We start from the raw sequence: 56,369 nt of genomic DNA on the forward strand, positions 1-56,369 counted from the left end.
GATCTCCGGACGTTAAGCGGCTACTTTTGCGCAGTCGAGTGAACGAGCTATTTACCCAAAGCCGCAGCGCTGCGGGTAGCCGAAGCATCATGTTCATGATGCGCGAAGACGGGATCGAAATTGGACGATTCAAGGTACGCAAGCTGATGAGCGAGATGAAATTGATCAGTGAGCAGCCCGGCTCGCATGCCTACAAAAAGGCAACGGTGGAGAGACCAGATATCCCGAACGCGCTGGATCGGGCGTTCACCGTGTCGGCGCCGAATGAGGTCTGGTACGGCGACATCACGTATGCCTGGGTTCAAGGTCGTTGGCACTATGTGGCGGCGATGATCGATCTGTTTGCTCGCCGCGTAGTGGGTTGGGCATTTTTCATCAAAGCCTGATACCGAGCTGGTGATCAAGGCGTTGGACGTGACCTACGAACAGCGTGGTCGCCCTCAGAATGTGCTGTTCCACAGTGATCAGGGTAGCCAGAACGGTAGCAGAAGCTTCCGCCAGCGACTGTGGCGTTACCGGTTCAAACAGAGCATGAGTCGACGCGGAAACTGCCACGACAATGCGCCAATGGAATGGTTATTTCGCAGCTTGAAAACGGAATAGCTGCCGAGTGTGGGTTACATGAGCACTGCGCTCGCACAGCAGGATATCGGCCAATTTCTAATGCAACGGTACAACTGGCAACGGCCACATCAATTCAATGGCGGGCTCCCGCCTGCCGTGGCGGAAGAAAAACTTAACGCAGTGTCCGGGATTAGTTGACCACTACAGGTTTTGCTGGAATTTTGCAGGAGCCAGAAATAAAAAAATCCAGTCACCGCTAAGTGACTGGATTTTTTAGGGTTTTTTGGTCGGGACGGAGTGATTCGAACACTCGACCCCTTGCACCCCATGCAAGTGCGCTACCGGGCTGCGCTACGCCCCGACGATGCTTTCGGGTGACCGAAAGCGGGAGGAACTATACATTAAGCTTTTGAAATAAGGCAACTTTTTCTTGGCCCTACTTCTTCAGCACGTGCAAAACGTCCTCGAGCTCGGCGATCATCTGCTTGATCAGTTGACGATACTGGGTGGTGTCGTCTTTGGCTTCGTCACCAGAAAGGCGCTGGCGTGCGCCACCGATGGTGAAGCCTTGATCGTATAGCAGCGCACGAATCTGCCGAATCATCAGCACATCCTGACGCTGGTAATAGCGACGGTTACCCCGCCGCTTTACCGGATTCAACTGCGGGAATTCCTGTTCCCAGTAACGTAGAACGTGGGGCTTGACCGCGCAGAGTTCACTGACCTCACCAATGGTGAAGTAGCGTTTGCCGGGAATTGCCGGTAGTTCGTCGTTATGACTTGGTTCCAGCATAGGCCTCGACCCTGGCTTTCAATTTTTGCCCTGGACGAAAAGTGACCACACGGCGAGCCGTGATTGGAATCTCTTCCCCTGTTTTCGGGTTACGGCCGGGTCGCTGGCGCTTGTCGCGCAAGTCGAAGTTGCCGAACCCGGACAGCTTGACCTGTTCGTTCAGCTCAAGAGCCTGGCGGATCTCTTCAAAAAACAGCTCCACCAGTTCCTTGGCTTCCCGTTTGTTCAGGCCGAGCTCTTCATACAGACGTTCCGCCATTTCAGCTTTCGTCAGAGCCCCCATACGCTACTTCCTTAACGTGGCGTTGAACCTTTGTTCGAGGCAGGTGAGGATATTTTGCGTAGTAGTACTCACCTCATCGTCATTAAGAGTGCGCGATGGATGTTGCCAGGTCAAGCCGACGGCAAGGCTTTTTCTAAGCGGATCAATGCCTTTACCGTGATAGACGTCAAATAGCTTGAGGTCCGTCAGCCATTCTCCCGCCGTTTCACGGATTGCGCCCAGCACAGCCTCGGCCGGCTGCTCGCGGTCAACCAGCAACGCCAGGTCACGACGCACTTCTGGGAAGCGCGACAACTCGCTGAATACAGGCATGCGGCCAGCAGCCACTTCGGCCAGCACCAGCTCGAAGAGGAACACGGGCTGATCCAGGCCCAAGGTATTGGCAAGCTCTGGATGCAAGGCACCGATGAAACCGACCAGGCGCCCTTCCCGCTCGATGCGGGCAGTCTGGCCCGGATGCAGAGCAGGATGCTCGCCAGGCACGAAGCTGAAGGCATCGGCCGCACCGGCATAACCCAGCAGCGCCTCGACATCTGCCTTCAGATCATAGAAGTCGACGCTATCGCGACTGTTGGCCCAGCCTTCGGGCAGGCGGCTGCCGGTGATCACGCCAGCGAGCATGGCTTCCTGCTGCAGACCTTCCAGCTGACCGACAAAACGCAAGCCGCTCTCGAACAGGCGCACGCGCGACTGTTGGCGATTGAGGTTGTGCTGCAGCGCCTTGACCAGCCCTGGCCATAGCGAGGAACGCATGGCGGCCATATCGGCAGAGATCGGGTTGGCCAACTGCAGCGGTTCTACGCCAGGGGTGAACAGCTCGAACAGCTTGGGATCGATGAAGCTGTAGGTGATCGCTTCCTGATAACCACGGGCGACCAGCAGACGGCGCAGCGCCGGCAGTTCGGCACGCGCCTCGCCCTTGGTCTGCGGCGCCAGGCGAGCTTGCGGGTAACGCACTGGCAGACGGTTGTAGCCATACAGGCGACCCAGCTCTTCGATCAGATCCACTTCCAGGCTGATATCGAAGCGATGACTCGGCACGCCGACCAGCCACTGGCCGACACCCTGAGCACTGACACCCAGACCCAGCGCAGTGAGCAGACGCTCGACCTCGGCGCCATCCATGTCCATGCCCAGCATCTGGCTGATGCGCTCGGCACGCAGAGTGATAGGTGCCACGTTCGGCAGATCGCTTTCACTGCTGACTTCGATGATCGGACCGACTTCGCCGCCGACGATTTCCAGCAGCAACGCAGTCGCGCGCTCCATCGCTTTGCGCGCCAGTTGCGAATCCACACCACGCTCGAAGCGGTGCGACGCGTCGGTGTGCAGGCCATAGGAGCGGGCCTTGCCGGCAACGGCGATGTTGTCGAAGAAGGCGCTTTCCAGGAACAGGTCGCGAGTCTTGTCGCTCACGCCGCTGTGCTCACCGCCCATCACACCGGCGATGGCCAGCGCGCGACCATGATCAGCGATGACCAGCGTGTCGGCACGCAGGCTGACTTCCTGACCGTCGAGCAGCACCAGCTTTTCGCCCTCTTCCGCCATGCGCACGCGAATGCCGCCATTGATTTCGGCGAGGTCGAAGGCGTGCATCGGCTGGCCCAGCTCAAGCATCACGTAGTTGGTGATGTCCACCGCCGCGTCGATACTGCGAATATCGGAACGACGCAGCCGCTCGACCATCCACAGCGGGGTCGGACGGGACAGATCAACGTTACGGATAACGCGACCGAGGTAACGCGGGCAGGCCTTGGGTGCCAGCACTTCGACCGGACGCACTTCGTCATGCGCGGGCGCAACGGCCTCGATAGCCACTGGCGATACGGCGGCGCTGTACATGGCCCCCACTTCGCGGGCCAGGCCAGCGAGCGACAGGCAGTCGCCACGGTTGGGGGTCAGGCCGATCTCGATGCTGGCATCGTCCAATTGCAGGTAGGTGCGAATATCGCTGCCAACCGGCGCATCGGCCGCCAGCTCCATGAGGCCGCTGTTGTCTTCGCTGATCTGCAACTCGGAAGCCGAGCACAGCATGCCCTGAGATTCCACGCCGCGCAGCTTGGCCTTCTTGATCTTGAAGTCGCCCGGCAGTTCGGCGCCGATCATGGCGAACGGAATCTTGATGCCGGCACGGGCATTGGGCGCACCGCAAACGACCTGGAAGGTCTCGGCGCCATTGCTCACCTGGCATACGCGCAGCTTGTCGGCGTCCGGGTGCTGTTCGGCACTGAGGATCTCACCGACCACGATGCCACTGAAGGCGCCGGCCACCGGCTGTACCGCGTCGACTTCGAGGCCGACCATGGACAGGCGCGCAACCAGATCCTCGCGGGATACGTCGGGATTCACCCAACTGCGCAGCCACTGTTCACTGAATTTCATGTTGTCCGTTCTCCTTGACGGGCATGCCGCGTAGGCACCCACATCATGCAAGCCTGCGCGGCATCCCCCCCCTCATCCGGCGCTTTGCGCCACCTTCTCCCGTGGGAGAAGGACTTGAGGGAAGCGTCGCTACGCGACTGTCACGCTAAATGAATTCGATCACGAGGGGCGGCTGCTAGCGAAATTGCGCCAGGAACCGCAGGTCGTTATCGAAGAACAGGCGCAAGTCGTTGACGCCATAACGCAGCATGGCCAGACGTTCGACCCCCATACCGAAGGCGAAACCGGAGTATTTTTCCGGGTCGATGCCGCTCATGCGCAACACGTTCGGGTGCACCATGCCGCAGCCCATCACTTCCAGCCAGCCGGTCTGCTTGCACACGCGGCAGCCCTTGCCGGAGCACATCACGCATTGCATGTCGACTTCGGCCGACGGCTCGGTGAAGGGGAAGAAGGACGGACGGAAACGCACGCCCAGCGGCTTCTCGAAGAACACCCGGAGGAACTCCTCGATGGTGCCCTTGAGGTCGGCGAAGCTGATGTCCTCGTCGACCAGCAGGCCTTCGACCTGATGGAACATCGGCGAGTGGGTGATATCGGAGTCGCAGCGATAGACGCGGCCGGGGCAGACGATGCGAATCGGCGGCTGCTGCGATTCCATGGTGCGCACCTGAACCGGCGAGGTGTGGGTGCGCAGCAGCATGTTCGCATTGAAATAAAAGGTGTCATGCATCGCCCGCGCCGGGTGGTGGCCGGGGATGTTGAGCGCCTCGAAGTTGTGGTAGTCGTCTTCGACTTCCGGACCCTCGGCCACGTTGTAGCCGATATGGGTGAAGAACTGCTCGACACGCTCTAGCGTGCGGGTGACAGGGTGCAGACCGCCAGAGGCCTGACCACGGCCAGGCAGGGTCACGTCGATACGCTCGGACGCCAGCTTCTCGGCGAGCATGGCCTGCTCAAGCACGGATTTGCGGGCATTCAGGGCGTCTTGCACCTGATTCTTGGCAGTGTTGATCAGGGCGCCAGCCTGCGGACGCTCTTCGGCCGACAGCTTGCCCAGAGTCTGCATCAGGGCGGTCAGTTCGCCTTTCTTGCCAAGGTACTGAACCCGGAGCTGTTCCAGGGCATTGACATCTTCACTTCGTTGCACGGCCTCGAGCGCTTGCGAGACCAATGCATCCAGATTTTCCATTTACAGACTCCAGATACGAAATAGGGGAAGAGCTGTTAAGGCTCTTCCCCTATCTTTGACGTTGCCACCGGGCGAGCCCGGTGATTGTCGGGGGACTTAAGCCAGAACGGCCTTGGCCTTCTCGACAATCGCAGCAAACGCCGCTTTTTCGTTCACTGCCAGATCAGCCAGAACCTTACGGTCGATTTCGATCGACGCTTTCTTCAGGCCAGCGATCAGACGGCTGTAGGACAGACCGTTGACGCGAGCACCAGCGTTGATACGAGCGATCCACAGTGCGCGGAACTGACGTTTCTTCTGACGACGGTCACGGTAGGCATATTGACCAGCCTTGATGACAGCCTGCTTGGCAACACGGAACACACGCGAACGAGCGCCGTAATAGCCTTTAGCCAGTTTCAGAATCTTTTTGTGACGAGCACGAGCGATAACGCCACGCTTAACACGAGCCATGAGTAATTACCTCTAAGTATCTTGACCGATTAACGAACGCGCAGCATGCGCTCGACTTTAGCTTTGTCCGACGGACCGATCAGCGAGCTGCCACGCAGCTGGCGCTTACGTTTCGTGGACATCTTGGTCAGGATGTGGCTCTTGAAAGCGTGCTTGTGCTTGAAGCCTGTAGCAGTCTTCAGGAAGCGCTTCGCAGCGCCGCTCTTGGTTTTCATTTTTGGCATGTTTTGTACTCCGCATTCATTAACAACTGATAACCATCAGGCCTGCCAGTGCCCGGTAGATTATTTACGCTTCTTGGGTGCGATGACCATCATCAGCTGGCGTCCTTCCAGCTTAGGATGCTGTTCTACGGTGCCGATTTCAGCGAGGTCGGCTTCGACCCGCTTCAACAGCTCCATACCCAGCTCCTGGTGAGCCATCTCACGACCACGGAATCTCAGAGATACCTTGGCCTTGTCCCCGTCTTCAAGGAAACGTACCAGGTTGCGTAGTTTTACCTGGTAATCCCCATCTTCCGTCCCTGGACGAAACTTGATTTCTTTAATCTGCTGCTGGTGCTGGTTCTTCTTGGCGATAGCAGCCTGCTTCTTCTTCTCGAACAGGTGCTTGCCGTAGTCCATGATGCGGCAAACTGGCGGCAGTGCGTCAGCAGAGATCTCTACCAGATCCAGCTTGGCTTCTTCAGCCACGCGCAATGCCTCATCGATCGAAACAATACCAACCTGCTCGCCGTCTGCGCCAATCAGGCGCACTTCACGAGCGGTGATGTTTTCGTTGATCGGCGCCTTGGGGGCGGCCCGCTTGTCCTGTCTCATTTCACGCTTAATAGTTATTACTCCAAATCTTGGCGACCACGCCGGGAAACCGCTTGCTGCAACTGTGCGGCGAACTGCTCGATGGGCAGAGAGCCCAGATCGACGCCTTCACGGGTACGGACAGCAACGGATCGAGTCTCGACTTCCCGATCTCCAATAACCAAGAGATAGGGAACCTTGAGCAAGGTATGCTCGCGGATTTTAAAGCCGATCTTTTCGTTTCTCAAGTCAACCTTGGCACGAAAACCGCTTTGATTGAGAGTTTTCTCGACTTCACGGGCAAAATCGGCCTGTTTGTCGGTGATATTCATGATCACCGCCTGGGTCGGAGCAAGCCAGGCAGGGAAAGATCCGGCGTAGTGTTCGATCAGCATACCGATGAAACGCTCGAATGAACCAAGGATCGCGCGGTGCAGCATGACCGGGCGCTTGCGGTTGTTGTCTTCGGCGATGTAGCTGGCGTCCAGACGCTCAGGCAGGTTCGGATCGTACTGCAGCGTACCGCACTGCCAGTTACGCCCCAGGCAGTCACGCAGAGTGAATTCGATCTTCGGACCGTAGAAAGCACCCTCGCCCGGCTGGTATTCCCAGGCCAGACCGGACTCGTTAAGCGCTTCGGCCAGCGCGCCCTCAGCACGATCCCACAGCTCGTCGGAACCTACGCGCTTGGCGGGACGAGTCGAAAGCTTCATGGCGATATCGCTGAAACCGAAGTCCGCATAGACCTGCAAGGTCAGCTTGATGAAGTCGGCCGCTTCCTTCTTGACCTGATCCTCGGTGCAGAAGATGTGCGCATCGTCCTGCACGAAGCCACGCACGCGCATGATGCCGTGCAGCGCACCGGACGGCTCGTTACGGTGACAGGCACCGAATTCAGCCAGGCGCAGCGGCAGATCGCGGTAGGACTTCAGACCCTGGTTGAAGATCTGTACGTGGCACGGGCAGTTCATCGGCTTGACCGCATAGTCGCGGTTTTCCGAAGCCGTGGTGAACATGTTCTCGGCGTAGTTGGACCAGTGCCCGGAACGCTCCCAGAGGATGCGATCGACCACCTGCGGCGTGCGCACCTCGACATAGCCGTTCTCACGCTGCACCTGGCGCATGTATTGCTCCAGCACCTGATACACGGTCCAGCCATTGGGATGCCAGAACACCATACCCGGCGCCTCTTCCTGCAGGTGGAACAGATCCAGCTGCTTGCCGATGCGACGGTGATCGCGCTTCTCGGCCTCTTCGATGCGCTGGATATAGGCAGCAAGCTGCTTCTTGTCCGCCCAGGCAGTGCCGTAAACGCGCTGCAGTTGCTCGTTCTTCGAGTCGCCGCGCCAGTAGGCACCGGAAATACGGGTCAGCTTGAACGCCTTGAGGAAGCGCGTGTTCGGCACGTGCGGGCCACGGCACATGTCGACGTACTCTTCATGGAAGTACAGACCCATGGCCGTTTCATCCGGCATGTCGTCGATCAGACGCAGCTTGTATTCCTCGCCACGCGACTTGAACAGCTCGATGACCTCGGCACGCGGCGTCATCTTCTTGATGACGTCGTAGTCCTTCTCGATCAGCTCGGCCATGCGCTTCTCGATGGCCGCCATGTCTTCCGGCGTGAAGGGACGATCGATGGCGATGTCGTAATAGAAGCCTTCGTCAATGACCGGGCCGATCACCATCTTGGCATTCGGATACAGCTGCTTGACGGCATGCCCAACCAGGTGAGCACAGGAGTGGCGGATGATTTCCAGCCCCTCTTCGTCTTTCGGCGTGATGATCTGCAAAGTGGCATCGGCATCGATCACGTCACAGGCATCGACCTGCTTGCCGTTTACCTTACCAGCCAGAGTGGCCTTGGCCAGGCCTGCACCAATGGATTGAGCGACCTCCAGCACGGATACCGGATGATCGAACGAACGCTGACTGCCGTCGGGAAGAGTAATGATGGGCATGGCGCCTCCTCTCCTAGTGGTGACCCCTACCAAAGGTCACGTGGGTTGGGATGAGCCAGGAAGCGATTCAGCGGTATACCCACCTAACGATGGCAGGAGCCCGAAGGCCAACCCGTCCGAACCAGAGTCACTGGAAGTAAAGAGTGCGGATGCTTTCAGAAAGCCTGAGCCCTGACAAGCTGCCGCCCGAAACAAACACGCAAAAACCTGAGGCGTCACCCGAAAAATTCGAGCAATAAAAAAGGGGCCGCTTAGCGACCCCTCTTTATCGATTTGGTAGGCACAATTGGACTCGAACCAACGACCCCCACCATGTCAAGGTGGTGCTCTAACCAACTGAGCTATGTGCCTTCGATGGGTGCGCATTCTACGCAGATCTTTTTGGCCGTCAATAGATTTTTTCGCTAACTCACTGAAATAGGCCAATTTTTTATCGAAACCGGATCGTTGAATATTTTGCACGGGCACTAGCCGGCTATTTTCAACTCAGGTAGCATCGGATCATTCGTAAAAAATAAAGAACAGAGGTTCAAGATGGCGCACACGGCATATCCACAATCCTATTACGCCGCTTCAGCCAACCCCGTCCCGCAACGCCCTGCTCTGCAAGGCGAGGTGGAAACCGATGTGTGCATCATCGGCGCGGGTTACACCGGCCTGTCCACTGCACTGTTTCTGCTGGAAAACGGTTTCAAGGTGAGCATTGTCGAGGCAGCCAAGGTCGGCTTCGGCGCATCGGGTCGTAATGGCGGACAAATCGTCAACAGCTACAGCCGTGATATCGACGTCATCGAACGCACGGTCGGCCCCAAGCAGGCGCAACTGCTCGGGCAGATGGCGTTCGAAGGTGGCCGCATCATCCGTGAGCGCATCGCCAAGTACGACATCCAGTGCGACCTGAAGGACGGTGGTGTATTCGCCGCGCTGACCAGCAAGCAGATGGGCCATCTGGAATCGCAGAAGAAGCTGTGGGAGCGCTACGGCCACACCCAGCTGGAGCTGATGGACGCCAAGCGCATTCGCGAAGTCGTCGCCACCGAGAACTATATCGGCGGCATGCTGGACATGAGCGGCGGTCACATCCATCCGCTGAACCTGGCGCTGGGCGAAGCCGCTGCGGTGGAATCGCTGGGCGGCGTGATCTATGAACAGTCGCCTGCTACCCGTATCGAGCGCGGCGCCAACCCTGTGGTGCACACCCCGGAAGGCCGCATCAAGGCCAAGTTCGTGGTGGTCGCCGGTAACGCCTACCTGGGCAATCTGGTGCCGGAGCTGGCGTCCAAGTCGATGCCGTGTGGCACACAGGTGATCACCACCGAGCCATTGTCCGACGAAGTCGCTGCCAGCCTGCTGCCGCAGGACTACTGCGTGGAGGACTGCAACTACCTGCTCGACTACTACCGCCTGACAGGCGACAAGCGCCTGATCTACGGCGGAGGCGTGGTCTATGGTGCGCGCGACCCGGCCAACATCGAGGCGATCATCCGGCCGAAGATGCTCAAGACCTTCCCGCAGCTGAAGGACGTGAAGATCGACTTCGCCTGGACCGGCAACTTCCTGCTGACGTTGTCGCGACTGCCGCAGGTCGGCCGTATCGGCGACAACATCTATTACTCGCAAGGCTGCAGTGGCCATGGCGTGACCTACACGCACCTGGCGGGCAAGGTACTGGCCGAGGCGCTGCGCGGCCAGGCCGAGCGTTTCGATGCCTTCGCCGGGTTGCCGCACTACCCCTTCCCGGGTGGGCGGATGTTCCAGGTACCCTTCAGCGCCATCGGCGCCTGGTACTACACGCTGCGTGACAAGCTCGGCGTGTGATCAGCAGCCTGCACATCGATGAAAACGGCGCCCTCGGGCGCCGTTTTCATGTGCATCATGGGCAGACCGACAAGGCCTGACACTGTCCACCGGAATCACTGGTCTTCGGCGGTGCAGCGAAGCGTGCATCATCCGGTGCCAGCCGCTGCGCACAGGCCTGTGCCTTCTGCGCCTCAGAGGCACAACCCTGCTCGCCCAGCACCTGCGACAGGTTGAACCAACCGGCAGCGAAATCCGGCTCGCGCTCCAGGCTCTCACGCAATGCCTGCTCGGCGCCCTTGCGATCACCCTCGGCATAGCGGCTGTTGCTCAGGGCGAACCAGGGCAGCGCCTGCTCCGGCCAGGCTTCGGTGGCGCGGCGATAGGCACGCCGCGCAGTCTGGGCATTGCCGGTTTGCTCGAGGTCATTGGCAGCCTTCATCCAGACCTGCATATCGGCTTGCGCCGGCAGACGCTCAGGCGGCAAGGTCACAACCGCCCAACGCCCGCCGCGCTCCCAGGTTCTGTCGAAACTGGCGAAGCTGTCTTCGAGCCGGCGCGTGGTGGCAGAGCGCAGAATCAGCGTGCGCTCACGACGGTCGTAACCGACCACCACTGCGAAATGCCACTGCGGGTAGAAGTCGAACGCCAGGTTCTGCAGCACCAGCACGGGATTGCCAGCGGCCACTTCGGCCAACACGGCCTCCAGGCGCGGCTGCAGCGGATACACCAGCATTTCGTGATTGCGCGCGGCAGCGACCATCTCGACCTGCAGACTGCCTTCACGGCTGGGGATGTAGACCTTGTCCTTGAGCGCGCCGGGCGTGGTCAGCACACCACGCTGATTGAGCATGGTGGCCAAGGCAGCCGGCCCGCACTGGTAGGCGTCCTGGGGGAAGAAGGGAACGTCGGTGAGCTCCACCCGCTCAGGCAAACGCTCGCCCACCGGTGATAACACCGGGGAGCGAGCGCAGGCTGTGAGTAAAACGATCGATGCGATACAGCAGAGGCGAATCAGCGATTTATGCATTTAACGAAACTGAAGATGTTGGTGGCGCACAGCATATCAGTGATGATGAAGATCACCAGAAACAACACGATGATACCGACCACACCCGCACCGGCAGGCGCCTGATCCAGCTGCTGGTTGAACTGCGCCAGCTCGGCCGGGGTCAGGCTGGCGATACGCGATTCGACCTGATCACGGTCGACGCCCATCGACACCAGTTTCTCCTTCACCTGCTCGTCATCGAGCATGGCCATCAACTGCTCCTGATCCACCTTGTGCTGCTGCTCGGCGATCACCTCGTGGGTGCCGACCATCGCCGCATTCGCGGCAGGAATCTGTACCACCAGCAGCAGGTGAAACAGCGCGGTAATGGCTGCCAGACGGCGCATGACGGGGTTCATGGAAATTGTCATTGTGGTTATCTCCTGAGGGACGAGGTAGCCAATAGACAGCATCCAAATCGCCCAGGTTCACTCCACCAGTCTGCGCGCGTTCACGTTTCCATCAGAAGCTGGCTGAGCACCGCACGCAGCTTGCCTGGCTTGACCGGCTTGTTCAGCAGCGGCGCGCCCAGCGCCTGCAGCTCGCGACGGCAGTCATCGCTGCGATCGGCACTGATGATCAGCGCCGGGATCGGCCTGGAAAATTCGTCACGCAATTGCTGTATCACCTGGCAGCCGAGCACACCGTGATCGAGGTGAAAATCGGCCAGGATCACCTCCGGCGCCCGTCCCTGCAATCGCTGCAAGGCCTCGGACAGATCCACTGCCGTGACCACCTCGCAGCCCCACTGCCCAAGCAGCGCGGCCATGCTGTGGAGGATGTCGACCTCGTTGTCGATCACCAGCAAACGCCGGCCCGGCAACGGATTGCCGAGCACGGGCTGCACGATCGACGGTACCTGGCGCTGCGGCCTAGCCTGCGCCAGGGGCACGCGAATGCTGAACACCGAACCGAGCCCTGGCTGCGAGCGAACCTGTACCGGATAACCCAGCATGCGCGCGATGCGCTCGACAATGGCCAGACCCAGGCCAACGCCCTTGCGCTGCGCGGCGCGCCCGACTTCGAGCTGATTGAATTCGAGGAAGATCTTGTCCAACTGATCGGCCGCAATGCCCCGGCCGCTGTCCCACACTTGCAGCTCGACGAAATCACCACGACGCCGCGCGCCGAGCAGTACGCCGCCGCGCTCGGTGTAGCGGCAGGCATTACTGAGGAAGTTGCGCAGGATGCGCGTCATCAGCCGGAAGTCGGTGCTTACCGCGTAGTCGGCGATACGTACGCGCAGACGCAAACCATTGGCGCTGGCGACGCTGTCGAATTCCGAAGCCAACGGCGCCAACAGCTCTTCGAGGCGATAGACATCGACATCCGGCTTGATCGCTGCCTGATCCAGTTTGGAGATATCCAGCAGGTCGGCCAGCAGATCTTCAGCCCCCTCGAGCGCCAGATGGCTGCGCTCGACCAGATTACGCTCGGCAATCGGCAGCTCACGCTCACGCAGCGTGGAGATCAGCAGGCGCGCGGCATTGAGTGGCTGTAGCAGGTCATGACTGGCGGCGGCCAGGTACTTGTCCTTGCTGCGGTTGGCGGCTTCGGCGGCGTCGCGTGCCTCGCGCAGGGCCAACTCGATGCGCTCACGCTCCTCGATCTGCCGCTGCAGGTTGCGGTTGGATTCGAGCAGTTCATAGGTGCGCGCCGCAACGCGACGCTCCAGTTCGTCGTTGAGTTGTTGCAGACGCTGCTGCGCCTGCTTGCGCTCAGTGATATCGGCGACGAAACCCTCGAAGACGCCCTCGCCTTCGGGCTTGAGCAGCAGATTCATCAGCACGTCGATGGTACTGCCGTCGCGCCGACGCAGACGCGTTTCGTAGCCGAGCAGGGCCTGGCCCTGGCTCAGCCGCTGGCGAATCACGTCCAGCTCGTCGAAACCGCCAACGAACAGATGCCGGGCCAGATCGCCCAACGACCACAGCACCTCCTGCGGATCGTCATACCCAAGCATGCGCGCCATTGCCGGATTCGCCGCCAGTACGCCGTCCTGCAGGCTCGCCTGGATGATGCCGTGCACGGCGTGCTCGAACAGCCACTTGTAGCGGTTGCGCTCGGTTTCCAGCTCTTCAAGGCGCGCCAGCAGCTCAGGGTAGTGGCTCTTGCGCGCCGACTGGCTGCCAAGGCCCAACAACCCGGCCAGCGCATCGTCAGAGCGCCTCGCCATAGACCACCTCGACATCACGCTGGGTCGACTCGCGCGGGTTGGTGAGGATGCACGGATCGTCCATGGCATGGCTGGACAAAAACGGAATATCCGAAGTGCTGACACCGTGCAGACCGAGCGTCTCGCGGAACCCCATGGCGTGCTTGAAGGCGATCAGGTGCTCGACCAGACGCTGGCGAATCTGCGCGTGGTTCAGACCACGGCAATCGATACCGAGGGTCTCGGCAATTACCTTGAAGCGCTCCGGCGCGGCGCTGTAGTTGAAGGCCACCACATGCTCGACCAGTACCGCATTGCACAGGCCGTGTGGCAGGTCGAGGAAGCCGCCCAGGCTGTGGCTCATGGCGTGCACCGCGCCAAGGATTGCGTTGGAGAAGGCCAGGCCGGCCTGCATGCTGCCGAGCATGATCTTCTCGCGCAGAGCGATATCGGCCGGGTTGGCGATCATCTGCACCAGGTTGCCGTTGATCAGGCGCATTGCTTCCAGCGCGTGCGGGTCGGTGAGCGGGCCATTACCGGTAGAGACGAATGCCTCGATGGCGTGTACCAGGGCGTCGATGCCGGTACAGGCACTGAGAAACGGGTCCATGCTCAGCGTGGTTTCCGGGTCGATCAGGGACACGTCCGGCACCACCGCCTTGCTGACGATGGAGAACTTCATCCGCTCCTGCTGGTTGGAGATGATCACGAACTGGGACACGTCGGCCGAAGTGCCGGCGGTGGTCGGAATCAGGATCAGCGGCGGGCTCGGCACGCGGATGGTATCCACGCCCTCGAATTCGAGAATGCTGCGGCCATGGGCGACGACGATGCCGATGCCCTTGGCGCAGTCCATCGGGCTGCCGCCACCGACGGCGACGATGACGTTGCAGCCCTCGCTGCGATACAGCTCGGCGCCTTCCATCACCTCTTCCACGCGCGGGTTGGGCGAGACCTTGGTGTACAGGCAGTAGGCAATACCCTGAGCCTGCAGACTGGCTTCGATATCGCCGGCCCAACCGGCCGCGACCACGCCGGGATCGGAAACAACCAGTACCTTGCGCGCACCGAAGGTCTTGGCATAGTTGCCGACGTTATGCCGAGAACCGGCGCCGAAGATGATCTCGGGGGAAACGAATTTTCGTAGCTGACTCAAATCGTGGCTCATGCAACGGCCTGAAACTTCTTGTTATGGAGTGGCGATCAGCCTACTGCATTGCTCGGTTTATGCAATGCGAGCTGCGATCAGCTCAGGTGCTGATAGAAGGCATGTTCGGCGCGCAGCGCCTCGGCCAGATTGGTGGCCTGACGGAAACCATGGCGTTCTTCGGCGAACAGGTGATATTGCACCGGTAAACCGCGTTGGCGCAGCGCCTCGACCATGCTTTCGGTCTGACTCGGCACCACCACGGCATCCAGCGCGCCCTGGAAGAAAATCACCGGTGCCTTGATCCGTTCGGCCTGCAACAGGGGGGTGCGATCCCGGTAGCGCTCGCCATCCTGCTCGGGATCGCCGATCAGCCAGTCCAGATAATCCGTCTCGAACTTGTGGGTCAGCCTGCGCAGGGCCAGCGGGTCGCTGACTCCATAGAGGCTTGCGCCGCCGCGTAGCAGCGGCAACTCGACCAGTGCACGCAGCGCACTGAAACCACCCGCACTGCCGCCGCGCACGAATACGCGCTGCGGATCGATACGGCCCGCTTCGGCCAGTGCCTCGATGGCGGCGCGAATGTCCTGCACCTCCAGCTCGCCCCACTGGCCAGCCAGACGTAGGCGATAGTCACGACCGTAGCCGCTGCTGCCGCGGTAGTTGAGGTCGAGCACGGCGTAGCCGCGTAGCGTCCAGAAGGCGATGCGTGGATCGAACACCGGGTAGCAGGCCGAGGTCGGGCCACCGTGCAGGAAGATCACCAGCGGTGGGCGCTCGCAGGTTGATACGGGCGAGTAGAAAAAGCCGTGACTGCGTTCGTCCTCACCCACCGCGCAGCTGAATGGCTGAGGCCGTGACAGCTGTTCTTCAGGCAAGGGCTGCTCGCCACCGGCGAGTATCCGCACGGTTCCATCGCTGCGGCGAATGGCAAGCACCGCCGGCAGACGATCCGGCGCGCCAGCGATGCAGTAGAAGTGCTCGACATCCGCGGCCAGGCTACGGAAACGGGTAAAGCCTTCAGCCAGTCGCCGCTCTGTGCTTGGCCCACCGTAGGGTGCGCCATGCGCACCAGCGGTCTCGGCGGCAAGAGAATCGGTGCGCGCAGCGCACCCTACGAGAACGCCAACGCCCTCCTCGAAACGGGTCAGCAGCAGCTCATCGTTTTCCAGCGGCAGATAGGTTCGGCCGCCCAGTTGCCAGGGCGCCGGGGCGTGATCGCAGGGCGCAGCATCCCACTTCATATCGGCATCGATACACTTGGGCTGCCACCAACCGGCACGGTCGCTCAACACCCACAATCGGCCCTGCATATCGAAACGCGGCTGCTGCAGGGATCGATCCTCCGTCTCACCTGACAGCACCCGAATGCGCTCGCCGGACTCACGCTGGCACAGGCGCGTGACGACCCAGGGCTGATGTGGTCGATCCCACTCGATCCAGCCCAGACGCTGGCCACCAGGGTCGGCCACCGGCGCAGCGTAGAAATCGGCGCCCTCGACCAATACTTCGCGCTTGCCACCAAGGCCGATGCGTACCAGGCGATGCACCACTGCATCGCCTTCATGGCTTTCCTCTACAGCCAACAGCGCCTGCCAGGCGGGCACGAAGGACAGGTCGCCATAACGGCAGTGAGGCTGATCAGTTATCAGGTAGGGTGCGCCGTGCGCACCGCCGTCCAGGCCAATATCGATGCGATAGACCTGCTGATCACGCTCGTTGACGAAGGCTACGCCCTGCTCCGTGGCAAAGCAGGCGCCACCGCCGTATTCGTAGACGCGGCTGCGCACGGAAAACCCTGGCGGCGTCAGTTCACACACCACGCCGTCGCAGCAGAAGAACAGCCCGCAACGCGCCAGCTGAGGATCGAACGCCACCCACAGCACGCCGCCGTGGGCAGCGTGCAGTTCGGCGAAGTCAGCACTGGCGGCTGCGGCCTGTTCGGCACTCCATATCGCGTCAGAACCGGTGCGCACGACGCACCCTACGCTTTGCATATGATTCGCGAGGCCTTGTCGTTGCGGTACTGCAGCGCTTCCAGCCCCAGCGGCGCCTCGTCGGCCTGCTGGCGTGCGGCGAGAATCACGCCATGGTGCGCCGACTTGCTGCACACCGGGTCGGCGTTGCTGGCATCGCCGGTGAGCATGAAGGCCTGGCAGCGACAGCCTCCGAAATCCTTGTGCTTCTCGTCGCACGAGCGGCACGGCTCGGGCATCCAGTCGTCACCACGGAAGCGGTTGAAGCCAAACGACTCGCGCCAGATGTGCGAGATGCTGTGCTCGCGCACGTTGGGAAACTGCACCGGCAACTGCCGCGCGCTGTGGCAAGGCAGTGCCGTACCGTCCGGGGTGATATCGAGGAACAGGTTACCCCAGCCGTTCATGCAGCCCTTGGGACGCTCTTCGTAGTAATCCGGGGTGACGAAGATCAGCTTGCATGGGTGATTCTCGGCTGCCAGCTTGTCGCGCCACTGCTGGGTGATGCGCTCGGCGCGCTCCAGCTGGGCGCGGGTCGGCAGGAGCCCTGCACGGTTGAGCTCGGCCCAGCCGTAGAACTGACAGGTGGCGAGCTCGACGAAATCCGCCTCCAGCTCCAGGCACAGCTCGATGATGCGCTCGATGTTGTCGATGTTGTGCCGGTGGGTGACGAAGTTGAGCACCATCGGGTAGCCGTGCGCCTTGACCGCACGGGCCATCGCCAGCTTCTGCGCGAAGGCCTTCTTCGAGCCGGCCAGCAGGTTGTTCACCTCTTCGTCGGCAGCCTGGAAGCTGATCTGGATATGATCGAGCCCGGCGTCGGCGAACTCGGCGATACGCGCCTCGGTGAGGCCGATGCCGGAGGTGATCAGGTTGGTGTAGTAGCCCAGCCCCCGCGCCGCCGCGATCAGCTCGGCCAGATCCTGGCGCACCAGCGGCTCGCCGCCGGAAAAACCCAACTGCGCTGCGCCCAGCTCACGGGCCTGGCGGAATACCTCGATCCACTCCGCGGTACTCAGCTCGGTGCCCTGCTTGGCGAAATCCAGCGGGTTGGAGCAATACGGGCACTGCAGGGGGCAGCGGTAGGTCAGCTCGGCCAGCAGCCAGAGCGGCGGGCCGACCTGCACGCCCGGCTTAGCGAAGCTCGATCCAGAACTGAGCATGGGCCACCTCCATGAAGGCAAGAATGTCTTCGTCGATGCCCGGCACATCCGGGAAGCGCTGGTGCAGGTTGCCGATGATCTCGGCCACCGAACGCTTGCCGTCGACCTGCTGGAGAATCTCGCTGGCACTGTCGTTGAGCTTGATCATGCCTTCCGGATAGAGCAGCACGTGGCAGCCCTGGGCCGGCTCGAACTGCAGACGGAAGCCGCGCCGAATGGCGGGTACGCTGGGGCGCAGGATGACAGCAGTCATTGTTCAGACTCCTCACTGGTGCGCGCGGCGCACCCTACAAAGGACTCGGCCGTTGGGTGCGCCGTGCGCACCGACACTTCGAGGTTCATAGCTCGATTCCCCGATGCCATAGGCGCTCGTTGGTCACCGTGTGATACGGCGGACGCTCCAGCTCGTAGGCCATGCTCATGGCGTCGAGCATGCTCCACAGCACGTCGAGCTTGAATTGCAGGATCTGCAGCATGTGCTCCTGCGCTTCACGGGTGCGGTAGTGCTCGAGGGTGATGCGCAGGCCATGCTCGACATCACGGCGCGCCTCTTTCAGGCGCTTGCGAAAGTAGTCGTAGCCGGTGGCGTCGATCCACGGGTAGTGCTGCGGCCAGGCATCCAGACGCGACTGATGAATCTGTGGGGCGAACAGTTCGGTCAGCGAACTACTGGCCGCCTCCTGCCAGCTGGCGCGGCGAGCGAAGTTGACGTAGGCATCGACGGCGAAACGCACGCCGGGCAATACCAGCTCCTGCGACAGCACCTGCTCGCGGTCGAGACCGACCGACTCGGCCAGGCGCAGCCAGGCCTCGATGCCGCCCTCCTCGCCCGGCGCCCCATCGTGATCGAGGATGCGCTGAATCCACTCGCGCCGCGTCTCGCGATCCGGGCAGTTGGCGAGGATCGCCGCATCCTTCAGCGGGATGTTGACCTGGTAGTAGAAACGGTTGGCCACCCAGCCCTGGATCTGCTCGCGGGTGGCGCGTCCTTCGTACATCGCACGATGGAACGGATGATGAATGTGGTACAGCGCGCCCTTGGCGCGCAGCGCCTGCTCGAATTCGGCAGGTGTCATGGCAGGTTGGCTCATCAGAACGCTCCGGTACGCATTGCCGTAGGGTGCGCCGTGCGCACCAATGCTAGCCATCTGAATTGCTGGTACGCACAGCCTGGGCGGCCCCGCACACCCTACAAAACGATGCTCATGCCATCGAACGCGACCTCGATGCCGTGCGCATCCAGCTCGGCACGCTCGGGCGAATCCAGGTCGAGAATCGGGTTGGTGTTGTTGATATGAATGAGGATCTTGCGTGCGCTCGGCAGGCCGTCGAGCACTTCGATCATGCCGCCCGGGCCGCTCTGGCAGAGATGGCCCATCTCGCTGCCGAGCTTGTCGCCGACCTCGCACACGCGCATCTCGTCGTCGCGCCACAGGGTGCCGTCCACCAGCAGGCAGTCGGCGCGGCGCATCCAGCTCAGCAAGTGCTCGTCCACCTGGCCGAGACCGGGGGCGTAGAACAGGCTACGGCCGTTGCGCCGGTCCTCGATAAACAGGCCGATGTTGTCGCCCGGATGCGGATTGCCGCGATGCGGCGAATACGGCGGGGCGCTGCTGCGCAGGGCGATGGCAGTGATGCTCAGCGCCGGGCACGCGGGAATGCTGAAGGGCTTGGCGTCCAGCTCGATCAACTGATGCTGCAGGCCACCGTTCCAGTGGCTGAGCATGTTGAACAGCGCAAAGCCGCTGGTCAGATCCTGATGCACCATCTCGGTACACCAGACCTGATGCGGACAGCCCTCGCGCAGGGTCAGCAGGCCGGTGCAGTGGTCGATCTGGCTGTCGAGCAGGACGATACCGGCGATGGCCGTGTCACGCAGCTTGCGCGCCGGTTGCAGCGCCGGAAAGGCTTCGATCTGCGCCCGGATGTCCGGCGAGGCATTGCACAGGATCCACTGCTGAGCGTCATCGGAAATGGCGATGGACGACTGCGTACGCGGTTGCGCCCGCAGCGTGCCAGCGCGCAGGCCACGGCAATTGCGGCAGTTGCAGTTCCACTGGGGGAAGCCACCGCCAGCGGCGGAACCGAGAATCTGGATATGCATGTAAGTCACCAGCGGGGATGCCCCGGACGAGCCGGGGCCAGGAGCGATCAGCGGTTGGCGAAATACATCGTCACTTCGAAGCCAATACGCAGATCGGTGTAGGCGGGTTTAGTCCACATGATGCGGTCCTCTTGTTATTGAGCCGGGGCATTCCGGCAACCCCATTAAGCCCCCGCCAGGCAAGAGGCCAAATGGTACTTTGGGAGGAGATTTGGCTGGCATTGGTAGGTAGGCGGCAGGGCTTTGCCAGACGCGCATGCAAGCTGCGGGTAGCCCGGATGAAATCCGGGAAGTATCGAGGTCATCCCCGGATTGCATTCGGGCTACGAAACGGGGTGCGGGGCCGGCCCTATCGCGGATCAATCCGCTCCTACCAGTCAGACGCGTGCTGCATCAGCGCGTTTTCTTTGCAGGCGCCAATAAAAAACGCGGCCGAAGCCGCGTCGCGATAAACATCTGCCGGCCCATCCGCCAGGGTGCGCTGCGCGCAACGAGGTCGGGCACCAGCAAGCGGTGCGCACAGCGCACCCTCCGCTCTCAAGAAGGCCGCACACCGGAGCGAGCATGCGGCCTGGTGGGTCTTAGAAGAAGCCCAGCGGGTTGATGTCGTAGCTCACCAGCAGGTTCTTGGTCTGCTGGTAGTGGTCGAGCATCATCTTGTGGGTTTCACGGCCGACGCCGGACTTCTTGTAGCCACCGAAGGCGGCATGCGCCGGGTACAGGTGGTAGCAGTTGGTCCACACGCGGCCGGCCTTGATCGCCCGGCCCATGCGGTAGGCGACGTTCATGTCGCGGCTCCACACGCCGGCACCGAGGCCGAACTCGGTGTCGTTGGCAATCGCCAGGGCTTCGGCCTCGTCCTTGAAGGTGGTCACACCGATCACCGGCCCGAAGATCTCTTCCTGGAACACGCGCATCTGGTTGGTGCCCTTGAGCAGGGTCGGCTGGATGTAGTAACCGCTGGCCAGGTCGCCGTCCAGGCGCTCGGCCGCACCGCCAGTGAGCACCTGGGCGCCTTCCTGCTGGGCGATCTCCAGGTAGCTGAGGATCTTGTCGAACTGCTGCTGCGAGGCCTGGGCGCCGACCATGGTGTCGGTGTCCAGCGGGTTGCCGCGCTTGATCTGCTTGACCTTCTTCATCACCTCGACCATGAAGGCGTCGTAGATCGACTCCTGCACCAGCGCGCGCGACGGGCAGGTGCACACCTCGCCCTGGTTGAAGAAGCCCAGCACCAGCCCCTCGGCAGCCTTCTCGATGAAGGCCGGCTCGGCGTTCATGATGTCGGCAAAGAAGATGTTCGGGCTCTTGCCGCCCAGTTCGACGGTGGACGGGATGATGTTCTCGGCGGCGCATTTGAGAATGTGCGAGCCCACCGGGGTGGAGCCGGTGAAGGCGATCTTGGCGATGCGCTTGCTGGTGGCCAGCGCTTCACCGGCTTCGCGACCGAAGCCCTGGACGATGTTGAGCACGCCCGGCGGCAGCAGGTCGCCGATCAACTCGACGAACAGGGTGATCGACAGCGGGGTCTGCTCGGCCGGCTTGAGCACGATGGCGTTGCCGGCAGCCAGGGCCGGAGCCAGTTTCCAGGCAGCCATCAGCAGCGGGAAGTTCCACGGGATGATCTGCCCGACCACGCCCAGCGGCTCGTGGAAGTGATAGGCCACGGTGCCTTCGTTGATCTCGGCGGTGCTGCCTTCCTGAGCGCGGATGCAGCCGGCGAAGTAACGAAAATGGTCAGCCGCGAGCGGTACGTCGGCATTCAGCGTCTCACGCACGGCCTTGCCGTTGTCCCAGGTTTCAGCCACAGCCAGCAGTTCGAGGTTGGCTTCGATGCGATCAGCGATTTTCAGCAGAATGTGCGAGCGCTCCTGCACGCTGGTGCGACCCCAGGCATCGGCGGCGGCATGCGCGGCGTCCAGCGCCTTGTCGATATCGGCAGCATTGGAACGGGGGAATTCGGCGATCACCGAGCCGTCGACAGGGCTGGTGTTGCTGAAATACTGACCACTGAGCGGGGCGACGAATTCACCGCCGATATAGTTGCCGTAGCGCGGCTTGAGGGTGACGACGGCGCCTGCGGAACCCGGTTTCGCGTAAATCATGATGATGACCTCTCTTGTTGTCGGAGCCCGCTGCCAATCGGGGAAGCGAGTCATGGTTCGATCTTAGGAAGCCCCCGTGAACCTCGGTATGCGCCCATGGCACAGATCGCCTAGTCATTTGGTAGTAGAGCGGCAAGAGCGCTCTGGCACGGGCTTTTGGCAGCGAGACACGAGGCTGTGGAAGCTAAAGGCTAGACCCGTTCGCCTGGTCTTGCGTTCCCGAACGCGAAAATCCGCCGTGGTATTTCACAGCGACTCGGCGCGGGCAGGCAGGCGCCGGAAACGACGATGGCCGGACAAAGTCCGGCCATCGTCTGACACCTCAAGCAATCAGCGCTTGGCCACCAGCTCCTTCGGCAGCTTGAAGGTCCAGAGCATGCCGCCCTGGTTCAGGTGCTTGACGCGCTTGGCCACCTCGCCGCCCCACAGCGGCACCGCACCACCCCAGCCGGACAGTACCGAGACGTACTGCTCGCCGTCCATTTCCCAGGTCACGGGCGAGCCGATCACGCCCGAGCCGGTCTGGAATTCCCAGACTTTCTCGCCGGTCTTGGCGTTGAACGCCTGCAGGTAGCCTTCCGGGTTGCCGGTGAACACCAGGTTGCCCTTGGTGGTCAGTACCCCGCCCCACAGCGGCGCATAGTTCTTGTGGCGCCAGACTTCCTTACCGGTTTTCGGGTCGATGGCACGCAGCACGCCGATGTAGTCCTCGTTGAGCGGTTTGATGGTGAAGCCGGCGCCCAGGTAGGCCGCGCCCTTCTTGTAGGCGATATCCTCGTTCCAGATATCCATGCCCCACTCGTTGGACGGCACGTAGAACAGGCCGGTGTCCTGGCTGTAGGCCATGGGCATCCAGTTCTTCGCGCCGAGGAAGGCCGGTGCGGAGAACACGCTCTGGCCCTTCTCCTTCGCGCTCGGCGAGCCCGGACGGTTGCTGTCGTCGTAGATCGGCCGGCCATTCTTGTCCAGGCCCTTGGCCCAGGTGATCTTGTCGACGAAGGGGAAGCCACGGATGAACTTGCCGTTGGTGCGGTCGAGCACGTAGAAAAAGCCATTGCGGTCGGCGGTCGCTGCGGCCTTCACGGTCTTGCCGCCTTCCTGGTAATCGAAGGAGATCAGTTCGTTGACGCCGTCGAAGTCCCAACCGTCGTGCGGCGTGGTCTGGAAGTGCCACTTGATGCTGCCGTCGTCCGGGTTCAGCGCCAGGCGCGAGGACGAATAGAGGTTGTCGCCGGGACGCAGGTGCGAGTTCCACGGTGCCGGGTTACCGGTACCGAAGAACAGCAGGTTGGTGTCGGCATCGTAGTAGCCGCCCAGCCAGGGCGCGGCGCCGCCGGTCTTCCACAGATCGCCCGGCCAGGTCTTGCCGGCCTCGCCACCGCTGATGCCGTTCTCGACCGCCTTGCCGTCCTTGTAGACGTAGCCCATGTGGCCTTCGACGGTCGGGCGACTCCACAGCAGCTCGCCATTCTTCGGGTCGTAAGCCTCGATCTTGCCGACCACGCCGAATTCGCCACCGGATACACCGGTGATCAGCTTGCCACCCACCACCAGCGGTGCCGCCGTGATGGAGTAGCCGGCCTTGTGGTCGGCGACGTTCTTGCGCCACACCACCTTGCCGGTGTCCTTGTTCAGCGCCACCAGCTTGGCGTCGAGGGTGCCGAAGATCACCAGATCGTCGTACAGGGCAACGCCACGGTTGATCACGTCGCAGCAGGGGCGGATGTCGTCCGGCAGACGCGCCTCGTACTGCCACAGTTCCTTGCCGGTACGCGCGTCGACGGCGAACACCCGCGAGTAGGAGGCGGTGACGTACATCACGCCGTCCTTGATCAGCGGCTGGGCCTGTTGGCCGCGCTGCTTCTCGCCGCCGAAGGACATGGTCCAGACCGGGCGCAGTTCCTTGACGTTCTGATCGTTGAGGATGTTCAGCGGGCTGTAGCGCTGGCCCTGCAAGCCCAGGCCGTTGGTGACGATCTCGTCGGTAGTGGTGGCGTCCTTGAGAATCTCGGCGTCGGTGACCGCCAGCGCGGCGGCGGACGGCAACAGCATGGCGGCACAGAGTGCGGTGAGGAGGAAGGGCTGGCGAAGACCGGCGTGTTTCATTGCGGCTACCTCTGCGGGTTCATTGTTATTGCCGGGAATTTTTCCCGGTCTGCCGCAAATTCTTGGCTCGCACAGGCCACCCAACAATTGCACCCCTAGCCGATTTTCCTCGTTCCTTGGTAGCAATACCTGCTCCACAGGCTGCAATCATGGAGATTGCGGCGGCCACGGCTTTGCCTGACACTTGGCCGCCCGCACATTCTGACCGGAGACGCCCGTGCCCCACCCTCGCCAGGAAATCCTCAACCATCCCGATGCACTGGACTGCACGGTCTATCGCCCCGACGAGCAGGACCCGGATGCCGAAGAGCAGGATCTGGGCGACGCCAAAGTCCTCATCACCGGCGCCTTCGAGCCGCCGCAGGACTGGGATGCGCACCAGCGCGAGGACTACTACGGCGAAGAAGACCCCACGCACTTCGTCACGGCCCACATCGAATGCGTGGCCAAGCCCGCCACCCGGGAATTCTTCATGCCCGACAGCGGTGACTACGTGGCCGTGCAGTCCAGCCTGGGCGACGTGGTGATGTATTACGTCTACGACCACGAAGAGACCGAGCACGGCCGTCATTACGTGCTGATTCGTGATGACGAAGAGCTATAGGCCCAGACGTATTGTGGGAGGCGCTTCAGCGGCGACGCCCTTATACGCAAGTCGCGGCTAAAGCCCCTCCCACAAGAGCAGCCTGTAGCCCGGATGAAATCCGGGGGTAACGAGCATATTTCTCCCGGATTTCATCCGGGCTACGAAGCTGGTGCTCCTGTAGGAGCCGGCTTGCCGGCGATAAAGCCCACCGGCCAACACCATCGCCCGCAAGCGGGCTCCTACGGGTTGGTATCCACCCGTTCCATGGCGTTGCGCTCGTAGCGTGGGTAGAGGTGGCTGACGCTGCGGATCAGCTCGTAACGACTCAGACTGACCTGGGCGAAGCGCTCGGGGATGGGGGCGCGGATCAGCTCGTTCATCTCCGCGCCCTGCTCCGCACCCTCACGCAGCAAACCATCGAGCCAGTCCAGGTAATCACGCATCTGCACGAACGGCGCCGCATCCGTGGTCACTGGCCCGTGGCCGGGCACGATCTGCTTCCAGGGCAACGCTTCGAGCCGATCCAGATCGGCCAGCCATACATCCAGTCCCGGACTGTTCGGCGTGGTCAGTGCGCGCTGATAGAACAGGACATCGCCGGCGAACAACACGCCCGTGCGCTCGTCGAGAATCGCCAGGTCGGCGCCAGTATGCCCGCGCAGCGCCAGCAGTTGCAGGCGCCTGTCGCCGATCGCAAGTACGCCTTCCTGTATCTCTTCGGTGGGCAGCACCACCTCGGTGCCACGCATCCAGTCGCCGACCAGGCGGTACATGTTCTCCGCCATCGCATCGCCCTGCTCGGCCAGCAACCGGGTGGTCTCGGGTAGCGCCGCGATGGGCGCGTCAGCGAAAGCCTGGTTGCCCAGCACATGATCCGGGTGGTGATGGGTCAGCAACACACGTACCACGGGCTTGCCAGTGGTTTTCTCGATGCTCTGGCGCAACGCTTCACCGAAACGACGCGACGGGCCGGTATCGATCACCACCACCCCGTCCGCAGTTTCGATGAAGCCGATATTGACGATATTGCCGCCGTTTTCCACAGCGAAATTATCGGTACTGCCTTCCAGCAGCCAGACGCCATCGGCGATTTGTCGGGGTTGCAGGTGGTAGTCGAGTGCCTGGGCCAGGCTGGCAAACAGGCACATCATCAATAGCATCCAGCGCATGGAGGCCTCCTGGGTGGGGTTGGTGCGCACGGCGCACCCTACAGGCTGCAGCGTTCAGAACGCGGCCTGAAATTCGTTGCCGTTGTTGTCGCGCAGCCACAGTTCGGCCTGCTGATCGCCGCGCAGGTCGAAGGTAAGCGTCGGGTTCTCGCTGACCGCCGGGAACAGTTCGAGGCGTCCCAGCACCTGGCCGTTCGGATCACGCAGTTCGGCCTGTTCGATGTAGAACTCGGGGATGCCGCCAACCAGGCCGTTATCCATCGGGTGCGAGACCTGCAGGCGCAGGCGGCTGTCCTCACCGCGCACGAAGCGTTTGCCCAGTACCTGGCCCAGACGTTCCTCCCAGCCGGCCTCGGCACGCACCACGCTGGGCGCTGTGCACCCACCGCCTGCTGCCTCGACGCGGGCCGAGCCGATATGCCAGACGCCATCGTCGGTGAGCACCGCCGCGCGAATCGGCGTGGCCTGCTCGACCCGAATACGAATGGCCAGACTCGGCTCCAGGTGCTCGCCAGGGGCGAAATCGAGAATACGCGGGATAGGATTGAGCTCGGCCCAGGCCAGAATGCGCTTGACCCTGCCACGGTAAGCGCTGGCGTCGATCTGGATCGGCACCTGGCGCGCATCCTCGGCGAATGGCGGCACCTCGAGGCGAACCTTGTCGTCGAAGACGAAGGCCTCACCGTTCAGTAGACGCTGGTGGTAGTAATCCCACATCACCGAGGTGACCGGATCTGGCGCGGCCGCCCGCGCCTCCCAGGCCCAGGCGAACAGGGCCAGCAACATCAGGCTACGCCAATCCATCGCCCACCTCCGGCTCGACTCTTATTGGTATTGTTCTGGCTTCTCGTAACGCAGCCCGTAGCGCGCGTACAGGCGCTCCAGCGAGCCGTCGAGGATCAGGTTTTCCAGCTGTTCTTCCAGGGCATAGGCCAGTTGGCGATTGGTTTCGTGTACCGCCATGCCGATTTCCCAGATCTGCCGGCCCATGTCCGGGTAGGCGTTTTCCGCCAGCGCCAGTTGCGGGTCATTGGCCTCGTGCACCAACCAGTCGACCTCACCACGCAGCGCCATCACCGCATCCACCTCACCGCCGCGCATGGCAGCAAAGGCCAGGCTCGGCGTCGGGTAATGCCGGGTTTCCTGGCTGAGCATGCCGCCCTGCACCGAACTCAGGTAGAACGAGGGCACACTCTCGACTTCGACGCCCACCGGATGCTGGCGCAACGCAACGATGCTCGGCACTTCGGGTAGACGCCGACGATCGAAGGCCAACTGCCAGCGCTCGCGCTGGTAGGGACCGAACATCACCACGCGCTCGTTGACCAACTCACCCAGTTCATTGCGCATCTGCGCGTAGTCACGGTCGTACGGCACGCGCAGCATCAGATCGGCCAACTGACCCTGCGCAGTCACCCGGCCACGCCAGATGTAGTCACGCAGGTCGTCGTCGAGCTTTTCACCCGGCGGCGCCCACATGAGCTCCAGCTTCAGGCCGAGCCCTTCGGCCAGTGCCTTGGCCAGCTCGTAGTCGACGCCGCGCGGCTGGCCATCCTGCTCGTAGCTGTAAGGCGGGAAGCTCTGGTACAGCGCCACGCGCAGGGTGCCCGACTCGGTGATGCGGTCAAAATCGCGCACCTGTGCCTGAGCAGTGCCCAGGCACAGCAGCAGAGCCCAAAAAGCGATCAGCCGGCGCATTGCGCGAGCGCTTATGAAGAAATCGTCGCGAGCGATGGCAGGTCGCGCAGGGCCTGCGCACAGCAAGCGGAATGTATTGAAATACATGAGCATTGCGAGCACCGCCGAAACGCAAGATGCCGAGCGCAGCAGATTTATCATCAAGCGCTTACTCCTCGACGTGCACACTCTCCAGATAGCTGCGCACCGCCCACAGCGCTTCCTGACTGAGGAAGTCAGCCATCTTCGGCATGTACACGCGGCCATCGCGCACCGCGCCATTGATCACGCGCTCCTTGAACCATTCGTCACCGCTGGCCCCCAGCTCCAACAGGCGCAGGTCCGGGGCGATACCACCGGATTTGGCCTCCAGGCCGTGGCAGGCGGCGCAGTTCTGGTTGTACGCCGAGGAACCGATCTCGATGGCGCGCGGGTTGTCGCGGTAGGGGTTCTCGTCCAGCCACTCTTCACCCAAGGGTTCCAGCCCATCGGTGTTCACCGCCTGCGGCACCACGTCGCCGTGTGCCCAGAGGGTGGTCGACGCAGCGAGCAGCAGCAACGCCAGGGTGGTTTTGATCTTCTTGTTGTTCATGGCCAGGACCTCATCGAATGCACGTAAGACAGCCCGTTCAGAGCTCGTGGCAACCATCTTAGAAAGGCCGCGCAACGCACCGAATGCTGCTTTGGTGGTCGCGCTCTAGTCCCTTGGTAGTAGGGCTTGTGAGGGGGTGTTGGCGATGCCTTGGCAGCAAGGCCAAGTCATGGGCCGACCGGGAAATCCTCCCGGCAAGGGCGGGAGTTTTTCCGTAGGCGCGAAGGTGGCCGGGTACCACCATCGGCTTGCCACTGCAGAACCTCTCCAGCACCGCGTTCTCACGGTGCCACTGCAGCGACCTACCACCTCCAATGGGAAGCACAACGATGACAACAAGAAACCTACCCAGTACCCCACGCCCCCTGGCACTTGCCCTGATGCTGGCCGGCGGCCTGGCGCTGAGCCAGGCCGCGTTCGCCAAGCCGGTCACCTGGGACGACATCGCCAACGACCACACCACCACCAGCAACGTGCTGCAGTACGGCTTGGGCACCAATGCCCAGCGCTGGAGCCCGCTGGCTCAGGTGAACGCCGAAAACGTGTTCAAGCTGACGCCGGCCTGGAGCTACTCCTTCGGTGACGAGAAACAGCGCGGCCAGGAATCCCAGGCCATCATCCACGACGGCGTGGTCTACGTGACCGGCTCCTACTCGCGGGTCTTCGCCCTGGATGCCAAGACCGGCAAGCGCCTGTGGACTTACAGCCATCGCCTGCCCGACGACATCCGCCCGTGCTGCGACGTGGTCAATCGTGGCGCCGCCATCTATGGCGACAAGATCTACTTCGGCACCCTCGACGCCCGCGTCGTGGCGCTGAACAAGGACACCGGCAAGGTGGTCTGGAACAAGAAGTTCGGTGATCACTCTGCCGGCTACACCATGACCGGCGCGCCGACCATCGTGAAGGACGGCAAGAGCGGCAAGGTGCTGCTGATCCACGGCAGCTCCGGTGACGAATTCGGCGTGGTCGGCCGCCTGTTCGCCCGCGACCCGGATACCGGCGAGGAAGTCTGGATGCGTCCGTTCGTCGAAGGCCACATGGGCCGCCTGAACGGCAAGGACAGCACCCCGACCGGCGACGTCAAGGCGCCGAGCTGGCCGGATGATCCCAACCACCCGACCGGCAAGAAGGAAGCCTGGAGCCAGGGCGGCGGTGCGCCGTGGCAGAGCGCCAGTTTCGATGCCGAAACCAACACCATCATCATCGGCGCTGGCAACCCGGCACCCTGGAACGGCTGGGCGCGCACCAGCGACGGCGGTAATCCCAAGGACTACGACAGCCTGTACACCTCCGGCCAGGTTGGCGTCGACCCCACCACGGGTGAAGTGAAGTGGTTCTACCAGCACACCCCGAACGATGCCTGGGACTTCTCCGGCAACAACGAGCTGGTGCTGTTCGACTACAAGGACAAGGACGGCAAGGTCACCAAGGCCACCGCCCACGCCGACCGCAACGGCTTCTTCTATGTGGTCGATCGCGCCAACGGCAAATTGAAAAACGCCTTCCCCTTCGTCGACAAGATCACCTGGGCCAGCCACATCGACCTGGAAACCGGTCGTCCGGTCGAGAACGAAGGCCAGCGCCCGCAGAAGCCGAAGCCAGGCGAAAGCAAGGGTGAAGTGGTCGAGGTCTCCCCACCTTTCCTCGGCGGCAAGAACTGGAACCCCATGGCCTACAGCCAGGACACCGGCCTGTTCTACGTACCGGCCAACCACTGGAAGGAGGACTACTGGGCCGAAGAGGCGCACTACAAGAAGGGTTCCGCCTACCTGGGCATGGGCTTTCGCATCAAGCGCCTGTTCGACGACCACGTCGGCATCCTGCGCGCGATGAACCCGACCACCGGCAAGGTCGCCTGGGAACACAAGGAGCGCCTGCCGCTGTGGGCCGGCGTACTCGCCACCAAGGGCAACCTGGTGTTCACCGGCACCGGCGACGGTTACTTCAAGGCCTTCGACGCCAAGAACGGCAAGGAGCTGTGGAAGTTCCAGGTCGGCACCGGGATCATCTCCCCGCCCGTCACCTGGGAACAGGACGGTGAGCAGTACATCGGCGTGACCGCCGGTTACGGCGGCGCCGTGCCGCTGTGGGGCGGCGACATGGCCGACCTGACCAAGCCGGTCGCCCAGGGCGGTTCCTTCTGGGTGTTCAAGCTGCCGAGCTGGGACAAGACCACCGCCAAACGCTAGTGGCTGAACGCATGGCGCACCTGGGTGCGCCATGCACATCCGCTTTTCACAGCCACCTGATTATCGCATTCACCCGCGGTGCGCATGGCGCACCCTACCCGTTCCCGTAGGAGCTCCGCTTCAGCCACGAAGCGAATCAGGCACTCACCCCCGAGGACTCGCCATGAACTACCTGCCCCTGCTTATCCCGGTCCTGCTGCTGGTAATCGGTAGCCACGCCATCGGCGCCGAAACCGAGAGCGACGGCGTCCTGCAGATCAACGGCTGCCGCATCGAACCCGACAGCAAATGTCCCAACGCCAACCTGCGCGGTGCCGACCTGCGCAACCTCGACATGCGCCGCATGGACTTGTCCGGTGCGGATCTCTCAGGCGCCGACCTGCGCCATGTCAACCTCGACCTGGCCAATCTGGAGAAAGCCAAGCTGCGCGGTGCCAACCTCACCCGTGCCAGCCTGCAACAGAGCAACCTGCGCCTGGCCGACCTCTCGGGCGCCAGCCTGGTGGCCATCAGCGGCTGGGCCCTGTTCGCCCAGGCTGCGCAATTCGAAGGCGCCGACATGCGCGCCGCCAACCTGGAGTTCGCCCGCCTTTCCGGCGCCAAGCTGCACAACGTCCAACTGCAGGCGGCCAATCTGGAAATGACCTGGCTGAGCAAGGCCGATCTAAAAGGTGCACACCTGGAAGACGCCAACCTGCAGGAAGTGAAGCTCGGCGGCTCCAACCTGGAAAACGCCAACCTCAGCGGCGCCCGCACCCGCTTCGGCAACTTTCAGGACGCCAACATGCCCGGCTGCGTGCAATGCCCCAAGGGTTGGGACTGATTCCCCGCAAACCACGTAGGGTGGGCCGGACGGCGATCCGCTTCAGCCCACCAATAGAGCGCGCTCTGGCGGGTTGCACCCGCCCTACAACCGCCGTGACCACCGCACTGCAACACGCTTGCCCAGCGAATACGGTTTGCCAGGTGGTGCGGGAAGGCAGCGAGTGAGGCCAAGGGAAGCGACATATGGCTCCCACGCTCCGCGTGGGAGCTAGCCCGCGACGCTCTGCGTCGCCAGCGGACTCAGCTGCGCTGCGACCTACAAGCGGACGCGGAGCGTCGAGGGCTGCATTACCACGCAGAGCGTGGGAACGATCAATAGAAGCGACATATGGCTCCCATGCTCCGCGTGGGAGCTAGCCCGCGACGCTCTGCGTCGCCAGCGGACTCAGCTGCGCTACGGCCTACAAGCGGACGCGGAGCGTCGAGGGCTGCATTACCACGCAGAGCGTGGGAACGATCAAGGCCAAGGGAAGCGACATATGGCTCCCACGCTCCGCGTGGGAGCTAGCCCGCGACGCTCTGAGTCGCCAGCGGACTCAGCTGCGCTGCGACCTACAAGCGGACGCGGAGCGTCGAGGCTGCATTACCACGCAGAGCGTGGGAACGATCAAGGGAAGCGACATATGGCTCCCATGCTCCGCGTGGGAGCTAGCCCGCGACGCTCTGCGTCGCCAGCGGACTCAGCTGCGCTGCGATCTACCAGCAGACGCGGAGCGTCCGAGCTGCATTACCACGCAGAGCGTGGGAACGATCAAATTGGTCACTCGCTTCGATCATGTTCATTGGCTCTGCGAGCAGGCCATTGCAGCCTGCCGTCACCGATCAAGCACTCTCCAACCCCACCCGCACCACCCCACTGTCGATGGCCAGGTGCACCAGCTCCGCCTGCGAAGCGATCTGCAGTTTGTTCTTCACCAGGGTCTGGTAGTTGGACAGAGTCTTGGCGCTGATGCACAGTTTCTCGGCGATCTGCCTCGGTGGCAGGCCGCGGGCGAGCATGACGAAGATTTCGAATTCGCGTTGGGTCAGTTCGCGCAGCCGTGGGTCGAGGCCGTCGCTGCTGGTGGGGTTGCAGGCCAGCTGGGTGGCCAGTTGCTGTTCGATATAGGCGTGGCCGGCGGCGGTGCGTTTGACCGCTTCCACCAGCACTTCCGGTGACGAGTTCTTGGTCAGGTAGCCGATGGCGCCGACGTCCAGTGCCTGACGCACAAGCGGCAGTTCGTCGTGCATGCTGAAGAACAGGATACGCAGCTGCGGCAGGCGCTGGCGCAGGCGGCGGGTGGTTTCCAGGCCGCTGATGCCGGGCAGGCCGATGTCCATGACCACCAGATTGGGTATCTCTTCCTGCACTCGCTGCAGGGCCTGTTCGCCGTCGCAGGCCTCACGCAACTGCACATCCGGCAACAGCGCGCGCAGCAAGCTGGCATAGCCCTGGCGCACCACGGCGTGATCGTCCACCAACAAAACCTTCATCGCATCGCCTCCAGAGGAATGTTCAGGCACAGCGCCCAACCGACTTGCGGGCGACTGTGCAGGCGCAGCTCGCCACCGAGGCTGCGGCTGCGTTCACGCATCGAGCGCAGGCCGATGCCGGGGCGCAGCGGCAGTGCGGTGCCCTGGCCGTTATCTCGCACCAGCAAGCGCAGCCCATGACCCCGGCGTTGCAGGCGAATGCGTACCTCACTGGCATCGGCATGGCGGGCGACGTTGGTCAGCGCCTCCTGCACCAGTCGATAGAGATGGGCCTTGCTCGCCAGCGGCAGACTCGGCAATCGCTCGCCCAGTTGCAGCTGGCAGCGAATGCCTTGCGCCTGCTGCCAATCGGCGGCCAGTTGCTGCAGCGCCGGGCCCAATTCAAGACGTTCCAGCACCACCGGGTAGAGATCGCGAATCAGGCTGCGAAAGCCCTGCTGCAAGCGCTCGCAGTTGTCGTCCAGCAGGCGCGCGGTGTCCTGTACCTGTTGTGGTTGATCGGCGATCACCTTGAGCAGGCAGGCCTGGGCACGAATGCCGCTGAGGTATTGGCCCAGGTCGTCATGCAGGGTCTGACCGAGGCGTGTGCGCTCACGCTCTTGCAGCTCCAGCAGCGCCTGAGTCAGTTCGGCGTTGTCCGCCTGTACCTGCTGCAGGGTGACGGCCATGTCGTTGAAGTGCGCCGCCAGATGCTTGGCCTCGGCCAGGCCGTGATCGCGCAGGCGGGCGTCAAAGTGGCCGGCACCGACTTCACGCAAGCCGGCGAGCAACTCGTCCAGCACACGCCGGGCACGGCATACGGCAAAGCGGATGGTCAGCAGGCTGAGGATCAGGGCGAAGGCACTGAGCAGCAGCAGTTGCAACAGCGAGTCCTGGATTTCCTCGATCTCGTCATAAGGATCGAGGGCGATGTGCAGCTCGCGGTCATCGGCCAGCGGCCAGACGTGAGTCACCAGCGACGAGGAGCCCAGCAAGCGCTCGGCGATCGAGCGTTCGACGGCGCTCTCACTCTGCGCCTCGGGTTGATCGCCCGGGCGCAGCCAGCTCACACGGATATGCCGCAGGTTCCTGGTCAGCTCAGGGCGCAGGCTGCCGGGGTTGCTGCGCGCCACCTCACCGAGGTATTGCACCACCGCTTCGGCGGCCTGCAACTCGCGCTGCACATCATGACTGGCCTGGCGCAGCAGCAGCGCCAACCCGGCCAGGGTCACCAGCACGAACAGCAGGCTGACGCCGAGGTTGATGCGGCCCAGGGCAGTCATCTACTTGCCCCCGCTACTTGACCACGAAGTGGCCGAGCATGCCCTTGCCTTCCAGACCCTTGGCGTAGAAGCGGTATTTGCCCGGTTTGACCGGCAGGAAAAAGATCTCCGCCTCGCCGGCGTCCTCGAACTCCAGTTCGGTAAGGGTGACGGCCTTCACCTCCACGCCGCCGGCCTCGACCTTGCGCAGGTAGATGGAAGTGGCGAACTCCGGCGCCTGGAAGGCGTATTCCTTTTGCCCGTTGGAGATGATCTTGAGCTGGTAGGCCTGGCCGGTTTCCAGCTGGTATTCAGTCTGCGACATGGAGTAGTCGCTGTCGTCGCTGCCCAGCACCAGATCGGGCAACGTCAGCGGGCGTCGGGTCATGTCACCGGCAGCGTGCAACTGGTCGACACCGAGCAGGCTGATGATCAACAGCAGCGGCAATAGCAGGGCCTTGAAAATACGCATGGCGTTCACCTGTTCTTGTTATTGGACATTGCCTGCCATGCTAGGAAGTAACGGCCTGCGCCGGGGTACTACCTTGGTACTGACGCACTGGTACTTTGGGCATATTTCCCGGCCCGCCGCCGCTCCACCCCAGCCCTTGCGACCGTGCGAACTACTACCTTCGTACGTGCCCGGCGCTACCTTGGGCATATTTCCCGAGCCGATGGCGCTTCCTATGCTGGCGACACCCTCTGCAGGAGTCGCCCCATGCACCGCATCAGTTGCCGCCTGTTGTTCTGCCTCGCCGCCGCTTTTGGCGTGGCGGCCGGCGCCAGCGCGAACGACTTGCAGGTACGTATCGGCTACCTGGCGCATCTGCCGCCACGCGGCCCTTTGCTCTCCAACGTCATTCCTGAACCCGTCGACGCCGGCCGCCGAGGCGCCGAGCTGGCGATCATCGACAGCAACAGCACCGGGCGTTTTCTCAAGCAGCAGTTCGAGTTGCAAAGCGCCGAAAGCGCGGAGACGAGTGACGTGCTCGCCGCTGCCGAACGCCTGCACCAGGCCGGCATCCGCCTGTTCGTGGTCAACGCCCCCGCCGCCACCCTGCGCCAGCTCAGCGAACGCCTGCCGGACAGCCTGCTGTTCAATGCCGGCAGCGCCGACGACGGCCTGCGCCGCGAGCAATGCCTGGGCAACGTGCTGCACACCCTGCCCAGCCGCGCGATGCTGGCCGACGCTCTGGCGCAATTTCTCGCCGTGCGCAAATGGACGCGCTGGCTGCTGGTGACCGGCACGACCGCGGACGACATCGCCTATGCCGACGCACTCAAGCGCGCCGCCAAACGCTTTGGCCACAAGATCGTCGCCGAAAAGCCGTGGAGCTTCGACAACGACCAACGACGCAGCGCCCAGGCGGAAATGCCGCTGTTTACCCAGGCCAGCGAGTACGACGTGGTGCTGGTGGCCGACGAACGTGGTGACTTCGGCGAGTACCTGCCCTACAACACCTGGTATCCGCGCCCGGTAGCCGGCACCCAGGGACTGACCCCGACCGCCTGGCACAAGACGGTGGAAACCTTTGGTGCCGCGCAATTGCAGAAACGCTTCGAGGCACTGGCCGGGCGCTGGATGAACGACCGTGACTTCGCCGCCTGGATGGCCGTGCGCAGCATCGCCACCGGCGTGACCAAGCTGCGCGCTGCCGAGCCGCAGGGCATTCGCCACCTGCTGCTGAGCGAACAACTGCCGCTGGACGGCTTCAAGGGTCGCAAGCTGAGCTTCCGCCCGTGGAACGGTGAGCTGCGCCAGCCCATTGCGCTGGTGCATCCACGCGCCCTGGTCAGCACCTCGCCGCAGGACGGTTTTCTGCACCCGCACAACGAAATGGACAGCCTCGGCTACGACCGGCCTGAAGTGAGCTGCGATCTGGCGGGGACGCCTCATGGATAGCATCTGTGGGAGGCGCTTCAGCGGCGACTGTCGCGGCTGCGACTGCAGGGATGCAGGAGGTAGAGCGAAGCAGGATGCCCGAGCCGAAAGCCCCTCCCACAAAAGCAACGGCTACCAACAACTACAACAAGAGGATCAACCCCATGCGTCTGACCCGTCTCGCCTGCGCCGTCGCCTTCGGCCTGGCCTGCCACTCGGCCTTCGCCGCCACTGCCTACGTGTCCAACGAAAAGGATGACAGCATCAGCGTCATCGACCTGGACAGCCTCGAAGTCACCGCCACTCTCGACGTCGGCATGCGCCCGCGCGGGCTGCTGCTGTCTTCCGACAACAGGCTTTTATACATCTGCGCCAGCGACTCGGACCGCGTGCAGGTGATGGACCTGGCCACGCGCACCATCATCAAGGAGCTGCCCTCCGGCGCCGACCCCGAGCAGTTCGCCCTGCATCCCAACGACCGCTGGCTGTACATCTCCAACGAGGACGATGCCCTTGTCACGGTGGTCGACGCGCAGAGCGACGAGGTGCTGGCGCAGATCGAAGTGGGCGTGGAGCCCGAAGGCATGGCGGTGAGCCCGGACGGCAAGTGGGCGGTCAACACCAGCGAAACCACCAACATGCTGCACTGGATCGACACCCGCACCCAGCAACTGGTGGACAACACCCTGGTCGACCAGCGCCCGCGCCACGTCGAGTTCGAGAAGGACGGCAAACGCCTGTGGGCCTCGGCCGAGATTGGCGGCACGGTGACGGTGCTGGATGTGGACTCGCGCCAGGTGCTCAAGGTGCTCAACTTCGCCATCAAGGGTGTGCACCCGGACAAGGTACAGCCGGTGGGAGTCAAGCTTTCGGACGATGGCAAATACGCCTTCGTCGCCCTCGGCCCGGCCAACCATGTGGCGGTGGTGGATGCCAGGACCTTCGAGATTCTCGACTACCTGCTGGTGGGCCGGCGCGTCTGGCACATGGCGTTCACCCCGGATCAGAAGCGCCTGCTGACCACCAACGGCGTCAGCGGTGATGTGTCGGTGATCGACGTCGACAGTCTCAAGGTGACCAAGTCGATCAAGGTCGGTCGCTACCCCTGGGGCGTGGTGGTAACGCCATGAACGCCCTGGAGGTGAGCGGCGTCGGTTTCGCCTATGGCGCGCGCCAGGCGCTCAGCGACCTGGCCTTCGAGCTGGCGCCGGGGCGCTTCGGCGCCCTGCTCGGGCCCAACGGCGCCGGCAAGTCCACGCTGATCGCCCTGCTCACCCGTCTGTATGACCTGCAGCAGGGCGATATCCGCATCTTCGGCCACAGCCTGCGCGACGAACCGCGCCAGGCGCTGCGCCAGCTTGGCGTGGTGTTCCAGCAGAGCACGCTGGATCTCGACCTGTCGGTGCAGCAGAACCTCGCCTATCACGCCGCGCTGCACGGCATGCCGCGCCGCGAGGCGCAGGTGCGCATCGACGAGGAGCTGCTGCGCCAGGATCTCGCCGAACGTCGCCACGACAAGGTGCGCACGCTCAATGGCGGCCACCGGCGTCGCGTGGAGATCGCCCGCGCCCTGCTCCACCAGCCGCGCCTGCTGCTGCTCGACGAGGCCAGCGCCGGGCTCGACCCGGCCAGCCGCCTGGCGCTGGGCCGGCACGTACGCAACCTGTGCCGCGAGCAGGGCCTGTGCGTGCTGTGGACGACCCATCTGCTGGACGAGATCGAGTCCAGCGACGACCTGCTGATCCTGCACCGTGGCGAACGTGTGGCCTGGGGCAAGGCCAGCCAGTTCGGCGATGACCTGGGCATCAGCTTCGCCCGCCTGACCGGCGACGAGGCGCTGGGCCGTGGCCATGTGCGCGAGGCGCTGCGGCCCAGTTGTGGGAGGGGCTTCAGCTGCGAGATCCACAATATCGAAGAACTCGCGGCTAAAGCGGAACGCCGCCCGGCCACCCCCACAGATTGCGCAAAGGAGCAGCACCCATGACCGCTTACTGGGAATGCCTGCGCGGCATCGTCCTGCGCGAATGGCTGCGCTTCGTCCTGCAACGCTCGCGCTTTCTCAGCGCACTGGTACGCCCGCTATTGTGGCTGCTGGTGTTCGCCGCAGGCTTTCGTGCCGCGCTGGGCATCGCCATCATCGAGCCTTACGACACCTACATCACTTACGACACCTACATCGTGCCGGGCCTGGCCTGCATGATCCTGCTGTTCAACGGCATGCAGGGCTCGCTGTCGATGGTCTACGACCGCGAGATGGGCAGCATGCGCGTGCTGCTCACCAGCCCCCTGCCACGGGCCTTTCTGCTGGCGGCCAAGCTACTGGCCACGGCGCTGATCTCGCTGCTACAGGTCTATGCCTTCCTCGCCATCGCCTGGGTCTACGGCGTGCAACCACCGGTCTGGGGCCTGCTCGCCGCGCTGCCGGCGCTGCTGCTGGTGGCGCTGCTGCTCAGCGCGCTGGGCTTGCTGCTGTCCAACGGCATTCGCCAACTGGAGAACTTTGCCGGGGTGATGAATTTCGTCATCTTCCCGCTGTTCTTCCTGTCGTCTGCGCTGTACCCGCTGTGGAAGATGCGCGAGTCCAGCGAGTGGCTGTACTGGCTGTGCGCGGTCAACCCCTTCACCCACGCCGTGGAGCTAGTGCGCAACGCGCTTTACCTGCGCCTGCACCTCGATGCACTGCTGATCTGCGCGGGCCTCAGCGCGCTGCTGACGCTGCTCGCCGTAGCCAGCTTCAACCCGCAGCATGCGGCGCTGCGCAAGGTGAGCTGATCATGATCGTTCCCGCGCTCCACGTGGGAACGCATCCCAGGACGCTCCGCGTCCGGCGTCGAACCTGTCAGTCAGAACCGGCGCAGAGCGCCATGCCATCTGCTCCCACGCAGAGCGTGGGAGCAATCATGTCCCAGCAGCCCCTTCTACTACTTTGGTACTGCTTTTCCTCTCCAACGTAGAATTCCCAAGCCTGCGACCATGGCCTGTAATACCGGCACAACAATAAGTAGAGACCTTGCCATGAAGTACCGTCTGCCCGTGCAAGCGGGCCTGATGTTCGCCTCCCTGCTGCTGGTCTGCATCGTGCGTGCCGAAGAGCTGTTCGATGCCGATGGCTATCGCAGCAGCCAGTACCGCAGCCCCACGCCAGCCAGCCTGGAAGGCGTGCAGATTGTCGATACTCCCGCCCTGCAGCAGTTGCTCGCCGAGCGCCCGGATACCCGCCTGATCGATGTCTACCGTCGCCCCTGGGTGCAAGGACGCTTCATCGAGGACGCGCCCCACGCCAACCTGCCCGGCAGTCTGTGGCTGGCGAATGCCGGCGACGGCAACCTGGCTCCGCAATGGCATCGCTACTTCACCTACTACCTGCACCAGCAGAGCCGTGGCGATATGCGCCAACCCTTCGTATTCTACTGCCGCTCCGATTGCTGGTTGAGCTGGAACGCCGCGCGCCGCGCCCATGCCATGGGCTATCGCCAGCTCTACTGGTACCGTGATGGCGTCGATGCCTGGGAACAGGCCGGCCTGCCTCTGGTGCCCGCCCAACCTGCCGAATTGCCTGCCGCTTTCCTCACGCCCACCGCCACCCCATAATCACAACAACGAGGTGCAAGGCCATGTACAAGATTCTGATTGCCGACGATCATCCGCTGTTTCGTGAAGCCATCCACAACGTCATCGCCGACGGTTTTCCCGGCAGCGAGATCATGGAAACCGCCGACCTGGACAGCGCCCTGGAGCTGACCCAGAACCACGACGACCTGGACCTGATCCTGCTCGACCTGAACATGCCTGGCATGCACGGCCTCGGCGGGTTGATGAACCTGCGCAACGAGGCACCGACCATTCCGGTGGTGATCGTCTCGGCCGAGCAGGACAAGCAGATCGTGCTGCAGGCCATCACCTATGGCGCAGTGGGCTTCATCACCAAGTCCTCGCCACGCGCGCAGATGACCGACGCCATCGCGCAGATTCTCGACGGCAACGTCTACCTGCCGCCGGACATCATCCGCTCGCAGAAGAGCGGCAGCTCACGCCAGCACCACGACAACCACAGCATCGCCCCGGAACTGCTGCAGGCGCTCACGCGCAAGCAACTGCTGGTGCTCGAACGCATGACCAAGGGCGAGTCGAACAAGCAGATCGCCTACAGCCTGGATATCGCCGAAACCACGGTCAAAGCTCACGTCTCGGCCATTCTGCGCAAGCTCGGCGTGCATAACCGGGTGCAGGCGATACTCTCGGCCGGCGATATCGACTTCGCCTCCTACCTGCGGCGTTAGCACCCGATAGGTTGGCTGTGATTCCTGCGCAGGTAGGAAGCCAGAAACCGAGAAGCGCCTGAGCTCCCGCCTTCGCGGGAGTGACGGACGAGGTTGTCCTGACGCCCGTCATCAACCCGTGCTAAAACGGCGGCTTTGCCTGAATGCCTGCGTTCCTGGCAGCAGGCTTTGCACTGGTTCTGATGGAGTTCACCATGCACATCCGCCCCTTCCGGCTCACCGACGAAGCCGCCATCGTCGACCTCTGGCAACGCTGCGACCTGGTCCGTCCCTGGAACGACCCGCACAAGGACATCCAGCGCAAGCTGCAGGTGCAACCCGAGCTGTTTCTGGTGGGTGAGATCGACGGCAGGCTGGTGGCCTCGGCCATGGCCGGCTACGAAGGGCATCGCGGCTGGGTCAACTACCTGGCGGTGTGCCCGCAGCAACGCCAGCAGGGCTTGGCCCGTCAGTTGATGGTGTATATCGAAGAACAGTTGCTGGCCCTGGGCTGCCCCAAGCTCAGCCTGCAGGTGCGCGACACCAACGCGGCAGCTTTGGCCTTCTACGAGCGGCTTGGCTATAAGGTCGATGCATCCGTCAGCCTGGGCAAACGCCTGATCGCAGATGATTGATAACGCAGGATCACCGGGCTACGGGCTCGCATCGGTGCGCGCGGCGCACCCTACGGGGCCATCGCAACCGTCGATATCTTTGGCGTATCGCTGAATCGTAGGGTGCGCCGTGCGCACCGGGGCGAACGACCATTTCAAGCCCCCACCCCGCGCTCCATCAGGTGACTCATCGCCGCCTTCAGCTTCATCGGCCGCACCGGTTTGTGCAGCAGGCTGTGGCCGAGCTCACGCATCTGCTGCTTGAGTTCGTTGCTGTAGTTGGCGGTGATCATCAGTGCCGGTAGCGGCGCGCTGCGTCGGGCGTTTATCTGCGCCACGGCATCGACGCCATTGCGCTCGTCATCGAGGTGGTAGTCGGCGATCAGCAGGTCGGCCTCGGCGTGGTAGTTGTCCACCTGGCGCGCCAGGTCTTCTTCGCTCAGCGCCGTGACCACCCGGCAGCCCCAGCCCTCGAGCAGGGTGCGCATGCCCGCGCAGATCGCCGCGTCGTTATCCAGCACCCAGACCCGCGCTCCGCTGAGGCGTTCGAGCAACTGGTCCGGGCTGTCCTGCACGGCACGCGCGCGCGGGGCGCGACGGGTCAGCGGCACTTCCACGGCGAACATCGACCCTCTGCCCAGCTGCGACGCTACGCGGATGCGGTGGCCGAGCATGCGCGCGATTTTCTCGACGATCGCCAGACCCAGGCCCAGGCCGCGATCCTGCTTGCGCTGCACGTTGTCGCCGCGTTTGAACTCCTGAAAAATTTCCACCCGCTTGTCCTGGGCGATGCCGATGCCGGTGTCCCAGACCTCGATGGACAGGCTGTTGCCGCGCCGTCGGCAGCCCAGCAGGATGCGCCCGCTGGCGGTGTAGCGAATGGCGTTGCTGAGGAAATTACGCAGGATGCGCGCCAGCAGTTGCACATCGCTGCGTACCAGAGCCGAGCTGGGCAGGTAGTCCAGACGTAAACCCTCACTACCGGCGATCTGGTGATACTCGGCGGCCAGGTTCTCCAGCAGCTCGCTGACGGCAAACGGCGCGATATCCGGCTTGATCACCCCGGCATCGAGTTTGGAGATGTCCACCAGCGTGCCGAGCAGGCTCTCGACGTCTTCCAGTGAGTTGCTGACGTTGCGCACCAGCGGCGCGCAGCCAGACAGGTCGCGCTTCTCCAGCAAGGCACTGGTGAACAGCCGCGCCGCATTGAGCGGCTGCAGCAGGTCATGGCTGACGGCAGCGAGGAACTTGGTCTTGGACAGGTTGGCCTGCTCGGCCTCACCCTTGGCCTCGCGCAGGCGCGCCTCCATCTGCGTGCGCTCATCGATCTCGCGGCGCAACTGGTCGTTGACCGTGGTCAGCTCGGCGGTACGCTCGCGCACGCGCTGCTCCAGGTGCTGGTAGGCCTGGTGCAGCGCCTCGGCGGTGCGGCGGCGCTCGGTGATGTCGCGGATCAGCACGAAGATGCCGACCACCTCGCCGCTGGCCTGGCGGTTGGGCACGTAGGAACGCAGCATGTAGCGCTCCTGACCGTTGTGGTTGGTTTCGGCGAACTCGAAGGTCACGCTCTCGCCGGACAGGGCCAGCTCGACGTAAGGCTCCAGGCGCTGGCAATGCTCCTCACTGTGCACGTCGCGCAAGCTCTGGCCGAGCATGGCGCCGCGTGGCCAGCAGTACCATTCCTCGTAGACCTTGTTGGTGAACTCGTAGACCAGGTCGGCCGACAGGTAGGCGATCAGCGCCGGCACGTGGTCGGTGATCAGGCGAATCCAGCGCTCGCTATCGCTCAGCGCCTGGGCCTGGCGATGACGCTCGGTGATATCGGTGAAGGTGTTGACGAAGCCGCCGGTAGGCAGCGGATGGGTGCGCACTTCGAGCATGCGCCCATCGAACAGGCGCACCTCCACCTGGCGCAGCGGTTTGCCGACGGCATCTCGGCTGTCCGGGGTCAGTAGCTGCAGCTCGCTTTCCGCCATGACTTCGGCGAACGGCCGATGGGCGTTGATCGGCGCCAGGCCGCAGAGTTCGAGAAAACGGTGGTTCCACAATTCCAGCGCGCCCTCGGCATTGACCATGGCCATGCCCTGCGACAGGTTGTCGACCGCGCGCTGCAGCAGGCGTGACTTCTGCGCCAGAGCCTGCTCGCGGCGCAGCGCCTCGCTCTGTTTCACCTCGGTGATGTCGGTATAGAGGATCACCAGCCCGCCTTCGCGGGTCGGTCGTTCGCTGACTTGCACCCAGCGCCCGTCCTGCAGGCGGAACAGGCTCGGCTCGCCCTCCTTGCCCAGTTGCGCCTCCACCACCAGGCCGGTGCTGCGGCTCAGGCGGCGAATCTCTTCCAGCCGTGTGCCGGTACCGATGCGCGCGCGGCTGCGCGCCCACAGTGCCTTGAAGCGGCTGTTGAACAGCACGATGCGCTGACGATCATCGAACAGCACGAAGGCGTCGGAGATGCTCTCGATGGCGTCGATCAGGTGCTGGTGCGCGGTCTCGGCACGCAGCCGCGCATCGCTGAGCAGCTGGTTGCTGGATTTCAGTTCGGCCATCGCCTGGTTCAGCGCATCGGTGCGTTCACGCACCTGCTCGGAGAGCACCACCGAGTGCTGGAAGGCCGCGTAGGCATCGTCGCCCCGCGAGTGGATCGACTCGACCCGTTCGATCAGCGCGGCATTGATGTGCTTGAGCTTGGCGTTCTCCTGCTCCAGCGCCGCACAGTGGGCCTGCAGCTCAGCGCTCGGCACGCCCAACAGGTCGGCCAATGGCGACACCGGTAAAGGTCTGGTTGATGTGCATGCCATTGAACTGCTCTCCATAGGTGTTGAAGCCGATCACCCGCTGCTGGCGCAGCAGTGTGGCGACCGACTCGACGCCGCCATCGTTCTCGATCTCCAGGCGGCGCAGAAAGCAGTCGCAGCCGATGGTCAGCAGCAGCGGACCGAGGCGCTGCTCGAGCCCGGCGAACAGCTGCTTCAGGTTGGGCAGCAGCGGCCCAGGATGCATGGCGGTGAGGACGATGCCGTTCTCCACCGCGCAGTAGAAGGTCAGGCTGAGGTCGTCATGCACCTGCTGGATCGAGCGTACGTAATAGTGATCGCTGATCCGCACCGCCAGCGGATAGGCCGCGAACGCACGCAGATCCAGCGCCTCGACCGGCACGCCGATCAGGTCGGCATATTCCTGCGCGGCCGGCGCGGCATTGAGTTCGTACACCCGGCGCGTGGCACTGTCGGCACGGGTCACCACCAGTTTTTCCGCACGGGGCTGGATGTGATGGGTGCTGAACACCTCGAACTCCAGCCAGGTGTTGAACAGCACCACCACCGCCGCGCCGCTGTGAAAGCGGCCGCCGTGGTAGACGTGAGTGTGGGTCAGATGGTTGTCGTCGCCGGCCGAACCGCCGAAGTGCGGGATGCTGCCCAGCGCTGCACTGAGTGCGCCGAGCACCAGTTCTTCGCGGCTGGACAGGCCGTCGAGCAGGGTCAGGGCGAAACTGTGACCCTTGATCGAGGCCAGCTCGTTGCTGCGACAGGCCTTGACCAGGCCATCGACCAGCTGCTGCGCGTCGAGCAGATTGAAGCGCTCCATCTCGTCGATCAACACGCTGGCGATGGAAAAGCAGCGCAGGTCGAAGCCCAGCGCCACCACGCAACCACGCCCGTAGCCCTGCGGGGTGATCTCGCCGGCACTGGTGCAGCCGACCAGGCTGACACCACCAAAGTGTGCCTCCAGCGCCTGGCCGAGGCCGTCGAGGTCGTACTCGGCCGAGCAGAAGAACAACACGAAACCGAGATAAGGGTGGATCAGCTGGCGTGCCAGTTCCTGAGCGGCCAATTCCACATCCTTCGTGCTGGATACGGCGCTGAGCACGCCGTCCGACTGTTCCAAGGCCATATCACGCCCCAATGCACCTGCTGATCATGGGGAAATTCTACGAAGCCGGCGCTGGCCGCCCCATGCTACTTGAGTACTGGGTAGTCGATCCGTAGGGCGTACTCGCGAAGCAGTACGCGACGCACGCCACCACCTTGATCATGCCGTGCTTGGCTCGAGCGCGAGCTGCAATTCAATAGGTAGGGCGGGTGCAACCCACCAGAGAGGTAATGGCGGGTTGCACCCGCCCTACACCTGATGCAGCCCGGTTCGTTATCACGAGCAGGGATCGCTGGTGCGCATGGCGCACCCTGCCTAGGCGGCGCCATTCCGTAGGGTGCGCCGTGCGCACCAGCGCTCTTACAGAGCCGGCCAGAACATCAGGGTCAGCACGAACATCCCGGCGTAGAAGGCGATCTCCAGGGTTTCCGTCCACGGCTGAATGCGCTTGATCGCGCCGTGCACATGCACCAGCACCATCAGCAGGGCCACCGCTGCCAGTACCTCGAAGGTGGTGTGCAGCGCTTCGCCGGTCAGCGCGGCGCGCAACATCAGGGCCTCGACGATGAGGATGAAGGCGCCCAGGCAGCGCCCGAAATACACCGCCAGGTCGATGTCCTGCGGAATGCGCCAGCGCATCAAACGGGCCCAGGTCAGCGGCACGAGGAAGATGGGCAGCGCGAAGACCAGCGTGGTGCTGACCGCCAGCACCAGCAGGTAGGATTGAGCCGATTCGCTCCAGAGTCCGATCATCAGGTTTTTCTCTTTCGATCCCTAAAAAGAACGGGAGGCCCTCGGGCCTCCCGTCATCTGCTAGCCGCGTTGCTTACCAGCTCAGTACCGCACCGACGGCGAAGGTGTCGGTGTCCTCGTTCAGACCGCTGCCTTCGGCGGCATCGATCTGGTACTGGTTGTACTCGGCGACCAGCTTGAGGTTGTCGTTGATGGTGCGGAAGTAGGCGATGCCACGGGTCTCGTAGTCCGCCGCCACGCCCAGGCCGTTGCCGTCGTCCTCGGTTTTGCCGAAGGACAACGCCACACGGTTCTTGCCCCAGGTGTAGGAGCCCTGCAGCAGGTAACCGTCGCTGTCGATATCACGCAGGGTCGGCTCGCCCAGGTTGTTGGTGAAGAACGGGTTGATGCCCTTGGCCTGGAAGCCCGAACCGGTCAGCGACAGGCCGCCGAACTTGGCCTGCACGCCATAACCCAGGCCCTTTGAGGTTACGCTGTCGACGGTGTCATCGGTGTTCTCGGAAGTCTGGTAGGCGCCGTTGACCCAGGTGTAGATGGTCGAGTCACCCACGTCGAACTGGTAACTGACTTCTGATTCGAAACGCGGGTTTTCCTGATAGGCCTTGCCAGTGGCGCTGTCGTCGTTGGTGTCGACGGGGTCCATGATGCCGACCGCGACGCGCAGACCTTCGGCCAGGTTGTTGTTGCGGTAGGTGATCTGCGAGGTCGGGAACGGGTACGGATAGCCGGTGCCGATGTTGCCGAAGGACACGCCGGTGCCGTCCACCAGACCGAGGGTGTCGGAGACGTTGCCGTAACCGGCCAGCAGCTCGTCGAGGAAGATGTTGGAGCGTGAGAACAAGCCAAAGTCCTTGCCCACCAGTACCTCGCCCCACTCCGGGCTGGAAACGGTGCCGTAAAACTGGCGAACGTCGATGGCGGTATCGGTGCCGTTGGTTTCGCTGTCGTTGATGGTGACCCAGAAGGACGAGCGGCCGGTCAGTTTCAGATCGTCGATCTGCTTGCCGAAGTTGAAGCCGATCCAGTTGGGCAGAAAGCCCATCTTCACCCGCGACTGGCGACGGTCGAACTGCTCGCCGTCACGATCCACGTCGCTGTTGACATAGAAGGCGTTGATATAGCCGTCGGTGGAAAACGTGGTGTCGTCCTTGTCGTACAGGACGATCTCGGCGGCAGCCTGCTGCGCAGTTGCCAGCGCGACGGCAGTGGCCAGGGGCAGAAGTCGAGTGATGGCGATCTTGTTGTTGTGCATAACGCTCTCCGCTTGAGTGGCGACCGCCAGGGCAGTCGTGTCGGAGGCGATTATCGAAAGCAGGTCCGGCGCGCCATACGCTGCCTTGGCAGTGGTTCGCTGCTGCTTTGGCCGAGCGCTACCGGACCGCTCCCGCCGGCTCGCGACCGACCTGCTACCGGTAGTGGGAGAAAGGTCGTAGTACCGGGCCAGCCCAAGGACGTAGGAAGACCACAAGAGCGAGACCGCAGCGGCGAATCGAAAGAACGCCGCAACACAGAGCCTCGCCCGGGTCGGGGCTCCTGCAGAAAAAGGGCGTTGGACATTCCAGAGAGTCGCGCAAAGAGCGCTGAGGAGAACGCAGCCTAGGCTGGTGACGGCGCTCCGCTGGCCAATACACGCCAGTCGCTGGCGCTTAGCAGTTGCTCATGCGCCTGCAGCAGATCGTTTTTGGTCAGGCCTGTCAGCGCCTGCTGCACCCGTTGCAGGTGCACCTCGGGCAAGCCGGCCAGATGCAGCTGCCACAGCTGCTCGGCACGCGGCAGGTTGGCCTTGGCTGGGCTCAGTGCGGGCTGCAGAGCATCGCGGTATCGCGACACAGCTGCGTCGTCCAGCGCTGCGAGCAGTTGACGCTGCTCGCCCAGAAAAGAGCGGATATGGTCGAAGATGCCAGCTGCCTCGCACACCGGCGACTGCAGGGCAAACAGCAACCCCCGACAGCCTTCCACCTGGCGGAAACCGGCGAACAAGGCATAGCCCAATTGCAACTCGCCACGCAGGCGCTGGTAGAAACGCCCCTGCAGTACCTGCCCGAGCAAGCGCCAGGCGGCCTCGGTACAGGCATCGCCGGCAGGCAGCGGGCAGAACAACAGCAACGCGGCATCCGTGCCTGGCTGCGCGATCTGATGCCAGTCGATCCCGGTCTCGATGCGTGGCGTGAGCGGCAGATCCGCAAGCGCCTCGACAGCCACGCACAGCTCGGTCAGTTGCGCCTGTTCACTCGCCCCAAGCCCGATGCTCAGCCCTTCCAGCCGCGATACCGCAGGCAGCTCGCAGAGCAGCGGCAAACGCTGCAGCAGCGCCCGTAGCAGCATGCCCTGGGAAGTGGGCGCAGCCGGCTCATCGACACGCGCCAACAGCAGCGCCACCAGCCGTGCACTGAAGGCCGGCAACAGTGGTGCGGGCCCGCGCAATGAAAGGGTCCAGCCAGTTGCTTGCACATTCAACTGGCTGCCGATGCCAAGCCGCTCACCACGCCAGCGCAGATCAGCGCTGCGCGCCAGCAAACCAGCCTCCATGACAGCCGCCCCACCGGTGCCTGAACAGGGGCCACGCCAGTAAAGCGCAGCCGGCCCACCTTCGGCCTGCCCTGGATGATGTCGCATCGCGGCCAACGGCAGAACGGCCGATTTCACGGCAGCACCGGCCAGCAACGGATCATTGCCAGGCAGCCGCCATTCGCGCTTCGGTACCGATGCCGCTGCCTGCATCGGCAGGGCCTGCAATGGCAACGCCAATCCGATTGCCGGCCACTGGGGCTGCGCCTGCTCACTGCACTGCAATTCGATCAGTCCGTCACCGCGAGCCAGGCAAGCCAGCAAGGCATTCAGGTCGCGCAAGGTGTGACTGTCGTCCTGAGCAGGCGATTGCAGCTCCCTGGCCAGCGCCAACGGGCTAAGCCCGAGCAACCTGAGCGCGGCGGCCTGCTGGTGGTGCTGGAGCTGCAACGGCCAGTCTGCATGGCCATGCAACTGCGCAGCCCAACTCTGTACAGCCGCGCGCAACGCTGCGCCCTGCTCCGCTGTGGCGCCTGGAAAGTCCAGACGCAGCAGGCATTGCCCCTCGTGCAGATACAGCACCCGCGCCTGCAGCTGCCGACACAACTGCAGTGCTCGCAAACCGCTCAGCAGGCCGCCAGGTCCAGGATCATGCAGGGTATCCAGCAACAGCTGCAATGACGCGTCCAGGTCGCGAGTATCGAGCTGAACGGCAACGCCCAGGTACACCCCGGAACGAATGTGTTGCAGGTGCATGCACGGCGCCCGCAGCGGCAGCAGGTCGGCCGGCGGCACGGAACAGGCGGCGCCCTCGCCCGGCGGCAAGGCCCCGAGCAGCGCCTCGGCGACATCTAGCAACTGCTCTGCCGGTTGCGGCCCGACCAGGGTCAGGCACATCTGCCGAGCCTGGTAGTGACACTGGTGATGATCACGCAGCGCCTGCTGAAACAGCGGCGACTCCACATCCAGTGTGCTGCGATCCCCGGCCAGAAAGTCGCCGCAACGATGCCCGGCGGCGAGCGCCTGGCCCAGGGCATGATCGATGCGACTGTCGGCATCCTGAGTTCGCGCCTGGTATTCGGCGTGCAGCACCTCACGCTCGCGCAGTTGCGCGTCGATCTCCAGCAGCGGCTGGCAGAGCATATCCAGCAGACGCGTCAGCGCCGGCTGCAGCAACTCACCCGGCAGCTCACAGACGAAATCGGTATGCCGCGCCTGGGTCGAGGCATTGACCAGCCCGCCATGGTGCTGAACGAAGGCCATCAAACCCTGGTCGCTCGGGTAATCGCGGCTACCGAGAAACAGCAAATGTTCGAGAAAATGCGCCAGGCCAGGATAGACCGCTGGCTCGTCATGACTGCCCGCGGCCACCCGCAGACACAATCCCACCCGCTGTGCCCAGGACTGTTGCTGCGCGCACAGCAGCGCGCCATTGGCCAGGCGCCGGGTAACGGAGGCTTGATCGGACATCGACGAATCTCGGGACAGCTTGCCGTCAAGCCTGCCCCTTGCACCACTGTCAGGCAATGCTGCTTTATGCCAAGACAGACCGACACGTTGGTCGCAATGCCCCGGTTGGTCAGCAACAAAAGCCCGCCCCACACGGCCTTGCTGCTAGAATACGCAGCCTTTTTTCAGCCCGTCACAGCGTCCCATGTCCCAGGATTCCAACCGCACCGCCCTATCCCGCCGCTTCTCCGTCGCCCCGATGATGGATTGGACGGACCGCCACTGCCGGTTCTTTCTCCGTCAGCTGTCGCGGCACGCCCTGCTCTATACCGAGATGGTCACCACCGGCGCACTGATCCACGGCGACCGCGAGCGTTTCCTGCGTTATAGCGAATGTGAACATCCCATCGCGCTGCAGCTGGGTGGCAGCAACCCGCAGGACCTGGCGACCTGCGCCAAGATGGCCGAAGAACACGGCTATGACGAGGTGAACCTGAACGTTGGCTGCCCCAGTGATCGTGTGCAGAACAACATGATCGGCGCCTGCCTGATGGGCCATCCGGCGCTGGTAGCCGACTGCATGAAGGCCATGCAGGACGCCGTGAGCATTCCGGTGACGGTCAAGCATCGCATCGGTATCAATGGCCGTGACAGCTATGCCGAGCTGTGCGATTTCGTCGGCCAGGTGCGCGACGCCGGCTGCCGCAGCTTCACTGTGCATGCGCGTATCGCCATCCTGGAAGGCCTGTCGCCGAAGGAAAACCGCGAGATTCCGCCGCTGCGCTACGACGTGGCAGCTCAACTCAAGCAGGACTTCCCCGACCTGGAGATCATCCTCAACGGTGGCATCAAGACCCTTGAGGAATGCGAGCAGCACCTGCAGACATTCGACGGCGTGATGCTTGGTCGCGAGGCCTATCACAATCCCTACCTGCTGGCGCAGGTGGACAGCCGCCTGTTTGGCGCCGAAGACCCGGGTATTACCCGCATGGACGCCCTGCTCGCACTCAAGCCCTACGTCGAGCAACATCTGCGCGAGGGCGGTACTCTGCATCACGTCAGCCGTCACGTGCTGGGCTTGGCTCAAGGCTTCCCAGGTGCGCGGCGCTTCCGCCAGCTGCTGTCGGTGGACATTCACAAGGTGCAAGACCCGCTGGCGCTGCTCGACCAGGCGGCTGAACTGCTACGCGGGCATTAATCCGGCGCGCTCAGGCGATAGCGGCTACGCCCTGTCGTCTGCACCAAGCCGTTTTCCTCCATGCGGCGCAACACCTGGCGCACGCTGACCAGCGACAGCGGTTCGCCGGCATCGCTCAGTTGCCGATGCAGCTCGCGCGCGGACACACCCTCTTCATCATTGGCGCTGCACAGCGCCTCCACCACCTTGAGCCTGGGCATGCTGAAGCGTAGCCCGGCGGCCTGCAGCCACTCACGGCACTGGCGCGTATCCGGGCCTGCGGAAACTGAACGAGAAAGCAGGGTTTGGGTCGACATGTTCGGGCTCCTTGGCAGCTCGTCTAAAGTCGGACTCCACCGACTTCGGTGCGTTCTCACGCCCCGTCATTACTAAAGACGAACGAGCCAGCAAAAAGCGCAGCCCGAAAAGGTAAATTTTGTCAGTGATCCGACCGTTGAGCGCTTGCAGCGCCTCGGGTAAGGTCATGTCATCTGCAACGACAAGGCCTCGTCATGACCTCCAAGCTGGAACAACTCAAGCAGTTCACTACCGTAGTCGCCGACACCGGTGACCTCGACGCCATCGCCCGCCTGCAACCGGTGGATGCCACCACCAACCCCTCGCTGCTGCTCAAGGCGGCTGCCCTGCCCCGTTATGCCGATCTGTTGAATCAGGCCGTGAGTGCCGGCAATGGAGACCTGGGATCGGCCTGCGATCACTTCGCGGTGGCCGTCGGCCAGGAAATCCTCAAGGTGATTCCAGGCCGCATTTCCACCGAAGTCGATGCACGCCTGTCATTCGACACCGACGCAACCCTGCGCCGCGCCGAGCGCCTGGTCGGTCTTTATGAAAAAGCGGGCATTGGCCGCGAGCGCGTACTGATCAAGATCGCTTCGACCTGGGAAGGCATCCGCGCCGCCGAACAGCTGGAAAAAGCCGGCGTGCAGACCAACCTGACCCTGCTGTTCACCTTCGCCCAGGCGCAAGCCTGCGCCGATGCCGGCATATTCCTCATCTCGCCGTTCGTGGGGCGCATCTACGATTGGTACAAGAAGGCCGAGGGCCGTGATTTCGTGGGCAGCGAAGATCCAGGCGTGCAATCGGTCACGCGTATCTACGACTACTACAAGGCCAATGCCTACGACACCGTGGTGATGGGTGCGAGCTTCCGCAATCTCGGTCAGATCGAAGCGTTGGCCGGCTGCGACCGTCTGACCATCAGCCCCGACCTGCTGCAGAAACTGGCTGAGGACGATGGCCAACTCAGTCGCCAGCTTGCCCCTGGCGCTACCGGCGAACCTCGCCAGAGCCTCGATGAAGGCGGCTTCCGCTGGGCACTGAACGAAGACGCCATGGCCACCGAGAAACTGGCTGAAGGCATCCGCCTGTTCGCCCGCGATCAGGAAAAACTCGAAGCCCTGCTGGCCGCAAGGGCCTGAATGACAAAGGGGCATCAGCCAAGCTGACGCCCCTTTTCAATACTGCGCGATCAAACCCAAGGGTGCGCCATACGCACCAGCGACTTTCTTTGCAGGAGTCGGTGCGCATGACGCACCCTACAGAAAGCGAGAGGTCAGTGCCGCTCGAGTGCACTGACCAGATCGTGAAAAGCCTCGCGATTGGAATCGTTAAGCCCCATCAGAATGCGGTGCGCTTCCAGCACCTTGGCCTTCACCACCTCTTCGGACTGATCCTGCGAAGGCAGATCATCCAGGCAATCCGGGCAGGGAATCGGCCGGTCGACGATGTTGAACACCTGGTCGAACCCCATGGACTCCAGCAGACGCGTGATGTCGTCGTGAGTGGTGACAACGGTCGGCAACAGGCCCACCTTCTGCCGCGACAGAATGGACAGCTTCGCCAGCAACCCGAGAGTCGTGCTGTCGATACTGCGGGTTTCGGTCAGGTCGATGACGATGGCCGAAAAATTCAACGCGGTAAAAATCTTTTCAATCGTGGCATCCAGAGCTGAACACAGCGTCAGACGGACTTCACCGACAAACTTCAGGACGAAGGTTCCATCCTGTTCGGCGAATTGGATGCGACCGGGGCTTATCCCAGGATTCATGCAAGGTTCCTGCTCAACACCAGCAAGGCGATATCATCCGGCATCTCGCCCAGATTGGCCAGACCGAGAACTTGACGCAAACCACCCAGCGTACCGCCAGCCTGGCTAACCAGTTGTGGCAGCGCCAATTCCTTCTCTTTCAGCGTGTCGCCCGGCAACAGGTCGAGAATGCCGTCGGAGAGCAGGGTCAGGCTGAAAGACTCCGGCAGCTGCATCACCAGATCGCCGTATTCGGCTTCTTCGAACAGACCGACCGGCAGGCCGCGACCTTCCAGGTAACGCGCCTGGCCATTCTCGAACAGCACCGGCAATGGCAGATGCCCACCGATGCTGTACGTGAGCATGCCGCTCTCCTCGTCGATCACACCGCCGAGCATGGTCACGTGCTTGCCCAGCTTGCAGTTGATCAGGCCGCGGTTGATGTGGCCGAGCACATCGGAGGGTTTGAACTGCGGTAGCGTACCGCCACGCCGCCACTCGTAGAGCAGGCGCGTGGTCATGAACTTTAGCAGCACGGTGACGAATGCCGAGGACGCACCATGGCCGGAGACATCGGCCAGATAGAACGCGATGCGCCTATCGTCGATACGGAAGTAATCGACGAAATCACCGGACAGGTACAACGACGGAATGATCTGGTGCGCGAAGTTCAGTCCATCGGCCTGCCAGGGCGTCACCGGCAGCATGTTCATCTGCACCTGACGACCGGCGTTCTGGTCCTCCTGCAACAGATGCAGGCTGGCCTGGAGCTCACGATTGGTCGCTTCCAGCTTCTCGCGATAGAGTTGGTTCTCGACGCGCAGACGCGCACGGTCCAGCGCGCGGCGCACCGAATGCTCCAGCACCGCCAGGTCTTCGAGAGGTTTGATCAGGTAGTCGGCAGCGCCGAGACGCAGGGCTTCAACGGCATCGTTCATCACGCCGGCGCCGGAAACGACGATCACCGGCACTTCGACACCCAGCGCGTTGATACGTCGGATCAGTTCAAGACCGTCGACCTGCGGCATGCGCAGATCGCAGATCATCAGGTCGGGGCCTTCCTGCTGGAACACTTCCAGCCCCTGCAAACCGTTGTTGGCCTGCAACACCTTGAAGCCGCTGTCCTCGAGGTACGCCGCGAGGCTTGCACGTACGACATCGTCGTCGTCGATGATCAGCAGAGTGGCACTGGTTTTGTGCATGGGGTATCCAGGCAAACTGCGCCAGGGCAATTTTGGTCACTGCCCATGGCGCGGCGCCGCATCTATGGCGCCAGGGCGATTTCAAGGGGCAGACGGTACTCCCATCTGCCGGCCGATTCAAGCCGGGACCGGTCGTCGTTCGGCGGCTTTACAGGTCAAATCGACGAGGGTTATAAGAGCCGCGGGAGAGCTCATAAGAAGAGGACAGGGTCCATGAGTCAGAATGATCGAGCGTACAGCGAGAAACGCGACTACATCCGCATGCGACTGGAAGCTGCAGTCGTCCTCCATCATGCAGGCCAGGAAATCCCTGCACTGTGCCTGGATCTTTCCAGTACCGGCATGCAAATCGAGGCTGAAGCGGCCCTGAGCATGGGCGACAAGGTCAAGGTCCACATCCCTTCAGAGCACAGTGAACTCGCCGGCCTCGACGCCCAGGCCGAGGTGGTGCGAATAGGCGATCTGGGCGACGGTCGTCAGTCGCTGGGCCTGGCAATCATCTCCATGAGCTGAAATCTGCATTTACGAAAAAGGCGGCCCAGAGGCCGCCTTTTTTCGTATCGACAGGGCTTAGAAATCGTCTTCGACCTGCCCATCCTTGACCTTGAACTCACGGCTCTGCAGGTAGGCGTTGCGAATGAAGATGTACTTGTCGCCGCTGACCAGCCGCTCGGCCTGCAACAGGTTGGCGCGGGTGTCGACCACCTGTACGCCACGGGTGACATTACGGGTCGGCACGTGGTCCATGTACGGATACGGCGTCAGAAAGCTGTCCGGTACTCGACCAGTGGCATCACGCACGGTGCTTGGGCCGAGAAGCGGGATGACCAGGTAAGGGCCGCTGTTCAGGCCCCAGACGCCAAGGGTCTGACCGAAGTCTTCGTCGTTCTTGCGCAGGCCCATGTGCTTGGCCACGTCGAAGAAGCCCAGTACGCCAAAGGTGGTGTTGAAGATCAGGCGACCGGTATCGACGCCGGCGTTGTGCAGCTTGCCCTGCAGCAGGTTGTTGGCCAGGTTGCCAACGTCGCCGATATTACCGAACACGTTATGCACGCCATCTTCGAGAAACTGCGGCGTGACAGCCCGGTAACCCTGGGCGATCGGCTTCAGTGCATAGGTGTCGACGGTATCGTTGAAGCGGAAGATCGGACGATTGAAACTTTCCCAAGGATCTTCTTCCGAAGCCGCCTGACTCATCGCAGGCAGCAGGCTCAGGCCGACGAGGGCCATCAGGCCACCCAGGCGCGAGATCCAGCGAGCACCGATCACATGCATTTAAATCTCTCCTTGAGGAAAATAATGTGGCCACCGCCAGCGGGCCGAATGCCGCGTAGTATAAAGCCTGGAGCCCTGATTGGGCAGCATAGCGAAGAAAAGCGATGACCAACGAGACCTTGCTGCACACTGCACACATCCCCGTGCGCTGGGGCGACATGGACAGCTACGGGCATGTCAACAACATCATCTACATGCAGTATCTGGAAGAGGCCCGCGTCGCCTGGTTCGAGCTGGCCGGCGTGCCGATGAGCAACGTGCCGTTCGGTCCGGTGGTACTGCAAACCCAACATACTTACCTGAAACCGGTAATACACCCCGCCACCGTGGTGGTGGAACTGCGGGCTGGCGCGGCGGGGCGCAGCAGCCTGGTGATCGAACACCGACTAGCCACCGTCGAAGACCCGCTCACGGTCTACGGTGAGGGTTACTGCAAACTGGTGTGGATCGACCATGTAAGCGGCAGATCGGTGGCCCTGCCGGAGCATGTACGCGCCCTGTTCAACGTCACCTAGCGGTCACATTACGGTCATCCTTCGGCGTTAGATTGGCCTAGGCCAATGCCACGGATGATCCCATGCCCACCCCCTGCACCGCCCTGATCCTTCAACTGTCCGGTTGCCTGGTCGACTTCGGCGCCCGCACGCTACCCGTCGCGCTGCAACGACTACATCCCGAGCACACGCCCCCGAACCTCGCGGCTACGCCGCAAAAGACACTGGACGCCTGGTTAGGCAAGCCGCCAACCGCAGCACAACGGCAAGCACTGCAACAGACCCTGAGCGAGGTGGCTGGCGACCATGCCGAGCTGACCCCAGGTGCAGCACAATTGCTGCAAAACCTGCATGCCACCGACACGCCCTGCGCCTGGCTGGACGACTTGCCAGCCGATGCCAGCCTGCGCCTGGCCGAAGCGCTACCAACGCCCATCGAAGCGGTACTGGCGCACCAGGCCAGGCCGTGGCCGGCACCAGACAGCTGCTGGCAAGCCTTGAGCCAGCTGGACGTCGAGCGCCTGGATGGCTGCATTGTCGTCAGCGGTAATCCGCTGCTGCTGCAAGCCGGGCTCAATGCCGGCTGCTGGACCATCGGCCTGGCTGCCTGCGGCCCACTCTGCGGCTACGCCCTGGCCGACTGGCAGGCACTTGACGCGAGCGATCAGGAACACCTGCGCGCCCAGGCCACGCTGCAACTCTATCGTCTGGGTGTGCATTCGGTGGTCGATCACCTGGGGGAAATCGAGGCCAGCCTGGACGATATCGGCGTGCGCCGGAGCAAGGGCGAAAAGCCCTGAGCCTTTGACTCGGATCAGGCAAAGCCGGCCCGCTTGGATTAACCTTCAGGTACGGGTTGAAAACTTCCAGCGCCGCTGGGGGTCAATGCCTAAGCTGATTCGATAAGGAGAACTCTATGCCAGCAAGCGACCTGCAGCAGCAACTGGAAGCCCTCCAGCAACACCTGGCCCAGGACACACCGCTCAGCGAGGAAGAACGCGCATCGCTTTACCTGCTGACCCAGGAAATCGAAGTGCAATTGGCTCGTGAAGCAGCCT

Annotated in this window: 53 protein-coding genes, 2 tRNA genes and 1 pseudogene (1 of these 56 running past the window's edge); 18 read left to right on the plus strand and 38 right to left on the minus strand. The window is 62.9% G+C overall.

The genetic code is table 11. The features are described from left to right. Positions 1-762, plus strand: a pseudogene (locus tag INS93_RS10025) (IS3 family transposase); the annotation flags it as partial. Between the two features lie 86 nt (positions 763-848). Here the strand turns inward: INS93_RS10025 and INS93_RS10030 are convergent. From INS93_RS10030 to INS93_RS10075, 10 genes are all read right to left on the minus strand, one after another. Further along, positions 849-925: transfer RNA gene (locus INS93_RS10030), tRNA-Pro, on the minus strand. 75 nt (positions 926-1,000) lie between these two features. Next, on the minus strand, positions 1,001-1,357 hold the full coding sequence (locus tag INS93_RS10035) for a MerR family transcriptional regulator (protein WP_013716019.1): 357 nt from the start codon (positions 1,355-1,357) through the stop codon (positions 1,001-1,003). Then, positions 1,338-1,640 (minus strand): integration host factor subunit alpha, encoded by a 303-nt coding sequence (gene ihfA / locus INS93_RS10040; RefSeq protein ID WP_003243414.1) that lies wholly within the window; start codon positions 1,638-1,640, stop codon positions 1,338-1,340. The genes INS93_RS10035 and ihfA overlap by 20 nt, the downstream gene beginning before the upstream one ends. A 3-nt stretch (positions 1,641-1,643) precedes the next feature. Beyond that, positions 1,644-4,022: a phenylalanine--tRNA ligase subunit beta gene (pheT, locus tag INS93_RS10045; protein WP_192981464.1), complete on the minus strand. Its 2,379-nt coding sequence runs from the start codon at positions 4,020-4,022 to the stop codon at positions 1,644-1,646. 175 nt (positions 4,023-4,197) lie between these two features. After that, positions 4,198-5,214: a phenylalanine--tRNA ligase subunit alpha gene (gene pheS / locus INS93_RS10050; RefSeq protein WP_143511364.1), complete on the minus strand. Its 1,017-nt coding sequence runs from the start codon at positions 5,212-5,214 to the stop codon at positions 4,198-4,200. A gap of 96 nt (positions 5,215-5,310) precedes the next feature. Further along, positions 5,311-5,667 carry a 50S ribosomal protein L20 gene (gene rplT / locus INS93_RS10055; RefSeq protein WP_003461224.1) on the minus strand — a complete coding sequence of 119 codons (357 nt, stop codon included), beginning with the start codon at positions 5,665-5,667 and terminating at the stop codon, positions 5,311-5,313. Between the two features lie 29 nt (positions 5,668-5,696). Beyond that, positions 5,697-5,891 (minus strand): 50S ribosomal protein L35, encoded by a 195-nt coding sequence (rpmI, locus tag INS93_RS10060; protein ID WP_003461222.1) that lies wholly within the window; start codon positions 5,889-5,891, stop codon positions 5,697-5,699. Positions 5,892-5,951: 60 nt separating this feature from the next. Then, a complete protein-coding gene (gene infC / locus INS93_RS10065) occupies positions 5,952-6,503 on the minus strand; it encodes a translation initiation factor IF-3 (protein WP_169886860.1) in 552 nt (183 codons plus the stop codon). Then, positions 6,503-8,425: a threonine--tRNA ligase gene (gene thrS, locus INS93_RS10070; protein WP_074680599.1), complete on the minus strand. Its 1,923-nt coding sequence runs from the start codon at positions 8,423-8,425 to the stop codon at positions 6,503-6,505. The genes infC and thrS overlap by 1 nt, the downstream gene beginning before the upstream one ends. A 274-nt stretch (positions 8,426-8,699) precedes the next feature. Further along, positions 8,700-8,776 (minus strand) — tRNA-Val (locus INS93_RS10075). A gap of 183 nt (positions 8,777-8,959) precedes the next feature. Here INS93_RS10075 and INS93_RS10080 point away from each other — a divergent pair. Continuing rightward, positions 8,960-10,243: an NAD(P)/FAD-dependent oxidoreductase gene (locus tag INS93_RS10080; RefSeq protein WP_160017768.1), complete on the plus strand. Its 1,284-nt coding sequence runs from the start codon at positions 8,960-8,962 to the stop codon at positions 10,241-10,243. 55 nt (positions 10,244-10,298) lie between these two features. Here the strand turns inward: INS93_RS10080 and INS93_RS10085 are convergent, their stop codons facing one another. The 12 genes from INS93_RS10085 to INS93_RS10140 all read right to left on the minus strand — a co-directional run bounded on the left by INS93_RS10085 (position 10,299) and on the right by INS93_RS10140 (position 24,026). Further along, a complete protein-coding gene (locus tag INS93_RS10085) occupies positions 10,299-11,252 on the minus strand; it encodes a PA2778 family cysteine peptidase (protein WP_226945457.1) in 954 nt (317 codons plus the stop codon). After that, positions 11,237-11,644 carry a PA2779 family protein gene (locus INS93_RS10090; protein WP_036998373.1) on the minus strand — a complete coding sequence of 136 codons (408 nt, stop codon included), beginning with the start codon at positions 11,642-11,644 and terminating at the stop codon, positions 11,237-11,239. Before INS93_RS10090 ends, INS93_RS10085 begins: the two co-directional genes overlap by 16 nt. Before the next feature lie 80 nt (positions 11,645-11,724). Beyond that, a complete protein-coding gene (locus INS93_RS10095; RefSeq protein ID WP_192981470.1) occupies positions 11,725-13,449 on the minus strand; it encodes a NahK/ErcS family hybrid sensor histidine kinase/response regulator in 1,725 nt (574 codons plus the stop codon). Further along, complete coding sequence (ercA, locus tag INS93_RS10100; RefSeq protein WP_192981473.1) at positions 13,433-14,596, minus strand: alcohol dehydrogenase-like regulatory protein ErcA; 1,164 nt, start codon at positions 14,594-14,596, stop codon at positions 13,433-13,435. Before ercA ends, INS93_RS10095 begins: the two co-directional genes overlap by 17 nt. Positions 14,597-14,673: 77 nt before the next feature. Beyond that, positions 14,674-16,572, minus strand: coding sequence for an alpha/beta hydrolase family protein (locus INS93_RS10105; protein WP_192981476.1), 1,899 nt, complete (start codon positions 16,570-16,572; stop codon positions 14,674-14,676). Further along, positions 16,560-17,714 (minus strand): pyrroloquinoline quinone biosynthesis protein PqqE, encoded by a 1,155-nt coding sequence (gene pqqE / locus INS93_RS10110; protein ID WP_192981479.1) that lies wholly within the window; start codon positions 17,712-17,714, stop codon positions 16,560-16,562. Before pqqE ends, INS93_RS10105 begins: the two co-directional genes overlap by 13 nt. Then, a complete protein-coding gene (gene pqqD, locus INS93_RS10115) occupies positions 17,686-17,967 on the minus strand; it encodes a pyrroloquinoline quinone biosynthesis peptide chaperone PqqD (RefSeq protein ID WP_179527492.1) in 282 nt (93 codons plus the stop codon). The genes pqqE and pqqD overlap by 29 nt, the downstream gene beginning before the upstream one ends. Positions 17,968-18,052: 85 nt before the next feature. After that, the gene (pqqC, locus tag INS93_RS10120) at positions 18,053-18,805 is read right to left on the minus strand and encodes a pyrroloquinoline-quinone synthase PqqC (RefSeq protein ID WP_192981482.1); all 753 of its coding nucleotides are present in this window, start codon (positions 18,803-18,805) and stop codon (positions 18,053-18,055) included. A gap of 98 nt (positions 18,806-18,903) precedes the next feature. Next, entirely contained in the window at positions 18,904-19,818 is a 915-nt protein-coding gene (pqqB, locus tag INS93_RS10125; protein WP_160017761.1) for a pyrroloquinoline quinone biosynthesis protein PqqB, read from the minus strand. A gap of 47 nt (positions 19,819-19,865) precedes the next feature. After that, positions 19,866-19,937: a pyrroloquinoline quinone precursor peptide PqqA gene (gene pqqA, locus INS93_RS10130; RefSeq protein ID WP_003243383.1), complete on the minus strand. Its 72-nt coding sequence runs from the start codon at positions 19,935-19,937 to the stop codon at positions 19,866-19,868. A 462-nt stretch (positions 19,938-20,399) separates the two neighbouring features. Next, entirely contained in the window at positions 20,400-21,920 is a 1,521-nt protein-coding gene (locus tag INS93_RS10135) for an aldehyde dehydrogenase family protein (RefSeq protein ID WP_192981485.1), read from the minus strand. A 330-nt stretch (positions 21,921-22,250) separates the two neighbouring features. After that, positions 22,251-24,026 carry a methanol/ethanol family PQQ-dependent dehydrogenase gene (locus tag INS93_RS10140; protein WP_192981488.1) on the minus strand — a complete coding sequence of 592 codons (1,776 nt, stop codon included), beginning with the start codon at positions 24,024-24,026 and terminating at the stop codon, positions 22,251-22,253. Between the two features lie 217 nt (positions 24,027-24,243). Here INS93_RS10140 and INS93_RS10145 point away from each other — a divergent pair, with 217 nt between their 5' ends. After that, complete coding sequence (locus INS93_RS10145; protein WP_160017758.1) at positions 24,244-24,630, plus strand: hypothetical protein; 387 nt, start codon at positions 24,244-24,246, stop codon at positions 24,628-24,630. Positions 24,631-24,851: 221 nt separating this feature from the next. Here the strand turns inward: INS93_RS10145 and INS93_RS10150 are convergent, their stop codons facing one another. The 4 genes from INS93_RS10150 to pedF form a co-directional block, all read right to left on the minus strand. Further along, entirely contained in the window at positions 24,852-25,781 is a 930-nt protein-coding gene (locus INS93_RS10150) for a quinoprotein relay system zinc metallohydrolase 1 (protein ID WP_192981491.1), read from the minus strand. 54 nt (positions 25,782-25,835) lie between these two features. After that, entirely contained in the window at positions 25,836-26,585 is a 750-nt protein-coding gene (locus tag INS93_RS10155; RefSeq protein ID WP_192981494.1) for a quinoprotein dehydrogenase-associated SoxYZ-like carrier, read from the minus strand. A gap of 21 nt (positions 26,586-26,606) precedes the next feature. Next, positions 26,607-27,479 carry a substrate-binding periplasmic protein gene (locus tag INS93_RS10160; protein WP_192981496.1) on the minus strand — a complete coding sequence of 291 codons (873 nt, stop codon included), beginning with the start codon at positions 27,477-27,479 and terminating at the stop codon, positions 26,607-26,609. A gap of 148 nt (positions 27,480-27,627) precedes the next feature. Continuing rightward, complete coding sequence (pedF, locus tag INS93_RS10165) at positions 27,628-28,050, minus strand: cytochrome c-550 PedF (protein WP_160017754.1); 423 nt, start codon at positions 28,048-28,050, stop codon at positions 27,628-27,630. A gap of 329 nt (positions 28,051-28,379) precedes the next feature. Here pedF and exaA point away from each other — a divergent pair, with 329 nt between their 5' ends. Then, complete coding sequence (exaA, locus tag INS93_RS10170; RefSeq protein WP_192981498.1) at positions 28,380-30,242, plus strand: quinoprotein ethanol dehydrogenase; 1,863 nt, start codon at positions 28,380-28,382, stop codon at positions 30,240-30,242. Positions 30,243-30,405: 163 nt separating this feature from the next. Then, positions 30,406-31,065, plus strand: coding sequence for a pentapeptide repeat-containing protein (locus INS93_RS10175; RefSeq protein ID WP_192981500.1), 660 nt, complete (start codon positions 30,406-30,408; stop codon positions 31,063-31,065). An 824-nt stretch (positions 31,066-31,889) separates the two neighbouring features. Here INS93_RS10175 and INS93_RS10180 read toward each other — a convergent pair. From INS93_RS10180 to INS93_RS10190, 3 genes are read right to left on the minus strand one after another with little or no spacing between them, the layout of a single operon-like run. Beyond that, a complete protein-coding gene (locus INS93_RS10180) occupies positions 31,890-32,540 on the minus strand; it encodes a response regulator transcription factor (protein ID WP_192981502.1) in 651 nt (216 codons plus the stop codon). After that, positions 32,537-33,802, minus strand: a complete 1,266-nt coding sequence (locus tag INS93_RS10185; protein ID WP_192981503.1) for a histidine kinase — start codon at positions 33,800-33,802, stop codon at positions 32,537-32,539. The genes INS93_RS10180 and INS93_RS10185 overlap by 4 nt, the downstream gene beginning before the upstream one ends. Positions 33,803-33,815: 13 nt before the next feature. Next, the gene (locus INS93_RS10190) at positions 33,816-34,253 is read right to left on the minus strand and encodes a copper-binding protein (protein WP_160018899.1); all 438 of its coding nucleotides are present in this window, start codon (positions 34,251-34,253) and stop codon (positions 33,816-33,818) included. A 246-nt stretch (positions 34,254-34,499) separates the two neighbouring features. Here INS93_RS10190 and INS93_RS10195 point away from each other — a divergent pair, with 246 nt between their 5' ends. From INS93_RS10195 to INS93_RS10225, 7 genes are all read left to right on the plus strand, one after another. Then, a complete protein-coding gene (locus tag INS93_RS10195; protein ID WP_192981505.1) occupies positions 34,500-35,684 on the plus strand; it encodes an ABC transporter substrate-binding protein in 1,185 nt (394 codons plus the stop codon). A 143-nt stretch (positions 35,685-35,827) separates the two neighbouring features. Continuing rightward, positions 35,828-36,793: a YVTN family beta-propeller repeat protein gene (locus tag INS93_RS10200; protein ID WP_160017748.1), complete on the plus strand. Its 966-nt coding sequence runs from the start codon at positions 35,828-35,830 to the stop codon at positions 36,791-36,793. After that, positions 36,790-37,647, plus strand: coding sequence for an ABC transporter ATP-binding protein (locus INS93_RS10205; protein WP_192981507.1), 858 nt, complete (start codon positions 36,790-36,792; stop codon positions 37,645-37,647). The genes INS93_RS10200 and INS93_RS10205 overlap by 4 nt, the downstream gene beginning before the upstream one ends. Next, positions 37,644-38,435, plus strand: coding sequence for an ABC transporter permease (locus INS93_RS10210; RefSeq protein ID WP_192981510.1), 792 nt, complete (start codon positions 37,644-37,646; stop codon positions 38,433-38,435). Before INS93_RS10205 ends, INS93_RS10210 begins: the two co-directional genes overlap by 4 nt. Positions 38,436-38,678: 243 nt before the next feature. Further along, on the plus strand, positions 38,679-39,254 hold the full coding sequence (locus INS93_RS10215) for a PQQ-dependent catabolism-associated CXXCW motif protein (RefSeq protein ID WP_192981512.1): 576 nt from the start codon (positions 38,679-38,681) through the stop codon (positions 39,252-39,254). 23 nt (positions 39,255-39,277) lie between these two features. Next, positions 39,278-39,943 carry a response regulator transcription factor gene (locus INS93_RS10220; protein WP_192981515.1) on the plus strand — a complete coding sequence of 222 codons (666 nt, stop codon included), beginning with the start codon at positions 39,278-39,280 and terminating at the stop codon, positions 39,941-39,943. A gap of 194 nt (positions 39,944-40,137) precedes the next feature. Then, positions 40,138-40,557 carry a GNAT family acetyltransferase gene (locus INS93_RS10225; RefSeq protein WP_192981518.1) on the plus strand — a complete coding sequence of 140 codons (420 nt, stop codon included), beginning with the start codon at positions 40,138-40,140 and terminating at the stop codon, positions 40,555-40,557. 134 nt (positions 40,558-40,691) lie between these two features. On the opposite strand, the gene nahK is transcribed toward INS93_RS10225, so the two are convergent. The 5 genes from nahK to pqqF all read right to left on the minus strand — a co-directional run bounded on the left by nahK (position 40,692) and on the right by pqqF (position 49,137). Beyond that, positions 40,692-43,334 (minus strand): hybrid sensor histidine kinase/response regulator NahK/ErcS', encoded by a 2,643-nt coding sequence (gene nahK, locus INS93_RS10230; RefSeq protein ID WP_192981521.1) that lies wholly within the window; start codon positions 43,332-43,334, stop codon positions 40,692-40,694. Next, the gene (gene nosP, locus INS93_RS10235) at positions 43,264-44,427 is read right to left on the minus strand and encodes a nitric oxide-sensing protein NosP (protein WP_192981524.1); all 1,164 of its coding nucleotides are present in this window, start codon (positions 44,425-44,427) and stop codon (positions 43,264-43,266) included. The genes nahK and nosP overlap by 71 nt, the downstream gene beginning before the upstream one ends. A 339-nt stretch (positions 44,428-44,766) precedes the next feature. Next, complete coding sequence (locus INS93_RS10240; protein ID WP_192981527.1) at positions 44,767-45,159, minus strand: hypothetical protein; 393 nt, start codon at positions 45,157-45,159, stop codon at positions 44,767-44,769. A 73-nt stretch (positions 45,160-45,232) separates the two neighbouring features. After that, positions 45,233-46,411, minus strand: coding sequence for a porin (locus INS93_RS10245; RefSeq protein ID WP_192981530.1), 1,179 nt, complete (start codon positions 46,409-46,411; stop codon positions 45,233-45,235). Between the two features lie 344 nt (positions 46,412-46,755). Then, positions 46,756-49,137: a pyrroloquinoline quinone biosynthesis protein PqqF gene (pqqF, locus tag INS93_RS10250; RefSeq protein WP_192981533.1), complete on the minus strand. Its 2,382-nt coding sequence runs from the start codon at positions 49,135-49,137 to the stop codon at positions 46,756-46,758. Positions 49,138-49,321: 184 nt separating this feature from the next. On the opposite strand from pqqF, the gene dusA reads away from it, so the two are divergent. After that, positions 49,322-50,314, plus strand: a complete 993-nt coding sequence (dusA, locus tag INS93_RS10255; protein WP_192981536.1) for a tRNA dihydrouridine(20/20a) synthase DusA — start codon at positions 49,322-49,324, stop codon at positions 50,312-50,314. Here dusA and INS93_RS10260 read toward each other — a convergent pair. Beyond that, positions 50,311-50,610, minus strand: coding sequence for a transcriptional repressor (locus INS93_RS10260; RefSeq protein WP_160017737.1), 300 nt, complete (start codon positions 50,608-50,610; stop codon positions 50,311-50,313). The two genes, dusA and INS93_RS10260, sit on opposite strands and share 4 nt — an antisense overlap. 195 nt (positions 50,611-50,805) lie before the next feature. Between INS93_RS10260 and tal the strand changes: the two genes are divergently transcribed. Then, a complete protein-coding gene (gene tal / locus INS93_RS10265) occupies positions 50,806-51,732 on the plus strand; it encodes a transaldolase (RefSeq protein ID WP_192981539.1) in 927 nt (308 codons plus the stop codon). Positions 51,733-51,866: 134 nt separating this feature from the next. Here tal and rssC read toward each other — a convergent pair whose 3' ends face one another. Next, on the minus strand, positions 51,867-52,349 hold the full coding sequence (rssC, locus tag INS93_RS10270; protein WP_026088796.1) for an anti-sigma factor antagonist RssC: 483 nt from the start codon (positions 52,347-52,349) through the stop codon (positions 51,867-51,869). Positions 52,350-52,357: 8 nt separating this feature from the next. Further along, complete coding sequence (gene rssB, locus INS93_RS10275) at positions 52,358-53,542, minus strand: two-component system response regulator RssB (RefSeq protein ID WP_160017735.1); 1,185 nt, start codon at positions 53,540-53,542, stop codon at positions 52,358-52,360. A 213-nt stretch (positions 53,543-53,755) separates the two neighbouring features. Between rssB and INS93_RS10280 the strand changes: the two genes are divergently transcribed. Beyond that, the gene (locus INS93_RS10280; protein ID WP_192981542.1) at positions 53,756-54,055 is read left to right on the plus strand and encodes a PilZ domain-containing protein; all 300 of its coding nucleotides are present in this window, start codon (positions 53,756-53,758) and stop codon (positions 54,053-54,055) included. A 57-nt stretch (positions 54,056-54,112) separates the two neighbouring features. Here INS93_RS10280 and INS93_RS10285 read toward each other — a convergent pair whose 3' ends face one another. Continuing rightward, on the minus strand, positions 54,113-54,817 hold the full coding sequence (locus INS93_RS10285; RefSeq protein WP_192981545.1) for a VacJ family lipoprotein: 705 nt from the start codon (positions 54,815-54,817) through the stop codon (positions 54,113-54,115). A 104-nt stretch (positions 54,818-54,921) separates the two neighbouring features. On the opposite strand from INS93_RS10285, the gene INS93_RS10290 reads away from it, so the two are divergent. The 3 genes from INS93_RS10290 to INS93_RS10300 all read left to right on the plus strand — a co-directional run. Continuing rightward, complete coding sequence (locus INS93_RS10290) at positions 54,922-55,332, plus strand: acyl-CoA thioesterase (protein WP_192981548.1); 411 nt, start codon at positions 54,922-54,924, stop codon at positions 55,330-55,332. 62 nt (positions 55,333-55,394) lie between these two features. After that, the gene (locus tag INS93_RS10295) at positions 55,395-56,111 is read left to right on the plus strand and encodes an HAD family phosphatase (protein ID WP_192981551.1); all 717 of its coding nucleotides are present in this window, start codon (positions 55,395-55,397) and stop codon (positions 56,109-56,111) included. Between the two features lie 116 nt (positions 56,112-56,227). Next, positions 56,228-56,369 carry the 5' portion of a DUF4404 family protein gene (locus INS93_RS10300; protein ID WP_021490580.1) on the plus strand. It continues 125 nt past the right edge of the window, so only the first 142 of its 267 coding nucleotides appear in the window; it begins with the start codon at positions 56,228-56,230; its stop codon lies beyond the right edge, outside the window.

Source organism: Pseudomonas sp. EggHat1, from assembly GCF_014892995.1.
Taxonomy (GTDB): domain Bacteria; phylum Pseudomonadota; class Gammaproteobacteria; order Pseudomonadales; family Pseudomonadaceae; genus Aquipseudomonas; species Aquipseudomonas chaetocerotis.

Coding starts and splice junctions, on each gene's coding strand:
- INS93_RS10180 (WP_192981502.1), bottom strand. CDS start 32,540: ATGAAGGTTTTGTTGGTGGACGATCACGCCGTGGTGCGCCAGGGCTAT.
- ercA (WP_192981473.1), bottom strand. CDS start 14,596: ATGAGCCACGATTTGAGTCAGCTACGAAAATTCGTTTCCCCCGAGATC.
- INS93_RS10175 (WP_192981500.1), top strand. CDS start 30,406: ATGAACTACCTGCCCCTGCTTATCCCGGTCCTGCTGCTGGTAATCGGT.
- INS93_RS10260 (WP_160017737.1), bottom strand. CDS start 50,610: ATGTCGACCCAAACCCTGCTTTCTCGTTCAGTTTCCGCAGGCCCGGAT.
- INS93_RS10280 (WP_192981542.1), top strand. CDS start 53,756: ATGAGTCAGAATGATCGAGCGTACAGCGAGAAACGCGACTACATCCGC.
- INS93_RS10105 (WP_192981476.1), bottom strand. CDS start 16,572: ATGCAAAGCGTAGGGTGCGTCGTGCGCACCGGTTCTGACGCGATATGG.
- INS93_RS10200 (WP_160017748.1), top strand. CDS start 35,828: ATGCGTCTGACCCGTCTCGCCTGCGCCGTCGCCTTCGGCCTGGCCTGC.
- exaA (WP_192981498.1), top strand. CDS start 28,380: ATGACAACAAGAAACCTACCCAGTACCCCACGCCCCCTGGCACTTGCC.
- INS93_RS10215 (WP_192981512.1), top strand. CDS start 38,679: ATGAAGTACCGTCTGCCCGTGCAAGCGGGCCTGATGTTCGCCTCCCTG.
- pqqB (WP_160017761.1), bottom strand. CDS start 19,818: ATGCATATCCAGATTCTCGGTTCCGCCGCTGGCGGTGGCTTCCCCCAG.
- INS93_RS10150 (WP_192981491.1), bottom strand. CDS start 25,781: ATGCGCTGGATGCTATTGATGATGTGCCTGTTTGCCAGCCTGGCCCAG.
- nosP (WP_192981524.1), bottom strand. CDS start 44,427: ATGGCCTTGGAACAGTCGGACGGCGTGCTCAGCGCCGTATCCAGCACG.
- INS93_RS10140 (WP_192981488.1), bottom strand. CDS start 24,026: ATGAAACACGCCGGTCTTCGCCAGCCCTTCCTCCTCACCGCACTCTGT.
- INS93_RS10035 (WP_013716019.1), bottom strand. CDS start 1,357: ATGCTGGAACCAAGTCATAACGACGAACTACCGGCAATTCCCGGCAAA.
- pheT (WP_192981464.1), bottom strand. CDS start 4,022: ATGAAATTCAGTGAACAGTGGCTGCGCAGTTGGGTGAATCCCGACGTA.
- thrS (WP_074680599.1), bottom strand. CDS start 8,425: ATGCCCATCATTACTCTTCCCGACGGCAGTCAGCGTTCGTTCGATCAT.
- INS93_RS10220 (WP_192981515.1), top strand. CDS start 39,278: ATGTACAAGATTCTGATTGCCGACGATCATCCGCTGTTTCGTGAAGCC.
- INS93_RS10295 (WP_192981551.1), top strand. CDS start 55,395: ATGCCCACCCCCTGCACCGCCCTGATCCTTCAACTGTCCGGTTGCCTG.
- INS93_RS10095 (WP_192981470.1), bottom strand. CDS start 13,449: ATGGCGAGGCGCTCTGACGATGCGCTGGCCGGGTTGTTGGGCCTTGGC.
- pqqC (WP_192981482.1), bottom strand. CDS start 18,805: ATGAGCCAACCTGCCATGACACCTGCCGAATTCGAGCAGGCGCTGCGC.
- INS93_RS10155 (WP_192981494.1), bottom strand. CDS start 26,585: ATGGATTGGCGTAGCCTGATGTTGCTGGCCCTGTTCGCCTGGGCCTGG.
- dusA (WP_192981536.1), top strand. CDS start 49,322: ATGTCCCAGGATTCCAACCGCACCGCCCTATCCCGCCGCTTCTCCGTC.
- INS93_RS10240 (WP_192981527.1), bottom strand. CDS start 45,159: ATGATCGGACTCTGGAGCGAATCGGCTCAATCCTACCTGCTGGTGCTG.
- INS93_RS10185 (WP_192981503.1), bottom strand. CDS start 33,802: ATGACTGCCCTGGGCCGCATCAACCTCGGCGTCAGCCTGCTGTTCGTG.
- INS93_RS10210 (WP_192981510.1), top strand. CDS start 37,644: ATGACCGCTTACTGGGAATGCCTGCGCGGCATCGTCCTGCGCGAATGG.
- INS93_RS10135 (WP_192981485.1), bottom strand. CDS start 21,920: ATGATTTACGCGAAACCGGGTTCCGCAGGCGCCGTCGTCACCCTCAAG.
- nahK (WP_192981521.1), bottom strand. CDS start 43,334: ATGGCATGCACATCAACCAGACCTTTACCGGTGTCGCCATTGGCCGAC.
- INS93_RS10085 (WP_226945457.1), bottom strand. CDS start 11,252: ATGCATAAATCGCTGATTCGCCTCTGCTGTATCGCATCGATCGTTTTA.
- INS93_RS10285 (WP_192981545.1), bottom strand. CDS start 54,817: ATGCATGTGATCGGTGCTCGCTGGATCTCGCGCCTGGGTGGCCTGATG.
- INS93_RS10245 (WP_192981530.1), bottom strand. CDS start 46,411: ATGCACAACAACAAGATCGCCATCACTCGACTTCTGCCCCTGGCCACT.
- INS93_RS10080 (WP_160017768.1), top strand. CDS start 8,960: ATGGCGCACACGGCATATCCACAATCCTATTACGCCGCTTCAGCCAAC.
- INS93_RS10090 (WP_036998373.1), bottom strand. CDS start 11,644: ATGACAATTTCCATGAACCCCGTCATGCGCCGTCTGGCAGCCATTACC.
- INS93_RS10205 (WP_192981507.1), top strand. CDS start 36,790: ATGAACGCCCTGGAGGTGAGCGGCGTCGGTTTCGCCTATGGCGCGCGC.
- rpmI (WP_003461222.1), bottom strand. CDS start 5,891: ATGCCAAAAATGAAAACCAAGAGCGGCGCTGCGAAGCGCTTCCTGAAG.
- INS93_RS10160 (WP_192981496.1), bottom strand. CDS start 27,479: ATGCGCCGGCTGATCGCTTTTTGGGCTCTGCTGCTGTGCCTGGGCACT.
- pqqE (WP_192981479.1), bottom strand. CDS start 17,714: ATGCTCAGTTCTGGATCGAGCTTCGCTAAGCCGGGCGTGCAGGTCGGC.
- INS93_RS10195 (WP_192981505.1), top strand. CDS start 34,500: ATGCACCGCATCAGTTGCCGCCTGTTGTTCTGCCTCGCCGCCGCTTTT.
- INS93_RS10190 (WP_160018899.1), bottom strand. CDS start 34,253: ATGCGTATTTTCAAGGCCCTGCTATTGCCGCTGCTGTTGATCATCAGC.
- pqqF (WP_192981533.1), bottom strand. CDS start 49,137: ATGTCCGATCAAGCCTCCGTTACCCGGCGCCTGGCCAATGGCGCGCTG.
- pqqD (WP_179527492.1), bottom strand. CDS start 17,967: ATGACTGCTGTCATCCTGCGCCCCAGCGTACCCGCCATTCGGCGCGGC.
- ihfA (WP_003243414.1), bottom strand. CDS start 1,640: ATGGGGGCTCTGACGAAAGCTGAAATGGCGGAACGTCTGTATGAAGAG.
- pheS (WP_143511364.1), bottom strand. CDS start 5,214: ATGGAAAATCTGGATGCATTGGTCTCGCAAGCGCTCGAGGCCGTGCAA.
- tal (WP_192981539.1), top strand. CDS start 50,806: ATGACCTCCAAGCTGGAACAACTCAAGCAGTTCACTACCGTAGTCGCC.
- pedF (WP_160017754.1), bottom strand. CDS start 28,050: ATGAACAACAAGAAGATCAAAACCACCCTGGCGTTGCTGCTGCTCGCT.
- rssB (WP_160017735.1), bottom strand. CDS start 53,542: ATGCACAAAACCAGTGCCACTCTGCTGATCATCGACGACGACGATGTC.
- INS93_RS10225 (WP_192981518.1), top strand. CDS start 40,138: ATGCACATCCGCCCCTTCCGGCTCACCGACGAAGCCGCCATCGTCGAC.
- rplT (WP_003461224.1), bottom strand. CDS start 5,667: ATGGCTCGTGTTAAGCGTGGCGTTATCGCTCGTGCTCGTCACAAAAAG.
- INS93_RS10290 (WP_192981548.1), top strand. CDS start 54,922: ATGACCAACGAGACCTTGCTGCACACTGCACACATCCCCGTGCGCTGG.